Origin of the sequence: Leptospira paudalimensis, assembly GCF_026151345.1 — a bacterium.
Taxonomy (GTDB): domain Bacteria; phylum Spirochaetota; class Leptospiria; order Leptospirales; family Leptospiraceae; genus Leptospira_A; species Leptospira_A paudalimensis.
The window spans coordinates 3,351,417-3,409,087 of record NZ_JAMQPR010000001.1 but is presented as its reverse complement, the minus strand read 5'-3'; the positions used below and the strand labels follow the sequence as shown (position 1 = coordinate 3,409,087).

Genomic DNA, 57,671 nt, shown 5'->3' with positions numbered 1-57,671 from the left:
GAAGTGATGTTTATCACCAAACAAGTTTAAACCTGCCCAATACACTCTTAAAGAATCAGTAGGATCTACTTTTCCATTTCGATTAAAATCTCCTTGGATGTATTCGTATTTTAACAATGGCATGATATAATAACGATCCAAAAATGGAATGTTATAACCAATAGTTCCATGGTATCCATATAGATCATTTGATGCAGCACCACCAAACTTTGTATAAGCACCCGATAAATAAATACCTTTGTAAGTAAACGTTGTATCGTAAGTGTGTCCCACTAATCCCATTTTTGGTCGAGCTAGTGTAGGAACAGAATTCTGAACTAAAAAGTTTGGATTTCCACTTGCATCTAAACTTCCGCGATCTGGATTCGATCCTTGTGAAGTTAATAATTGAATCCCACTTGTTGTACCAGGTGTGTATTCAGGAACGTAAAGTGCTGGCGTAATTAAATTTTGGGTTTGTAGATACCCTGCACCCAAAGACCATTTCATCTCTCGTTGGAAAATTTCTTCTCCTTCTTGCCAATTCACCATTTTTCCGTCAGATTCTCGTTTTAATCCACCAAACACATTCACTTGTGCTCGTGCATAATACATAGGGGATGTATTAATTGCTCCATAACGATTCGCGGTTGTTAAGTCTTGTCTTCTACCAGTACCATAATCACCACCACCACCTTTTCCGTTACTCACCATTAAGGAAACTTGTAAGTATCGTTCCCATTTGTGATCTAATTCTTTCAGTGGAGTTGCTTGGATCATAACACCATGATCAAATTGTGGAATGGCATTTACGATCATACTTCGTTCTAATGTGACGAAGTTCGCTGACGATTGTAAGTATTCACGGCTGAATTGAGTTGGCAATTGACCGAACACAAAACGTAATCCAGCATAAGGTATTTTTGCATACCCAAATGCTTCGTGAATGTAACCACGATTGTCTTTTAATCGAGTGTTGGATACATAACTCGTTGTTGCTGGTCTACCATTCGCATCTAAATAATTTAAAGTACTTGTAGTTTGGACAATATCAGGTCGATTCAACATGTTCTCCAATCGGAGTTGGATATTAGTTCCCCACCAATCGTTTTCGTATTGAGCACCTAATCGTAAACGTCTGAAGTTCCAATCCACATTATTAAAATCTCTATGACCATTGCTGAAGAGAGAATCTTCAGAACCAGAGACTCCTCTAAATTGGATACGGCCATAAATCGTTAATTTCTCTTTTGCCGTATCATCGGGCCTGTGTGCAAATGCATCGGGTAAGGTTGTTGCATTTCCGTTGGAAAGGGGACGGTTATATTCCACCTTCACACGATTGGGTCCTGGTTTTGAATAAATTTGCCCAGTTTCGGTGTCTTCGTAGAGTTCTTGGTAAACCTTCGTTTGAGGTTTTTTCGATTGGTTTTCTGCGGGATTTGGTTCGTTTGTTCGGGTCACTTCTGGTTCGGCAGAAAGTGTGCTAACAAATAGTAAGAGTCCCAGAGTTACTTTTGTGATGGTATTCATTCGATGTTTGTCTGTACTGATTTGGATTCATTTCAATAGAGGATACCTCCATTACAATGTTTCAGTCTGGTTACAAACATATTGAATCCATGTTATGATTGGATGACAAGAATATTACAAATTGGTTACAGGGAGCAAAACTGCCCGTTTGGTGAGCATTTTTTTTCGAAAATGGAAGTTTGTCACAATCGAAGGGTTGTTTTGTGACAATTTTATAACGATTCCAAATTCAAAAACTTTCTGGATTTAGCGGTTTGATTTCCGGATCACCAACTTGAGGCCCGACCAAATGGGATCGATCGCGCAGACTTTGGTGTCCACAAGGCCCAAACCCAAGGCAAAATCTCGGATTTTGTTTTCATCTAAATCAGAAACAATTTTGGAAGTTTTTTTGGGCCATGAAACCCATATCATACCGTTGGGTTTCAAATGGGATTGGAGTTTCGGGAGTGATTTTTGGTAATCTGCAAGTGAGGTAAAAAAACAATGGATGAAGTCGAGTTCCTTCACGAGTGATTTGGCAATTTTGACCGGTTCAGGCATTTTCCCCCAATCTTCCAAATTGAGTCCATTTGGAAGATTTAGAAAATAGAGGGACATATTGTCCTTGATCCCCAATTTTTCAATGACCGATTTTCCAGAATAACCCGCTTGTTTTGCCACCATCACATTCCTTTCCCATTGGAGAATGATCCAAAGAGGTCAAAAAATCCAATTCATTAGTTAAAAATTCAAACTCGACAGTAAGATTCATTCCTTTTTTTTAGTAGACTATTGTCGATCACCAAGTTATTGCCTAAATTCCCAAAAGGATAGGTAAGTTTGTATTTTGAGGGTATAGAGTGTTATCAATCGCAGATCTTTGGAAACAGGGAAAAATCATCATCAACCGAATTCGTTTTGGATTAGTATTACTCTTCCTACTTGCCATGATTGGGGCCAAAGATGAATTCCAGCCGAAGATGTTCATCATCCATATGATTGGAACGTGTACAATGGGTTTTTATTGTGCACTTGCTTATGTATTAGAAAAAAAAACAAACCCACCCACTTGGTTTCATAAAATTCTCATCTTAATGGACACATTAGTTTTATCGTTAACCATTATCTTAGATTGTACGTTGAGTTTAGAAGAAGCAGAAGCGGCTCTTTCGAATGCAGTTGTGTATTTTATCTTTTTCTTTAACGCGATTTATTCTGGATTTTTAGGAGATCGTAAATTTGTTTTAATGAACTCACTTTTAGGTTCTGTCTTATCAGCGATAGCTTTGATAGTTGCGGTGAATGTCGGTGGTGTCCAACTTTCAGTAGATCCAAAACAATCACAAGAAATAGGATATGTTGGTTTAGCAGGTGAAGTGATGAAACCAATTTTCATCATGATTGCAGGATACATTGTCAGTTTATTAGTCCAACTTTTGACAAAAATTAGTTCTTTAGCGGATATCAAAGCCGATGAAGCAGAAGTGCTCCTGAACCAAACAAAAGAACGAAGTAAAGTTTCTGCAAATGCTGCACTCAAATTAGAATCTTCAATTAATAATTTTAGTAAATTTGTTTCCGATACATCTGTAAAATTAGAATCACAAGCGGCTTCTTTGGAAGAGATCACTGCTGTGATTTCTGAACTTTCAAGTTCCTTTGAATCCAATGGAGTTTCCATTGAAGAACAGAATAATAAAGTACAAAGTATGGTTGCTGATACAGTAGAATTAAAAGAAACAGTCGACCAAATTTTAATCCAAAGTGAACAACTCGTGGAAATTGCAGAAATCAATAAAAAGGAAAGTATGTCCGTTACTGAAGTGGCAGACCAAACTGCATCTCATTTGGAATCCATCCAAGCCTCATTTGACCAAGTGAATGAAATTAATAATATTGTTGCAGAAATTGGCGAAAAGACAAACTTACTTGCGTTAAATGCCTCAATTGAAGCTGCTCGTGCGGGTGATGTTGGTAAAGGTTTTGCTGTAGTTGCCAATGAAGTGAGTAAACTTGCTGAATTTACTAAGAATAACGTAAAACGAATTTCAAGTGTTGTCAAAAGTTCAAAAGAGATCATCACCAATGCAAGGAATGCATCAAAAAATACCGGTGAACTTGCAAAGTCGCAAATTGATCGCCTAAACCAAACGTTAGTACAAATCCAAAATATGAACCAACTTTATATCGAACAACGGAACACTTTATCTTCCATTTTATCGGAATTGTCTCAAATCAGGGAACTTTCGAATCAGATTGCCGGATCCACCAAAGAACAATTATTAGGTCAAAAAGAAGCCTCCAAAGGGATTATCCAATTGGAGATGGAAGTGAATGAAATCAGTCGTGCTTCAAAAGACTTGGAAGAACATATCCAAATGATCAAAGAAGAAGCCAATACCTTGGCTTCTATGGGAAATCAATAACATATCCTAATGATTTGAGTGTTAGTTATTGGATAAAAAATTTAATATCTCATCCCTCACTGTGTCGGATCGTAATATCATTTTATGACCTAGTCCATTTGTTGTGATGAGTTTTCCTTGTTTCCATGATCTTGCAACTACCTCACCCATACTGTAAGGGATTTCAACATCATCTCGGTCATGAATGACTAATAGTTGATTCTTAAAGTTGGGACCAGAAGTTTCTAAATCTATACTTGCCATGGTTCGTTTGACTTTTTTCTCCAAAACCAAACGCATATTGATTTCTTCCATTTCCGTTAAGTCAAAATGCCTACTAAAGTCCTGGATCAATAATTCCAATTTGGATGGTGGTGCAATATAAACCAATTTGTTTGCACTGACACCTAACTCTTGTGCTACTGTCGCAACAGCTCCACCAAAAGAATGTGTAATGATAAAATTTGGATCTCCAATCTGATTTGTGAGTTCTTTTACAATTTTTGCAGATAAAACAATATTGGAATACCGGCCTGAAGAAAATCCATGGCCCGGTAAATCTATTCCTATAACTTTATATCCCTCTTCGATGAGGGATGGGATAAACCTGGAAAAGTTGCCAGTATGACCATTCCATCCATGGATGAGTAAAATGGTTCCTTTTGAATCTCCTTCCGAATTCCAAATATAATATTGAATTTTATGTTCTCTTACGTTTAACATTGATTTGGTTGCCTTTTCTAATACTTCCATTTCCTTTCTGGAAGGACTTTGTTTCTGTGTTTTCAAAAACTTTTGAACGGTGACAAATCCTATCCAAGTCGGATTCTTTTTTGCAAATTCCCATTTTTTTTCCATAGGGATTGGGTATTCTCCGTTTAAAGAACGAACGATCGTGCTAATTGTATTCATAATCATCTCCTGTATTTCTTGGTTTTCGCATCCAAAATGGTATTTGTTTATTTCATATTTCGTTTGATTAATTCGTTAAAACATTGTTTGGTTCGTTTTTCGGAAGATTTATCTTCCAATAATCGATTGTAAAAATGAAAGGATAAGACAAGGCCCCAAATTTCTTGGACCAATTGTTCCACATTTGTTTTCGGATCTAACTCTCCTTTTTCTTTGGCTTCTTCTACAAATTGTTTTAAGGAAGAATGCCATGAGAGTTGGATTTTACGTAGATGATCACGCACAATCCCAGGTCTGTCATCAAACTCCGAACTTGATGCCAAAAACAAACATCCACCAGGCAAATCAGAACGATTGGACCAATCAAGCCAACTTACAAACGCATTCCGTAATCTTGTAATTCCTGGTTTGGATTTTAATGCGGGGTATAACACATAACGCCGAAAAAGTTCACTCCCTTTTCGCAAAACATCGATTTGGAGATTTTCCTTCGAAGAAAATTTAGCAAAGAGACCACTTTTGGACATTCCCAATTCTTCTGCAAGAGTTCCAATGGTAAGCCCTTCCAAACCTTGCACACTCGCAATTTGAACAGCCCGGTCTAAAATCAATGATTTTGTCTCTTCGCCCTTGCTCATAATATTAGTACGATCGTTCGTTTAATTTTGTAAAGTCTTTTTTTAAGGTTGGGGCGCCTCAAAAGGATGGAATTTCATATCCAATTGAAACATGACCGGGCCTTACGCTTCCATCTTTCGTTTCCCGAAAGGATGTCCGCTACAGTCCCTGGCGCGGAGATTCGCTTTTATCATGTGACTTTAGTCTGAGAATCGGGTAGAAATATGTTTTGCCATATCTTTTGGAATCTTAGAATAATGACAGTTAGTATCTTATAACACCATCCTATGGCCTCACAAAAAAAGAATCACGAATTTTCAAATATTATAAAAACTCTAAAACAGAATGGAAGAGAATCAGAAGTAGAAACTCGATTGGTATTACCACTCATTCAATTGTTCGGTTTTAACAATGAAAACTTTCGAGATAAAGTATCCTTAAAAAATTGTGGTGAAGCAGACTTTGTTTGTTATGTAGATCAAAAACCTTTTCTAGTGATTGAAACAAAATCAAATTCAGTCAATTTATCTGATCCCAATGGAAAACCATACTTAGATACAAAATTTCAATTATTTGAATATATGCGTTCAAAAGAATTACAGCAGGTTCCATTTGGATTATTGATCAATGGCAAAAACGCACAGATTTTCAAAAGGAAAGAAAATATAATTTTTCCTTTAACAGAAATTTTAAACTTAGAAACAAATACAGATAAATCAATCACCACGTTAAAAAAATATTTAAAGAAGCCGTTCCATTTCGAAGAAAGTTTTAATTCTGCCATTATCGCTATTTATAATAATAAAGGTGGAGTTGGTAAAACAGTTACAACAGGTAACTTTGCAGGAGTACTAGCGGAAAAAGGGAAAAATGTTTTACTCATTGATTTAGACCCGCAACAAAGAGATCTAACCGATTCCTTTAAAATTGATCATAAAAAGATGGATTCATCCACAAGTATCTTTGATATTTTACTTGGAAAAGAAATCAAGGAAGGAATCAAAACAATTCCAATCAAAAAAAATTTACACATCATCAAAGGTGATGAACGTTTTGATAGCTCTACGTATGCGACTAAATCAATAAGCCATTCTATGATTAAGAAATTTAGAAAGTTATTGGAGATGTTTAGTAGCAGAGGTAAATTTGATTATATCTTGATCGATTGTCCGACAAACTGGAGTTTTTTTAGTAAGATGGGCGTTTCTGTTTCGGATGCAGTATTAATACCTGTGAATTACCAAGCAGCACAAGCAATCCATAATGCAGTTCAAGTATTAGAGAAATTTATTCCAGAAGTTTGGTATGAGAGAAATGGGAGTGGGCCAGAAGTTTTGCCTATTCTTTTTAATAATGCATATACGGATCAAACGAGTAAAAAACATTTTGATGATGTAAGGCGTGATGAGATTAGAAAATTAACAAAAGATAAATGGTATTTAAAACTATTTGATGAAGTGATTGAAATCAAACACCATCACGAAATTTCAACTTCTCTTTTTCTACATATTGATCAAAATGGACCATCTCCCTATACTTTAAAAAACAAAAACTCAAAAGCATTCAAAGAATATGAAGAAGTGATAAGAAAACTTTTTGGAATATAAACCAAAAAGTTAAATCCAATCCTTTCAATACTTAACTTACTTTTTTGTAAAATGTTTCTGTCGCTTTAGCTTCTTCTCCGTTTGGGCTGATGTTATAGGTAGTGAGAGAAAATTCTGAGTCGCTCAAGATTTGAAACTCTGTCCTCCAACCCCAAAGGTCGTCTCCATATTCCGGGTTTCCATAAGAACCAGTCATAGCGAATCCATTTCCCTTTTGTGGTCCACTAGATAACATGATTTGTGTTCCCATATGAAAACTATCAATCCATGAACTCGTATACCTTTGGTAAGGAATATCATATCCGACAATCATTTTACCTTCGAATGGTTTCCCTTCTAAACTACTTTTGGTATCTAGGCAAATGAACCTACCACCTAATAGACTTGTGATGGTTGTTTCTGCAGCCGACTCATCAGCCAATACATCTTTTTCAAACCAAGTTTTTGTGTTTCCTTGCCAATGCCCGAGGAGACGTTTTAATTGTTTGTGCGCTCCGTCTAGTAAAGATGTTTCGAATTTGTTAGTTGGCATAATGAATTTTCCTTTCTGGTATTTTATCTTTTAAATGAATATTTTATCTAAGGCGTATAACGAAGGATCACAGCACCAGAAGAAAGCGAATTTGTTTCAACATGTTTTAAGGGAATATTCGGAATACCTTCTTGGAATAGTTTTGTTCCCTTCCCTAAAAATATAGGAGTGATGCAGATCCTGTATTCGTCGAATAGATTTGCTTTCATCAAAGAAGCCGATAAGATTCCACTTCCAAAAACAAACATATTCCCTGAACCTTCATTTTTTAATTTTGTCAGTTCTTTCACTGCATCTTTTGTAATTGTGGTATTGTTCCAATTTGCGGACTGGAGTGTGGTGGAACATGCAAGTTTAGGGAGACTATTCATGAATTTGGCAACTTCCCCTTCATCCTCAGGAGCATTGGTCCAATAATCGGCCATTCCTTTATAAGTAGTAGCGCCAAACACAAGGTAGTCGGCTGATCGCAGTTGGATGAGACTAAGATCTTCAAGTTCTTTTCCCCAAACAAGTCCGTGGAAACTAAGGTCCCAATTTTTTTCACCTTCGAAGTATCCGTCTAAGGTGATTAAATTCCACATGATTAATTTTCTCATAATGACCTTCTTTTGAAAGGTTTTTGGATCGAGCGAGTTATGAATGTTACAAAACGTATTGTATAAACAGTCATTCAGAAAGGTATATCTGTTTTTTCATTTTAAGTCAAGAAGTTTGTGAGTGTAGGGAATTCATTTACATTCAAAACTAAAATTTCTTAGTTCTGAATGATTTGTTTCTATATCAAATCGATGTTAATTGACTCATTATTTTTCGCACTGAATGATGGTTGCTTTTTTGGGAACGAATACGGAAATCGAAATGGATGGAAACAAAGATCGTAACAATAGAGCAAAAGTATTTGATTGGGAAAAAATTGGAGATGTCTTTAGCGAATCCATTTACTCCGATATTATGGAAATCGTTTCAACCGATCATTCCTAAAATTTTACATCGTAATTCAAATGAACTCATTTCTTTATCTGTGTATCCATCTGATTATTTTCAATCGTTTGATCCAAATGCTAAATTTCAAAAATGGGCAGTCGTAGAAGTTTCGAAGTTTTCCGACCTTCCTCCTGAAACAGAGGGATTTACACTTGTGAGTGGTTTGTATGCAGAATTTCTTTACAAAGGATTACCAAGTGAAGCAGGGCCCTTTTTCCATTCGATCTTTATGAATTGGTTACCAAACTCAAACTTTCAATTAGACAATCGTCCTCATTTTGAGGTGATGGGAGAGAAATATAAAAACGACGCTCCAGATTCTGAAGAACTGGTTTATATTCCGATTCAGCACACCTCAAAGTAACCTGACCCTTCCTCCTTGGAATTGAACAAATGATAATCGATAGGCCTAAACCAACGGTGGCCAAACGCTACTTTTGGTCGGTTCATCTGGCATATAGACAACCCAAAGTTTATCACCGACTTTTTTTGTTAGATGGACTGATTCAAAAATATTACCAACGTTTCCCACATGTTTTTGACCATTGGTTTCGAATAAAAATTCCACAACAGTGGGTGATTTTCCGTTTAGTGACTGAGTGTAATCTTTTCGTATTTCTGTGATTTCACCTACCGTTGCTGTACCATGTTCTAATGGTAGCAGTTCGTCTTTGGCAGTTTGTAATCCCTTTCGCCAACAAAAGATACCAATGATTGGTAAAAGTATTGTCCAACAAAATGGGATCGTAAAAAAAATTCCAATGAGGGTCATCACATTCCCTGTGTATTTGATCCTTCTTACAAATTGATTGGGTAGGGCTCTCGGTGTTTTGGGAGGTTCTGCTCCAAGTTCGCCTGAGTTGTAAGAATAGGCAAGTGTCCCACCGCAGTTTTTACAGTTACTCAAACTTTTGTCTGTGTATTGTGATTTGCACCAAGGGCATTGGATGATGAGATCAAAAGGCATATTGGTTCCGTTTCCAATCAATAAAATCCTTAAAAGAAATTGTCAAGATTAGTTTAGTAGGGACTGGAATCGAACGTAAATTGGTTTTATCTTAATCACTCAGCAAATGTCTCTATCAAAGATAACGTTAATGATGGCAGCTAACAATGAATAAATCATGAACAGTGATCGTGAGAAGATTCTAAACAATTGTTGGTTTTTAATTTCGATTGGTTCAGATTTTAATTTCATTCCAAATTTTGTTTGGAATCAAAATGATTTAGAAAGCTAAGATTTCTGAGTTGATTCGATATCATATGTGCTTATAATCAAAGCATGCAGTATTTGTTTTTGAGTTTGATTTTCCTATTGTTCCAATGCACACAACCAACACTCAACAATCCGAGTGACATCCAATCCGATGCATTTAAGGAAAATGAAACACTTCTGTGCCTCACAGGACAACTATCTGCTTGTCGCATTCCCGTTCCTGTTTGTACAACGTGTAGATTTTTTTCCACCAGCGTAACCTATGATGGCAATCGAGGTGGTATAGCAGGTGCAGATGCAAAATGTATGGCTGATTCTAAAAAACCATCGGAACCAGTAGGTGCGGTTTATAAGGCCTTTCTTGTGGATGATGTGAATCGCATTGCCTGTACAACTTCAAATTGTACCACAGGTGGGATATCGGAACATGTAGATTGGATTCTAAAACCAAATACTACTTACAAGCGAGCTGTGGATGGTGTGATAATTGCGACAACGAATAGCGAAGGAATCTTTACAACCCAAACAAATGACGCAGCGAATCCTCCACTTAGTATAGTTTTTACAGGACTAAATACAAGTGGTTGGCTCACTCGAGTTTCTGGAGATCATTGCACTCGTTGGACTAGTAATGCCGTGAATGGTGCATCCACAAATAGCTTTAGTTTGAATACTGGATCTATAACAGCATGTGCTAATTCTTATGCGATGCTTTGTGTGGAACAATAAAAAAAGGCTCACCTCAATCAAATGAGGTTTAGAATTCGATTGGTGTATAAAACGACATTTCAATGGTAGTGAGTGAAATTTTATAACCATTTTGATTATAAAATGGACCACCAATACCTAATCGCCAATTGATCACACCGATTGGTATTTCCCAAAATACATAAAAACTTTTTGCATAATTGGAGGAAGAATTCACACGTCCTATTCCTAATGTCAATAAAGCATACAATTCGAGAGGATTTAGTTGGTTTCCTGTGAGTTGAGAATAGAACAAAGCGATTAATGGATCAATAGATTTAGGATTCACATCACCTTTTAATAGAGTATAAAAACCAAGTGCCTCTAAGTTATTTCCAGAAGACAAATGTGACAATAGGTAAACACGATATGGGTCTGCATCAATGTTACCATTATTAAGCAATGAATACCTTCCCATATTATCAATTTTTTCATCTAAATTTCGACCTGAACTAAACACCAGGAAATTGTTAAAATAACCATTTCCATCATTAAAATCAGCAGTACCTTGGATGTTGACTTTTGAATATCCAAAACCAGCACCTAACCGAAAGTGGTCGTTTCCTTTTTTTCCAAAATAAATTGCAGGAAGTAACATGTGATAACTACCATACGTTTCTGTTCCTAAATCCTTATTGGTGTATTGTTTGATAGGAGATGAGTCGTTTGAAGAATTCGAATCTTCACTTGATGAACTGTTAGTGGCAACGACGTCCGTTATTTTTTGTTTTGTTTGTCTAAAGTTTACGTTACGATTGAGAATAAACAAACCCCAATTTTCACCTATTTGCCATTCTGGAGATTTTAAGTCATAGAGAAAGGTTAGATTTTGGTCCATCCGTTGGTCATCTTTCATGACTGCATTCCCACCAGTATTGGATTGGATGGTAAGATCTGTTAAATTTGCTTGTACACCTGGATAAAAGGTAAGGAAACGGGAACCATTTTCCTTTTTTAACGAAAATTCCTTCGGTGGTTCATATGGTTTTTTAGGTGTAAGTGGAATGATTGTTTGATCATTTTGAAACTTTATTTTTAATTCTTGGACTCCGTCATTAGAAAGTTTTGAATTTAGATTTTTTGCCGGAAGTTTTTGGTTTGTTTCTTGGGATTGTATCGGAATTGAGAATAAGTAAAACGAAAAGATAATATATTTTGAGAAAGTTTCCACTAACGCATGTTTTAAACGAATAAATAAATTACCAGCATATTTTTTCGTTAGGTTATAAACTCTATTGATAAGAAACCTTACGTATTCATTAAAAATCACTTAAACTCGATAGTGTGAAAACCGTTGTTAGGGTGTTTATTGCGAAAAGCACCCATGGATGGGTGCGGGCGGGAGCTCTGGCCAGGGAGGGCAAGGCGAACGCGAGAAGCGAATGCCGAAACTTATATCCGAAATCTGGATAATTTTAGAAGTGGCCAAAAATTTGTTGTTTCTTGGAGAAAGAACGACTCAAAATGGAATCACTGCAGTCGGATCAATACAAATTGGTAAATCCTTGGCAGCAAATTGAAAAATACAATCGAAAGGTCAAAAATGAAACTTCTGAACTTCCTCTTCTTTTTACTCTTTTCTTCAAATTGTATCCTCACACCTTTCATGAATACGAATGGGGAATCATCCGATGGTAAAAGTTTCATTCAACTTATGTTAAGTGCCATTGGTGTTTCAATTGGTGGGGCACAAAATTTAGTGCCCGCTGGAGGTGGTGTGGCTACCATGAGTGGTACTTCCATACGTTCGAGTGATGGGATGATCACCATTGACATTCCTGAAGGGGCAGTGACTGAGACAGTTGCATTTACAATTGAAAAGTATACACCGGCCACTAATTCTTATCCTGGCAGTTACATACCAACGAGCTTTTCATACGAAATTACTCCTTCTTATCGATTTAAAAAACCTGTAACAGTAAGTATGTCTCTCGATACTTCAACAATACAGAGTCTTAATCTAACGAAAGCAAAGAGTTTGGGTTTTTCGTACAGTCGAACTAGTGTTAGTGAAGATTCTGGGCGATTTCCAAGTTGGATGGCACATGAGACAAATGTTGTAGGTGATAAAGTTGTTTTTAACACACAAACCTTCTCTATTTTTGGAATTGCGACTCCTCCTCCTGGAAATCAACCTCCAATCAATCTTGGCGCATTTTATTATTTCAAAGCAGGTTGTGATTACCTTCCTTATTCACTTAGATCGAGAGTGGTTGACCCAGACGGAGATACATTACAGGTTTATTTGATAACAGGTCCCGCGAATGGAGGATCGGTTGCGATTCCCATGACACGAGAGGGGACAACGGATTGGTATGCAGCGAATATTCCTTATGAAGCAATGAGTTCGAGCGGAATTCAAATGCAAATTTCAGCTTCTGATTCTTTTGGACAAACCAGTCTTGTCCCTTCAACAGGAGTATTCAATTATCCAGCTAGTTCCAATAATACACTTTATATTACCAACTACGATCGAGATAAGGATAACGATGGATTGCTTTGTGCATGGGAAAGGGATAATGGGAAAAGTGATACGAACGCGAGTGATGCGTCTGGTGTTACAGATACCGATGGTGATGGAATTCCCAATGGATCTGACTATACTCCAAATGGAGAAGGCAATCCGACCATTGACTCTCTTCAAATATTTCCAGCAAATGTAAGTCTTGATTTAACAGAAAAAGTGATCTTCGGAGTTAGCGCAAGTTTTGGTGGCTCACCTCGTTATGTTAACGCAAACTTTGTCACCACAGGTATAGGACTTGGAGGTGGCGCGGTTGGTACAATGAACATGAGTACCTTCACACCTTCGGTACCTGGAGCAGCAGGAATTGTCGCTAGTGTGGGAGTTTTCAATGTCACGGCAACAGCTGTTGTTGCTGATACGCTAGGTCCAAATAATATCACAACACTTGTTGCCAATCCAATTGCTTCAAACAAAATCCAATTACAATGGCTGGCTCCAGGGGATGACAATCAATTTGGTCGTGCTGTGACTTACCAAATTTTTAGATCAACTAATGTTATTTCTAATAATAACAATTGTAATGGTATTTTGATCAATCATACACTCACACCAAAAATTGCTGGAGTAATGGAAAAGTTAGATGTTGGTGGTTTAACGCCTGATACACTCTATTATTTTTGTATCAGGGCAGTAGATGACAATGGAAATTTTAACCAATGGAATGGAACGGTTTCTGCTAAAACATATACAACCCCAGATATGGTTCCTCCCGCAGATATAGTAAGTGTTACAGCAACAAGTTTAGGTATTGATAAAATCCAGTTGAATTGGACTGCCGTAGGTGATGATGGAAATCTAGGTTCTGCTCAAAGTTATGAGATTTTTAGATCAACTAGTCCAATCCTAACAGATACTCAATGTCGCAGTGCCGTTTTGGTTCCCAATACTGTAGCCTCTAATCCTTCTGGAACGCCACTCAGTTTTACAGTTTCTAATTTGGGAGACAATACTGTTTATTACTTTTGTATCGTTGCGGTCGATGAATCCAACAATTATAGCACTTGGAATGGAATGACTACAGCAACAACATTACGTAAAAATCTTCCACCTAATATTACGCTTTCGGATACTTTGTCTGGTGTCCTTCCAGATTCAGTTGTATTGAATGCCTCGTTATCGGGAGATCCAGATGCAGTTGCATGTGGTGCAAATGCATCCAACTATATTTATAGTTGGTCTGTGTTAAACAAACCTCCTACTTCCTTAATTTCCACGACCAGTATCACGGGAGGGAATACCAAAGTCGCATCATTTACTCCAGATGTTCCAGGAGATTATACAGTTCTTTTCTCTTTCACAGATGACAAAGGTAGTTGTGGTGGAACCAATTCTTTGAATGTAAAATCTGTTGTTATTACAATCACTAGGCCTTCAGGAGTCAAACAATGGACGAGACTTTTTGGTTTTGATCCTGGTGGAATTGTTGGCAATGGAGGTGTAACATCTGATGCAAATGGTAATGTTTATGCGATCGGAGATACAAATGTTAGTGTGGATGGACAAACATTAACTGGGACAATTGATTTTATACTTGTCAAAAGCAATTCAAATGGAGTTAAGCAGTGGACACGTATATTAGGTGTTGCAGGCAAACAAACAACTGGATGGTATGTTGCTACTGATACAAATGGATATGTTTACGCAAGCGGTCAAACTTCAGGAAATCTGGATGGACAAACATTAAACGGCACGTTTGATGCTTTTATTATAAAATACGATACAAATGGCTCGAAATTTTGGACACGTTTGTTAGGTGGTGCAGGAAAGGAAACATTTGGTCGTGGTATAACATCAGATTCCAATGGAAATATTTACGCGACTGGATTCACTGATAGTAGTTTAGATGGACAACCAATAACTGGTACTAGAGATATGTTGATTGTAAAATACAATGACGCTGGAGTCAAACAGTGGACAAGATTGTTGGGTGTAGCAGGTCAACAAACGTTAGGTATCAGTATTACGTCTGACTCTAATGGGAATGTTTACTCCACTGGAAATGCATACGGAAATCTTGACGGACAAACGATTGTCGGATCTCCCGATTTGTTTGTTGTGAAATACAATGCAAACGGTATCAAACAATGGACAAAACTTTTGGGAGTAGCTGGTGCAGCCACGTATGCAAAAGGTATCACTTCAGATTCCAATGGAAATATATATATCACAGGGTTTACGTATGGAAATCTGGATGGACAAGTGAAAACTGGTGGTGCAGATACTTTTGTAGTTAAATATGATTCCAATGGAATCAAGCAATGGACACGATTGTTAGGTGTTGCAAACCAACAAACACAAGCAAATGGAATTACCTCTGATCCTGATGGGAATATTTACACAAGTGGTAATACATCGGGAAACCTAGATGGACAAACCAAGTCAGGCAGTCTGGATTTATTTCTTACAAAATATGATTCAAATGGAATTAAACAATGGACACGACTATTAGGTTTATCAGGAGCAATGACTAGAGGTATTGGCGTAACTTCTGATGCAAATGGGAATCTATATTGTTCTGGTACTACTAATGGCAATTTGGATGGGCAAACAAAGACTAGCCCGGTAGATTTGTTCATGGTGAAATACTGGTAACTTTCTACCAACCAAACATCCCTATACGTTAGTGTGAAAACCTTAGTGAAGGTGTTTGCTTCGAGGATGGGTGCAGGTGCGTAATCTGGCCATGGAAGGCCGGGCGAACGCGAGAAGCGAATGCCGAACTTTGGAGACGCCGGGAGTCGGTCTACGGTGCCTTCCCGTCCGGGTCAGGCAACCTCCGACCCGTCCTGTTCGAGGTCTCAGGCATCCTGCCTTCGACAGAAACAGCTTCACGCTCCCTATGGGTCGCTACTGTTTCTGACTCTCGCAGTCGTTCGACTCCCGTCGTAATTTTTTTGTTAGATGAAATTGATTTGTAAAATATTTAAAATGAAACTTTGGAGACGCCGGGAGTCGAACCCGGGTCCTATCGTCCTCAAATGCAGCTTCTACACGTTTAGTTTGCAAATAAATTTCGGAAAGACTTACCCTACAAACGGGGGACTAATTCCTATCCTACTTAGAGTTCAATCCGGTTCGAAGCGGGCAACAAATCCGAAAGGTCCTTAGAGAGGTGTCGGTTTCTAGGCCACCCAAGGAAACAGCCACCGAAACCGTAGAGCTTAAAATTAAGCTGCTAGAGCAAATTCGTTATTTGCAGTTATTGTTTTGAAGGTTTTTAAGAGGTCCCTCACCCCTACGTGCCACTGAATCCAAGCCAACAACAGTCGAAACCAATGTCGTCCCCAATTCTTACTACTTAGACGATGATAATCCTCTGGATCGTACCGAAAAGCAAAAAAGGTTGAATTGAGGTTTTAGTGTGCTGGAATGATTGTATCCTTATGAATTTTTCCCGTTCTTCCTTCTATTCATTGTTTTTTGTCTTTTTTCTCCTGATTTTTTTTCCGTTTTGTTCCCAAAAGGAACACCCTTCCGATAAGGAAATCCGCTTGGCTGTTTATGGAAAGGAAGAGGGAGATCCCATCCGTATCCTTGGGCAAAAACAAATCAATTTGGATGAAACACAAGAAATGGAAACGCTTGTTTTGTTCCAGTCTGGGCAAAGTGAAGTGTTGACCGCATTTCGCAAAGATGGATCAAGTTGGTCCTTTTTATGGAAGTTAGAATTTTTTCTAAAAGATTTAGGACCTATGTATTATGACGGCAAACAAAACAAATGGTTGGCTGGATCCATTTCAGGAAAAGAAAAACCAACGTTTGCTGGTGATTGTTTGAGACGTGTTGTCGTTGCAGAACTGCCTGGAGATAATTTTAATTCTGTATTCATTGAAGTTTTGTCCGAGGAACCACCGTTAGGTTTATTTTCTGTTCCAATGGGATACCGTAAGGGTAAAAAAATTTGGGACGGTTACCAACTCAAGGAACATGAAGAATTGAAACGCAGCAAACGTGTTGAGTTTGAATACAGTGCCAAAGACAAGTCATTTCGAATTTTTCCAACTAATCCTAATTATTCACAAGAGTTTGTTTTTAACGGTTGGGAAATGATAGCAAACCTTCCAATGCAACCTGTTCCTTCTTTTGTATCCTTAGAAGTAGAACCAAAGTTTGAAATAGGAAAAGAATCTCTTGTGACCTTACAACTTAAGAACAGGGGCAATTATGTGAGTATAACATATCTCTCCCTTTCCTTTCCTGATGCAGGATCTCTGCGTTTGGCAAATGAAACACAAGGTGTTCGATTGTATAAAAAGGGAGATATCGTATATAATGTGGTTCAAAATAAAAAAATCCCAGCGGAATATCCATTATTAGAAGTTACAAAGGAAGGATGGGCAAATAACTTTCGTTATGGTGTGAAATTTTACTATACTCCAAGTTCGACCGCAATTCCTCGAATTTTATTTCGTTCAACATATAAGTTTTACCAAGAAATCATTTCGATTCCCAATCAATATTCAATCGCACCTTTTGAAAGAGACCAACAAGGATTCCCATCATACATTTTGAATGGTATGACAAAATAATTTTGAAATGAAATCAAACAAAATCACAGAGGAAATCTTAGTAGCGAGGCGAGAAATTGTTCGAGTCCAAGTGGAACGGTTTCATTTGTTTTATACTGATTTTTTCCATAGATCAGAAACGATTGCTATGGCAAAATTTTTCTTTGAAACAGTATATAATTTGGATGGTAAAGAAGAATGGGAAAACCTAGCATTCCAAACTTATGACAAAGTGAAAAATATGCTAAAAGAAGGCACTCGTGAAAGTATCGAAAGGTTGATGGAATTAAACTCAATTACAGATGATCTAGATATCCAAATGGCAAAACTTTTATTAACAAAAGGTTGGGTCTATGGAAACGAAATTAGCCAAGACGAATACTTTCAATTGTTTTGTGAATTGGACAAACGAGAACTTCGAAAAAAACAATTAGAAGTTGTGCTGTTCAATTTAAAAAAATTCTACGAACTCGCACATAAACCAGTTAGTGCGTATATTATTAAACCAGCTGCGATGATGTCAAAACTACTTGGAGTATATCCACTTTTTAAAAAAGTAGAACAAGGTTATTATGCAACTTTGCCCGTCAATCAGACATTATTTGATGAATTTTATGTATTAGTCCAAGAGAAAGAGTGGGATTTTTTATACAAAGCCTTTCCATCACTTAAAGAGGAATTATGAGAAGACGATCCCGTTTTATTTCCAAAGAAGAAGAACATGTTGAAGCTCACGATCGTTGGTTATTAACTTATGCTGATATGATTACTCTTCTATTGGGATTGTTCATTATTCTTTATGCAGTGAGTAAAGTAGATTCCAAACGTTTGAACGAAGTAGCAAAAGACATCAAACGAGGATTTGGATTGAATGTAAGTTCCGTAGGTGCACTTCTTGATGGTGGTTCAGGGATTTTAGAAGATGATACGATGGTACCAAAATCGGAAGTATTTCGACTTTGGGAAAGAATTGGTTTTGCACTCAAAACTCTTAAAGAAAAGGCAAAATTAAAGCTGGGTCTTGCTGAAACAGAAGAGTTAAAATTAACTTTTGCTGGTTCCGATCTTGCTTCGGATGATGTATTAAAGTCAGATCCCGATCTCAAATTTGCCTTTGAACAGTTGGCTATTTTATCGAAAGGTATGGATATCGATATTGTTGTCCGTGTTCATATTCCTTACGAATCTCAAATTGATAAATCCAAATTCCAAAACTCTTGGGATTATCATTCCAATCGTGCTTCCTTACTCGCCGAAAAATTGGTAAACGAATACGGAATTCCCAAGGAACAAGTATCTGTACAAGGTTATGCGATGTTTCAAAAATCTAAAACTTCCGACACACCTGAAAAAAAAGCGAATGAAGAACGAATCGAAATTTTAATTCGGAAAAAAGAAACTGCAGAGAATGGAAAATGATAGAAAATGTTAACAAATTTTCTTTTCAATTTTAGAAAGAATAAAACGATAGCAAAGCAGTTACAAATGATCTTTGAATCAGAATCTTTACAGGCATAACACAATGAATCCAATCCTTCTTGTCACAAAACACCGAGTCAATTTGAAACAAGTTGCAAGTTTATGTTTTTTATTATTGTTACTCTTTGTAACTTGCAAAAAAGAAAAAGGTATCAATCACATCGAATGGCAAAATGAATCCTTGGGTTTGACATCTGAATTATGTAAAAAATTTCGTGAATGTGCCGACACGGAATGGAAATCAATTCCTGAAAATTTAAAAAAATTTACCGAAGGTCGATTGGAAGAATCGAATTGCCAAAAACGATTCCGCGAGAGTAATGCATACAAATTGATAGGTAACGATCCTAAGTTAATCCAATCGTCTTACATAGAATGCCACAAGTTGGTAATGGCCATGACTTGTTCGGAGTTACAAACTGGAAAAATGGATTCCATCAATGCTTGTGTTACGTTCCAACAAATTCAAAATCGATAATTTATTAAATTTTCTTTACTATTTTGTGGATAACATCATCAAGTTCATGAGCACTGTCTAAGATCGATTGATAACAATAATCGATCTCTTCCTTACTGAGCTTGGTTTCTTCTAATAATGCAATTAATCCCATAATTCTAGTTAATGGTGATCTTATCACATGTGATTGGTACCATGCAATATCCCTAAGCTTCTTATTTTGATCTTCAATGGTTGCATTCTTGCTTTTGATACCTGTAACATCTTGAAAGATAAAGATGTAACCTTTTTTATTTTGATTAATAATGATATTTGAACTTAATATTATGTTATTAACTAGTTTGTCTTTTCGAATTGCCACAAAATTTTCTTGATCAAAAATAATATCGTTTATTCTAAAATCAAGATCATCAACTTCGATATATTCATTATTTTTTATTACGATATTTTGAATTATATTGGCAATACTCAAAACCATTAGTTCATCCATTGTATAACCTAATAGTTTTTTCACATACGTATTTGCATAAGAAATGTTTAATTTATCATCAGTTATGATAATTCCAACGGGTGCAAGTTCGGTAATTTTTCGAAATCTTTCTTCACTTTCTAATAATGATCCTTCTAATCTTTTCTTTTCAGTGATATCTTTAGCGAAAATAGAAACTCCTATCTGAATTTGGTTTCTATCATAAACTGGATTGAAAGTTGTTTGGTAGATTATGCTTTCTCCGTTAAAGTTTTGATAAGGTATTTCGATCGAGTTTTTTTCCCCTCTAGTTGCATTTTGATAGTATTGATAAAATAAATTTCCTTTATCAGGTATAAATTCTCGAAAATCGTTTCCAATATAAGTGTTTGTATTTGTATTCTTTGTTAGTGTTTTTGCACCGATTTCATTGATGGCTAATATCTTATAATTTAAATCAAGTAATGTAATTGATTCAGCAGTATTGTCTAATATTGCTTTTAGTTTTTCTGAAAGATCTATAATTTTAAGTTCTGCTTCTTTTTCTGCTGTGATATTTTTTGCAGTTAGCGTAACTCCTAATAAATTGTTTTCAATATATACTGGTTGCATTTTGTATTCAAACCAAAAAGAAACGTTTTCATTTGAAGTGTAATTTTGGACAGTAAATGGGATCCCTTTGATTGCGGATTCAAACGCTTGAAGATATAAATCTCGATTTTCTTCAATTACAAATTTAGGATAGTATAAATCTCCAACTTTCAATTGTACATTATGGTATTGGTAGAGGACATTTTGTATCGTTTGGTTAAAAGCAAGAACTTCATGATTTTTCCCTAGTAGAACTATGTTTTCTGGGCTATTATCTAGAATTGCTCTAAAATATTGTTCGATCAAATTTGTTTTTTATCCTCAGTTAGGATAAACTCATTTTAATTTCAACAAAGTCAAGATTTCAATTTTAATATAGTGCATGAATTTGTTATGAAATATACGTAATTCTACTTATCAGTTCGGCTCAAATGAATGATTTTTATCTAAACTAAAAATTACTGTCTCATAATAAAAACTCTAACACATATTGATTCTTAGGATCTAACTTTAAAGTTTCACAAGCATAGTAATTGTTAGGTTCTTTTAAATTTAGGAAATAATAAGCGTCTGCTAAATAACTTAATGCAGTTATATTATAGGTCATGTTATTGGGATTATATTGTTTATTTGCAAAAGTGACTATATCTAACATTTTTCGATTATAAAAAATGGATTTTGCATATTCACCTTGGTCAAGGTAGATCGAACTTATTTTCCAATACGCTTCTAAAAACCATACATCGATGATCACAAGATTTGGTGAACCATCTTCATTATAGGTTTCTTCTGCATCATTAATGGAAAGTAGAGTTTGGTATGCTACAAAACTTTCCTTTTTTCGCTTCGCAGCATACAATGCCCTTGCATATAAGTTCCATAAAAAAGGATTTCGTTTTTCGACTTTTACGGTTGGTTCTAATATTGTAATCACTTCATCGAACTTCTTTTCCGAATAAAGTTGTTCTGCTTTTCTGTATTGGGATTCAAATAATGTTGAAACAACTTCTGGTAGTTCGCTCATTGTTCCTGCAGTTTGACCTGCTTCCAAACGATCTCCCACTTTCTGAGTCGAATCTAAATGGTTCATGCGTACAATTTTTGCCGGAAAACTGGGACGAACTGTCTTTGTACAATCTAAACTTGGTTTTGTTTCTTCCGATTGTAATTGTACATTTAGACAAAATATGGAGGTGGTGATTAAAATAATTTTTCTCATACATCCTTTTCTCTATAGTTTGCTGACTTATACTGCTTTTGTAAAATATACAATTTCACATTCTTCTACATTTGGAAAAAGGACATTGATACAATCGATATCAAAAAGAAAATCCAAATGGCAAGGTGAATGTGAGAAGTTTTAGAATTAAAATCAAAAATTTCGACTTTGTTAGTCAAATTGATATGTTTTAATAATTTTTGTATAAATTCTTTCTTATCAGCCTCTTCGTGCATGGATTTTCCTTTGACAGAATTCATGTTATACGGAGCTATTATCTGCTTTTTTTGTAAAAAATTTCTTGAGGAAACCAAGAGCAGCTACAGCACCAATCGCGATGATCTTCCAAAATTTAACTAACAAAGCAAAAAATCCAGCTTTTGCCAAAACTTTGCCCGCGATCAGACCACCAATTCCATAGGCTGCCATTTTATCAACACCTGGAGAATAATCAGAATACTTTTCTCCGTCATTAAACTCAGTGGATGCAAGTATGGCAGGGATATCGGATTGGACAAGTTTCAGTTTTTCAATGTCGGAAATTGCATTTAATTCCAAAATTCCTTTTCGGCCTAAAATTCGAATATTATAATTGAGAGTATTGACTGTATCTCCTTCAAATTGGAGTTCTTTTGCCCAATGGAGTTTTTTAGCACTAGAATCATAAAATGGTTTATTGGCCCAACCCACAAGTTCCATTGTTGGGTATCCTTCTTTTTTGCGATCTTCATTTCCTTCTGAAATATCTTCTTTCATAGATTTTAAAAGATCATCATAATTGATTTCGTTTGCATCAGAATCACTGACATAACCATCTTCAGAAAAAGAATAGGTAAGAGCATACGTAAAGTTGTCGCTGATGGGAGTTTGGTCTGACTTAAACAACATCCCAAGGATCCCTTCGTTCAAAGGATTGCCCCAGACTTCATGTAGAACAAATTGGCTTTGTTTGGCATCTAGGAATTTAAAACCTTTAGGTAATTTGATTGTTGCCAATTTGTCGCCAATGGTTACGGTGCCAGTTTGGTACTTGAGATCGTTTACTTTTTTAAGAATATCATCTTCGGCAAAAAGGGTGGAAGTGAAAAGGAACAATCCGAATAGAATTGTAGTCAAATGTCTCATATTTTATCTCCAAGTGAATTTCTTTTGGCATAGTAAAACTAGGAACAAAACGTATTGCCAAACTAGGTCATTCTAACGTTTGTTTGTAGGAAAAAGCAACTAACAAAATGGAGAGTAATCATCTTTTTGTATAGGTGTTACATTTTGGATTAACACCTATTAAACTTTTTAGAAAAATTCAAAAAATGCTTCTTGGATTTTACTATATGAATTTAAATTGACCACCGAATCACAAAAGCCGCAATTCCCGCACCAACTAACGGAACTACTACGGGAAGCCATGCATATTTCCAACCTGAATTTCCTTTATTGGGTATGGGAAGAATGGTGTGAATGATCCTTGGGCCTAAGTCACGAGCAGGGTTAATCGCATACCCAGTGGTTCCTCCCATGGAAAGTCCAATCGCCCAAACGAGAAGGGCGACAAAACCCGTGCCAGCAATTCCGTTTGCCCCGCCGTTTGTGGGAGAAAAGATCGCATGGATTCCAAGGATGAGAAGGAAGGTTCCAAATCCTTCACTGATGACATTGGAAAGAGTGTGTTTGATGGCAGGTTCCGTCGAAAAGACTGCCAAGATTTTCCCTGGGTCTTTTGTTTCTTTCCAATGGGGGAGGTAATGCAAATACACAAGAGAGGCACCTAGGGCAGCACCTGCAACTTGAGCAAGGCAATATGGCAAAAAGATCGAATAGTCGCCTGATTGGATACAAACAGAAAGTGTGACCGCTGGATTCAAGTGGGCTCCGGGACTTCCGAGTGCTTTTGCCACAAGGACTCCAAAACAAACAGCTAAAGCCCATGCTGTCGTGATAGTAATCCAACCACCATCTTTAGCTTTGGATTTTTCTAATAAAACACCAGCGACAACACCATCCCCTAATAAGATCAAAACAGCAGTTCCAAAAAATTCGCCAACCAGTTCCAAAATACCCTCCACACGCCAAAGGTGAGGACTTTATCTAAAGGGACATAGAACCACTGACAACCTTTTTTGAAGGGTTACACCCTCAATTTATTCTAGGATTTTCCATTGAATCATAAATCATGGGAAAATAGACCATGAAAAATCACGCGCTTGAGTATCACTCTAGGTTTCCGAAAGGAAAAACCAAAGTAGTTCCGACAAAACCAACGGAGAACAGTTATGACCTGTCACTCGCATACTCACCTGGTGTCGCATACCCTTGCCTTGAAATTGAAAAACAACCTGATCTCGTTTATGAATATACCAACCGTGGAAATTTAGTGGGGATCATCACCAATGGAACTGCCATTTTGGGTCTTGGCAATATTGGAGCTTCCGCTGGGAAACCAGTGATGGAAGGAAAAGCTGTCTTATTTAAAAAATTCGCAGGCATCGATGTGTTTGATATCGAAATCAACGAAACAGATCCTGAAAAATTCATCACCATTGTAAAAGCCCTCGAACCAACGTTTGGTGGGATCAATTTGGAAGACATCCGTGCTCCGGAATGTTTTCACATAGAAAAAACTTTAGATGCGAGTATGAAAATACCTGTGTTCCATGATGACCAACATGGAACGGCAATTATTTCCACTGCGGCACTTCTCAATTCACTTGTGATCACTGGTAAAAAAGCAGAAAACTTAAAAGTTGTTATCAATGGTGCAGGGGCTGCGGCCATATCCATTGCAGAGATGTTAACTCATATTGGAGTGAGACACGAATCTATTTTTATGTTAGATTCTCGTGGTGTTATCAATCACAAACGTACCAATTTACATGAATCAAAACTTCCATTTGTTCGTAACACAGAAGCAGAAACACTAGAAGATATTTTTCCTGGAACCGATCTATTCATTGGAGTTTCTGTTGCTAACGTTGTGACAGAAGCAATGGTAAAAACAATGGCTGAGAAACCTGTGATGTTTGCTCTTGCCAATCCAGACCCTGAAATTCCTTATCCAGATGCAAAACGTGCAAGACCAGACCTCATCATGGCAACGGGTCGCAGTGATTATCCTAACCAAGTGAATAACGTACTCGGGTTTCCTTTTATCTTTCGTGGGGCACTCGATGTCCGTGCAAAAGTGGTAAACATGGAAATGAAACTAGCCGCCGCATATGCTCTCTGTGAACTAACAAAAATCCCTGTTCCTGTTGAAGTTTGTGAAGCTTACAACCAATTGGAAATTCGATTTGGGGAAGATTATATCATTCCAAAGCCTTTAGACGAACGCGTGTTATACCATGTGGCACCTGCTGTTGCAGAAGCCGCAGTCAAAACCGGTGTCAACCAAGTGGAATACCCTGGTCGCGAAGCATACGTGAAGTTTTTGGAATCCATCATGGCCCAACAAAAAGAACCTATCAGTGCTTTAGAAATCTAAACCTGGTGATTCCTTTCTTTTAGAGTCTCCTCCGGGATCTGAAAAAATTTTCAAAAAAAACGATCTACCCTAGAAAAAGTACTTGTTTAAATTTGTGCAACGCACATAACTGTATTGTGCATTGCACAAATAGGTGAAAACCAGGAGCTAAATTATGGAAAAACAAATCATGGACATTCTTAACGCTGGAATCGGTCTTTTTCAATCTGGAAAAGAAGGTTTAGAAAAAGCAAAAACACAATTGGAATCTACTTACAATGAGTTAGTTTCTAAAGGTGCTTTAGACAATACTGAGGAATCAGTAAAAATCCGCCAATCTGTGGACAAAATCCTAACAGACATTAAAGAATTCTCTAGTGTTGCTGGAAAAAACTACGACGAAACTCGTTCTAAAATCGTAGAAAACTACAACAAAATTGCTGAAGAAATCAAAGCAAAAATGCCTGAAGGAAAAATTGAATCTGTAAAAGCAAAAATCAATGAAGTTGCAGAATCGATCAAAAAAACAGGTGCTGCAAAAGCATAATCATCATTTACAAAGAGAGGGTCGGACCTCCGGCCTTTTCTCTTCTTTCTTCTTTGTTTTTTCAACTCATTCTTTCCACAATCACTTCCAACTGAGTCACCATATCCAGTCTAAAGATTTAAGATGTACATGAAATGTGAATGAACCATTGCGTAAGGTTTACTTCCTTTCACTTTCCCTATTGACATCTTTCCTTTTATGATGCAAGTTACCCTTATGTTTCGTTCTAATGTTCTGATCTTATTTTCTCTCGTATTATTTGTTTCTTGTGGCACAGCAGATTTAAGACCACCTCATTTGTCAGATGACAAAGTTGATTTGGAATTGAAAAAGAAGGGTTTAGCAGTTGTTACGAAACCTCCTATCAAAGAATTAACCCCAGGTGATTGGAAACAATACAAACAAGTTCAATTTATCATCAAGGATGTTTGGCATTCTAACTTTGTTCGTTTTTTTACTCCCATCAAAGAGCCTGAGTTGAGGATGCGAGTGTATCTCGATTTTGAAGCAGATGCTATGCAAGTTGAGTTTCTTGGCGGAGAAAAAAAAGGACTTATTTATGGTTTAGAAAAAAAATCCACCTACCAAATTGCATCTGACACAGGTAAGGTGTACAGTGATGATACAGAAGTCAGAATTTATTTGGAATCATTACGCCTTTATCTCACTTTGCCATGGCGATTAAAAGATTACCCAATCATCCAATATGCAGGCACAAAAGAGAAGTTAAATCAAAGTTACGAAGTAGTATATTTCACATCAGTGCAAATGAACGCCAATCCTGATACGGATCAGTATGTTGGATACTTTGAGAAAAAAAGTGGTGCTTTGGAATGGATGGAATTTACCTACCGAGAATTATTCGGTTTTTACCAAGGTGTGTTAAAATATGGATTTTATGAACCATGGAATAACCAACAATACCCAAGAAGGATTTCCATTTTAGATAAATTTGAAGATGGGGATTTTGTTCATGAAATCCGAATCGAAAAAATCGAAATACCCGTGAAACCTATGGAAGAAGTGGATAAGGTATTAGAATTACCGGAACCTGGGAAGTAAGTTCCTTAAACGTAATTGCGAAAGGGATCGTAGCGGAAATCCTGCATTCTTTGCAGATTGAAGCGTAGAGCCCGGTCCACCACTGGAACAGTGGTGGATTCGCCCCAATGATTTAATTCAATGTAAATCGGATCGGAACCAATACTTTTACAGTAATTGGTTTTCCCTCTAATATGGATGGGGAAAAACGTTTTCTGCGATATACTTTGATCGCTTCTTCTTCCAATCCACCACCTAACTGTTTCCCTACGGACCTAACACGAAGCACTTCTCCTGTATTGGAGATGATCACTTCTAATGTCATGGTTCCCGTCACACCTAAAGCTTTCGCATCGGATGTATATTCTGGACGAACATTTGGGGAAAGGTCAACAGGTGAAGTAGCACCAGATACAATTGGATCAGATGCTCCTGCGATACGTGGGTCTTCTTTTTTTTCTTCTTTTTCTTTGTCAGTTAGATCAAAGTCACCATCAGTTGGTTTGGAATCGGTTGTCGGTTCTTGGATTTGAACGTTGTCAATGAAAGCAACTTCTTCCACAAGATCATCCAAACTATCTGTTTCCAAATGAGGAGTGAACCAAAAAAGAATGATTAACGCCTGTATAACGGCGGAAATGGCAAGACCCGTTTCAATACGATAACGATCAATGAATCTATGGATTCTTTCTCGTTTGGATCTTTTATGTGTAACAACAGTTCCGCTCACGTTACTTACCTTTTAATCCGCCACCTTGGGTGGTCTTGGTAACAAGAGAAACCTTTAGGGCACCAATCTCTCGGAGTGTTTCAAAAACGTTATCTAATTCTTCATAGGTTAAGTCTTGGTCAGCATGGATCAAAACTTTCAGATCAGGAGTAGTGGCAATTTTTGCTCTGATTTCACTCATCGCTTCGTTTAATTCCATCTTCACTGAATTGAAATAAACAGTTCTTTTTTCATCTGCAGTTAGGTAAAGATTTGCGATCTTTTTGTTTAACTGCTCTCCGCCAGGAACATCTGGTAAATTGATGGGAAGGTCAGGATCGGAATCCAATACGGAGGTTACCATAAAGAACACGAGAAGTAAGAAGGCAATGTCTGCCATCGAACTTACTGGAACTGAAGGTGCGACTCTCTTTCTTCGTAACATATTATTTCTTCTTTCTCACTGAGATTTTTTCAAATCCGCGTAGTTGAACTGCTGATAATGCATCCAACATCTTTGCATATTTGGTATCACCGGTTGTAACAATGAGTGCTAGTTTGTTTTTAAGATCAGGGATTTCCATTTGGTTCAGGTCATCACGAAACTCTTTTAAACTAGCATATTCTTTGGTTCCGAAAGCAGGGTTACGCATCTTGTATCTGTCTTGTGTGACCAAAATTTCATATACATTCTTGCGTAAAAATGGCTGTGGTTCGGATTGTTTGCGAGGAAGTGATATATTCAATCCTTCCTTTACAAAGAATACAGCTGTTACCATAAAAAATACCAAGAGTAGAAAGGCAATATCCGACATGGATGCTGCCGATATTTCCTCTAGTTCTTGTTTTTTCTTTAACTTAATCATGGTTAGTTACTTACCGCTCTTTACGCTTTTTTTCCAGCTTTGAGTTTTAAGTATTCTTTGTAGATTTTGTTCGCAGCTTCTTCTACTTCAGAAGTAAAAAATGCAACTCGGCCTTGTAAGTATTGGTAGAATGTCATTGCAGGGATCGCAACGATAAGACCAGCAGCAGTTGTAATGAGGGCTTCTTTAATACCACCAGCAACTACTTTTGCGTTTACTTGGTCAGCATTTGCAATTGCATCGAATGCATTGATCATACCTGATACAGTTCCAAGGAATCCAACAAGTGGCGCGATAGTTGATACTGCAGAAAGAACTGTGAGTCCTTTTTCTAAAAGTGTCATCACTTCACCGGCTTCTCTTTCGATACCTGATGCAAAAATTTCAGGATCGTTTTGGGAAACTTCCATACCATTTTTTAATACGTCAGTGATTCGTTGTCCTTCATTTGCTTTTAAGAATTCATCTACTCCATTCATACCAGAAGCATCAATTGCATCTTGTAAGTCTTGGTTGTAACCTTTTCTCACAAGTTTTGCTGTGAAGAAAAAATACATTCTTTCAAGGATCACTCCGAAACCTACGATCGAAGAAAGTAGGAGTGGCCACATGGACCATCCGCCAGTTACAAATAATTTTACGAGTCCGATTTCTGAATCTTGCGTAGGAGTTTGTTCTGGTGCTTGAGCGACTGGAGCAGGAGTTTCCTGTGGTGCTTCCGTTGTTTGCGTAGTTTCTGTGCTAGGTGTTGTAGGATTCGCTTGTGCTTCGATTTTTCCAACAATTGCAAAAATTGCGATAAGTGCGATCACAAGGGACAAAGTGATATTTTTCTTTGCCAGGTTACATGAAACGTTCATGAATGTCTCCATATCTGATTGATATGTTTCAAATCTAGAATATCTCTGTTACATTTAGATGACAGATGGATGACAAAGAGAGTAATTAAGCTTTTGAAAATAGGTCTCTGAGTTTTGGAATGCCTTCTAAAAACAATGCAGGTCCTGGTTGTAATATAATGCTTGGGTCCATCTCATAAATTCGGTTGTTTTGGATAAAACCTGTTGATTGCCATTCGGGTTTGTTTTTCACCCAATCCCAGTCCATATCTTTCCCACACCATGAGCCAACATAAATGTCTGGGTTTGCGTATCTTACATCAGTTGCATGGATGATGCGGTCTTTCGCCAATTTGCGATCTTTTAAGTGGGAGAAACTATCAATCCCACCAGCAAGTGTGATGGCTTCACTTACCCATTGGATTCCCGTGATGATGGGTTCGTCCCATTCCTGGAAAAACACGGTGGGTTTTTTAGGTATCAATTCGTTTTCCTTCTGCCAGGATTGGATCTGTTTTTTCCAACCATCCGTGATGGATTTGGCTTTGTCAGATTGTCCTACAAGGTTTCCGATGATTTGCATATTGGAGATAATTTCATTGATAGAACGTTGGTTGAAGATTAGAACATTTAACCCACGTTCAATGAGATCTTTTGCAAGTTGGCCTTGGATGTCTGAAAATCCGATGACTAAGTCAGGCTCAAGAGATAGAATTTTTTTAATATTGCCACTGATAAAAGCAGAAACTTTTGTTTTTTCTTCTTTGGCACGGACAGGCCTTTCTGTATAAACTGAGATTCCTACAATTCTCTTTTCTTCACCTAACAGATAAATCATCTCTGTTGGTTCTTCTGTTAAACAAATGATTCTTTCTGGACCCATTTGATTTTTAGGTTTCTAAAAATTTTGTCAGATCTGTTTGGGATCCGAATAAAACAACAATGTCATCTTCACGGAGAACAGTATTTCCATGAGGAATGCCTAGTATTTTTTCTATTTTTGAATCAGATGTGCGTTTTGAATCTTTATTTGTAGTTGGTCGTTTGATTGTAATCACATTGATGTTGTATTTGTGTCTAAGGTCTGCATCAGCGATTGTTTTATTGATGTATCGTTTGGGAACTGTGACTTCGACTACACTATATTCATCAGATAATAAAAAACTCGATCGCATTCCTGCAAAAGAAAAAGTTTCTGCCATACTTTTAGCTGCTCTTTCTTCAGGATTGAATAAATCGCGTATACCTAAAAGCTCTAATACTTTTTTTTGAAGTTCAGTTTGGTATCTGGCATAAATCAAATTGACTCCAGATTTTTTTAAACTATCTGCACAGATGATGGATGTTTCAAAATCGTCAGCTAATGCGATCACAGCATAATCAACATCACCAATTCCTTGTGAACGGAGAGCATGTTCATCTGTTGCATCTAGTGTAACAGCGACTGTAACAAAATCTTTTATCGAATCTATAACGATCGGATCTTTATCTATTGCAATGACTTCATGTCCATCCTCAAAAAGATAACGAACAAATAGTTTTCCAAAACTTCCAATTCCAATCACTGCAATTTTTTTTCTTTGCATAGTATCAACCAACCACTACATATTCTTTTGGATATTCGTAAGAAATATGATCTACTTTTTTTGAAACAGCAATCAGTAGAGTTAATATTCCTACTCTTCCTACAAACATCACAATACAAATTAAGATTTTTCCAAAATCTGATAAATAAGGAGTTAATCCTCTTGTTAAACCAACAGTTCCAAATGCTGAAACCACTTCATAACATAAGTCGATAAAATTTGCATTTTCTGTGAGTAAAAGACAAAAGATCGCTATGAAAATCACAAATAGAGATAAGACGATTGTTGCACTTGCTCTTGCAATTGTTGAATTTGCAATCATTCGGTGTCCAATTTCCATTTTTTCTTTTCCTCGAACCTGATTGCTAATATTCATAAATGAGATAGCAAGCGTAGTTGTTTTGATTCCTCCACCAGTTGAGACTGGCGATGCACCAACCCACATTAAAAAAAATGAAATGAATGTCATTGGGTAACCCATTAAGGATAGATCAAACGTATTAAAACCAGCTGTCCTTGTGGTCACTGAATAAAATAAGGAATGAAATATCTGTTTCTCAATCGGTAAGTCTTTTAAAGATAAATGGCTCTCAAGAAAATAACAACTTACTGTTCCAAATAAGAGTAAAAAACCCGTTACGAAAAAAACAAGTTTAGATGTAATGGACCAGCGAAACTTAGGATCAAATGGATTTAATAATTTTGTTCGTAATTGGTAGATAACGGGAAATCCCAAACCACCAAATACAATAAGTAACATAATAACTGATAAAAACCCTTCAGATTCTTTAAAAGCATCCGTCGCCAAACCATTTGGCATTAAACTAAAACCTGCATTACAAAAAGCGGAAATTGAATGGAATACTGAATAATAAATTTTTTCAGGTAATGGAAGGGGATAGTTTTCTGGAAAACTATAAAATAGAAATACTGCACCAATCAGTTCGATGGATAAAGTTTGTAATGTAATTTGTTTTAAAATTTCCTTTGCACGACCCATTGTTTCTTCTGAAAGAAGATCTTTGATCATCAAGGTATCACTTACCGAACCTTTTCCAGTTAAAAAAATGGAAAAAAAACTGGTTAGAGTCATGAGTCCGAGTCCACCAACTTGAATCAAAAGTAAAATCACAAGCTGACCCGTGAGTGTGAATTGGCTACTAATATCAACTGTTGATAAACCCGTAACACAGGTTGCACTAATCGTTGTAAAAATGATATCGATTGTATTTACGTGTTCGAGAGTTGATTTAGGGAAATGTAAAAAACACACTCCAACAGAAATGATAAAAGCAAAAGAAGTAACAAAAACGATGGATGGGTTGAGTTTTTTAGAATCTCTTTTTTTGGATAATCGAAAGAAGTGGGCTAAATTGGAAAATAGAAACAAAAACTGATTTGCCGATAAAAAAATCAGTGTAGTGTCATTTCCAGAAATATGATAAGATTTTAAGATTTGAATGATATTTTCCTCATATATCATTTCCAAAGCTAACATCAATAATATGATAAGTTCAATCTTATGTAAGTTTAGGTATTCCTTCCATTTTTTATTTGTGAAAGTTAAGTGTAAGGTTTCATAACAGATAAAAAAACTAACTAACGTTCGAATGGAGATAGTAACGTATGGTTTCCATTCTTCGGGATAATAAAAACCAAAATCTAAAATTAAAATTGTAACTGATAAAAAACCAAAAAGGATGTAAAACACTCTGCCTATTGGCCGGAGGTGTTCCATGTAAAATTTACGAATTTCATATCTCTGAACTTGTATGTATTGAGTTAGGTGGTGTAAAAAAACAAAAATACGTTTGGACTTCAAGGTTTAACGTCTGCTAATTGTTTTTTCTTTTCTCGGTGTTCTTCGAGTCTCTTTTGATCAACATACACATTGGCACCAGATAAACCCGTAGAACCACCTATCATGATGATACTACCTACTACCGTTTTTTCCACTGCAAATGCTCCTGCGACTGCAGCTGATGCGCCAAGTGCAAAAGGTAAAGTTAAAAAGAAGATGATATAACCTCTGCGAAATTTTGTTTCTTCATAAACTGCATCTTCATCAAATTCTTCTTTTTGTTTTTTCTTTAACTCTTGTTTGGTTCTACTTTTTTGCAATTGGTTTTGTAAGGCTTGCTCATTGATTTCACCAGTAAGTGGGTTAATGGGAGAATTTTGAGCATTGGTCAAACTATAAGGATTGGATGCATTCTGACTAGAATTGCCAGTGGTTCGGGAGTTCGTAAGAGCACCTGCTCCTGGTATGGATTCAATTCCACTGTATTGTGTTTTTACATTTTTTGGCGTAGCAAGGACTGGTGTTTCAAATTTAGGAGGAAGGGTGACATCCTTCAGAACATTTGATTCCGGATCGGAATTTGGGATGTTTCTTAGGTCATAATTGTTTGTGTCGTAAAATCCTTCTTTGGTTTGCCCATAAACGGGACCAAACACCAAAGTAAAGACAATCATTGGCACAAAAAATCGGGAAAAAATCCGCATACATTCCAGTTTACTTGATCGTTGTGAGGGTCAATCCAAATCACGCCCCGAAAGTTTCGTGGAACGGTAGTCCAATGAGACAGAACGTATCAACTCCAAGTCCTTTTCTGAAACTCCTGCTGTATGCGCATGTTGGTATTCTTCTTCCATTGTTGTACCAAATAAACCAGGATCATCTGAGCCAATGGTGATTTTGACATCGTTTTGTAAAAACCGAGTGATAGGATGATCAATATGGGATTCTAACATTCCTATGTACAAATTCGAAGAAGGACAACATTCGATCACAACATTAGTTTTTGCTATTTTTGACATCGCATAGTTTTGGAAAGTGTGAAGGTATTGGGACTGTGTTTCATCAAAAGGAATGGTCAGTATTTCTGTATCAGGTTTTGATTTGATTTCTTTTCGTTTTAGTTCTAGTTCTTCTTTGGCGTAAAACGGACCATAGGTGGTAATTTCGTCATAGAACATCAGTTCGTGTTCTATTTGGTCTTTTGTTTCGGAAACAAGTTCTGTGCGTTCCTCTCCTAAAAAATAATCGGAATCAATACCAAGTGCAAGAGCATGTCCAAGTCGGTGTGCTCCATTTTCAGCTGATTCGATGATCCAACGTACTGCAGAAAATGGAGTTTTGTCTCGAAAACTTTCGCCTACGTGGTAGAGGATGGACAATGCAGTTTTGGGTTCTGCTTTGTTGTCTTTGTTGATCGAATGAAAAAAAGATTGTTTATCTTTTGGAGGAAATCCTTCTTCTATATGACAGAAGTCAATGCCAACAAGTCCATCCCGAATGAGAGTTTCTTTTTCCATCCAATTTTTCATCCAATCATAATGCCTTTCAAAATTTAAGTCTCTATGTAAAGACATCACAAGTTTTGCTTGGATTTGTTTTCCTGCTTTTTTTGCTGACTCTTCTCCTTTTTTCAAACCTTCAAGTGAAGCCATTAGTTTGGTATAAAAACTTTCTTTAGGTTCTTCTTTTCCAAACATCAATCGGTATTCTGCATAACTTATGTCTTCTAAACTATTTGAAAAAACGACATCATGAGAGACCTCTGTTATTTCCCTTTCATCAAACTTTACTAAGGCGATAATCAGATTAAACTTTGCTTGGAAATGCAAAAATGGAGCTTTTTCTTTAAAATGATACAGTTTCGAAAATTCTTTTATGTCTGCGTAATCATCAAAGAAGGTAGAGGGACGAATTTTAATTCCATAAGCTTTTTCATATGACTCTAAATATAGATGCCATCTTGGGTTAGGGTTATTTTTTCCAATTCGAAACAATGTTTCAGGGGGTAAACATCCATAAAGGTGGTTGTGTAGATCGATATACATATAAAAATGACAAAACTATGCTTCACAAAATTAGACGCATCTTGAAGCCAACTAGACTCAATCAGAAAATTCTTGGTTTAGCAATCCCTGTTTTTTTTGGAATGATCAGTTATACAGCCATTATGGTAGCGGATACTGCTATGGTAGGCAAGTTAGGGGAAGTGCCTCTTGCCTCCGTTGGATTTGGTGGTATGGTGTACTTTTCCATCTTTGCTTTTCTCATGGGTGGTTCCATGGCTGTTCAAATCATCGTAGCACGAAGATTTGGTGAGAAAAATGAAAGAGGGGTTGGAATTACCTTAGTCAATTCAATTTATTTATCATTAGTTTTGGGTTCTTTATTATCATATTTCGGATACATTTATGCTCCAAATTTAATGGCTTGGATTGGTGATGATCCAGAAGTGATCGAGGTTGCAGGAGTTTATTTATCCTATCGATTTGTCGGAACAGTTTTATTTTTTGTAGGATTCGCCTTACGCGGATTTTTTGACGGAATTGGTATTGTACAAGTTGGAATGATATCCTCAATTGTAGCTGCTGTTACAAATATCTTTTTTAACTGGTTACTCATATTCGGAAACTGGGGATTCCCTGCCATGGGAGTCAAAGGTGCAGCAATTGCATCTAGTTTGAGTTCTGTGCCTTCTCTTCTTGTTGTTGTATTTTATTTCTTTCGAAAGGACGTGATCAAGTTCTTTCGTTACCAAATATTTTCACCTAGTTACGAAATTTTAAAAGAACTTTGTGTGGTTGGTTTTGCACCTGCATTGGAAGGTACACTCGTAAACTTTGCATTCTCTGGTTTTTATAAAATCGCAGGAATGATCAGCACAACAACACTAGCTTCTGCAAGTGTTGTGTTAACTTGTCTTAGTTTGTCTTTTATGCCAGGTTTTTCATTTGGAATCGCAGCTACCACAATTCTTGGCCAAGCGATGGGCCAAGGGAAAATTCGTTTGGCTTATGAAGGAACAATGCGCTCTGCCACTTTCTCTGCCATTGTGATGGGAAGTATGGGGCTCTTTTTTATCTTAGGTGGGCCATGGCTCATCAGTTTATTTACTGATGTTCCTGCAGTCATGAAAGAAGCATACCCTGCATTGTGCATTGTGGCACTCATCCAAGTGGGTGATGCCTATCATATGGTTGTTGGTTCGGCACTTCGTAGTGCAGGGATGATGTATTATGTGATGTATGTTTATTTGATCGTCTCCTTTCTCATCATGTTACCTCTCGCTTATTTATTCGGGATTGTCCTAGCATGGGGAACGATTGGGATCTGGTCTGCGTTTTTTATTTGGATTTTACTCATGGCAGTGCTTTTTGTCGGAAAATTTCGTAGGAAGGAGTGGGTAAGTATACGAATTTAATAAGGTGAGGGAAGAATGAAACGAACAGAATTAGAACGACAAGCGATACAGAAATTTTTAAAGTCTGTGGAGCTTTTCAAAAAACTTCCCACATCTGTTTTGACTAGGCTTGCCAACAATGTCCAAGAAAAACTCATCCGTAGTCACGAAGCTCTCTATTACAAGGGAGAGTCTTCTGAATCCATCTACATCGTACGGTATGGAGAAATCCTTTTAGAAAATGTAGGTGGCCAGTCCCATGTCTATGTAGGTTCAGGCCAAGTTTTGGCTGAAAACTCACTCATCTCCAGCTCCAATCATTCTACATCCGCCATTGCTGTGATCGATACACTTGTGTATGTGTTAAACGGTAAATTATTTCTCCAACTTGCATCCCAAGAAAAAATCTTTGCCCAAAATATCATCCAAATGATGGGAACAAGGATGCGCGAAAATTTAGACCGATCCAATGCAAAAGATAAATTTACAGGCTTAAGAAGATTATGTGTTCATATTCCTTTAGAGCCGGAATACCATTTTGGAGAAAAGGTAAAAACCTTTTTAGATGAGTACGGAGAAGTCACTAAAAAACTTTCGGCTGCCATCCCGATTTCAACATTTAAGGGAATGGACCCCACTCAAATTTCTGAATACCTCACCAATTTAAGAAATAAAACACCACTTCTTCATATCTACTTTGACGAGTCCACTTCTCGAGTCGACTTACACTATTTAGTGGTTCAATCAGACTTTTTGGTATTTTGGGAAGATGAACCTGAAAAGTTTTACAAAGAAAAAGAAGAAATCATTCAGTTTTGGAAAAGTCGGATTCGTAATTTTGAAGGTCGTGCCATTCGTATGATGGAAAGTGGAGTGCGAAAAAGTTACCTTCCTCAAGACCAATCGCTCAAAACATTTTATCAAAAAGATACATTGGCACGTTACTTAGTTTCAAAAACGAGAGGACTTTCATTGGGTGGTGGAGGAGCAAGAGCACTTGCCCATGTGGGACTTCTTAAAGTCTTACATAGAGAAGGCATTCATTTTGATTTTGTTTCGGGTGCTTCCATGGGAGCTGTGATTGCTGCATTGTATGCAAGGAAAAATAGCCCAGAAGAAATCGAAGAGATGATAAAAAATTTCTTTGGTGGTCTTGAAAGTGCATTTGATCCAACACTTCCAGTGGTCGCTTTTTTTAAGGGCAAACGTATGAAACGAATGCTCAAAAAAGGATTTGGAGACCAAAGGATTGAAGAACTTCCACTTCCTTTTGCAACGTCTGCAGTCGATTTACAAACAGGAAAAGAACATATCTTTGACCAAGGTCCAATTACAGAAGCACTTACAAGTGCGATGAGTTTACCCGGAGCTTTCCCTCCTTACCGGCTCGGCGAAAAGTTGTTAGTCGATGGTGGAATGATCAATAATGTCCCTGAAAATCTCATCCGTTCCAAAGGTGCAGATGTTGTCATGGGAATTAACGTCTCTCCTTTACAGGAAATTGTCCCAGTGAAACTCTTTGAAGACCGAAATACCACTGAAAAAGGTTTTTTCCGTTATATTTGGGATACGTTAAAATACCCACCCATTTTACAGATCATGACGAGGACCATCACCTTAGAGGGTAGAGAGATCACTCGACTCAAACGTCCCAAGATGGATTTATTTGTTCATTTCCATTTAGAAGAATTTCAGTTATTTGATTTTGCTCGATACCAAGAAATCATCGATAAAGGAGAAAGAGAAGCAGAAGCAAACTTAGCCGAAATCAAACAATTGTTTTCGTAAGTTTGGATTTCCAATCCCACCTAACTAAAACGATTCGAATTGTTAGATCGGATTGGAAAATTGAAATGAAAGGTAATTTTAGGATCAAATTGAAGAAAGGATCTCCTTCTTTTTGGTTTCAAACTCTTCTGCACTGATGAGACCTTGGTCGAGTAAACCTTTCAGTTTGGCAATCCTTGCAGCTGGATCGTTTGCAGCAGGTGCTCCACCAGCTTGGTTTTGTCCACCCTGGTTCATCATATTGCCCATCATTTGGCCCATGTTCATTCCCATCCCCATGCCCATTCCAGCACCCATGGCACCACCACCTTGGCCTTCGTTTTCTGCAGCGGCTTGGCCAATATCGAACATTTTTTTCTGTTGGTACTTATCACCTAACATATCAATTTCAAATTTGTCTGTGATGATTTTTTGGATCCTTTGGTAGTTTGGATCGTTTTGGTCAAAGTTTACTGATGATACGTTAAATTCTGTAAGATCAATCCCATACTTTTCAAATTCTGGTGCAAGTTTCACTCGGCCAGCAGTCGAACTTTCATCTCGGTATTTATTGATTTCTACAACAGAAGTATTATTATTCAAAATAACTTCTGAAATAAAATCACCAATCCCACGTACGATATTTGGTTTTAGAAATTCATCAATGGCTTCATTCGTTGTCCGATTTCCACCTTTAACTACATTCAGCAAAAAAGACCTTGAATCTTTGATACGAAATTTATAATCACCAAATGCTCGTATATTGAGAACAATTTTATACTTTGGATCTTCAAGTGGAATCGGTGTAGTTGTTCCCCACTTTAGGGCCATAATGGATTTGTTTACATAATACACTTCTGCTGTAAAAGGAGTTTTCCCACCAAACGGAAGATTGACGAGAGCTTCCAAAATGGGGATATTCCCTGTTTTTAAGGTATGAGTTCCAGGTCCAAATGTATCTAAAGCTTTTCCTTCTTTGAAAAAAATTGCTTCTAGGTTTTCATCAACGACAAGTTGTCCCGCCGTGCTGATTTCATCAGATGGGTATTTCCAAACGATTTCACTTGGATTTCCTTCAAATTTAATTCTGTCTATTAGTGCCATGTTTTGTTCCTTATTTTATAATTTTAAAAAGATTGAGTTTCTTGCTTCGAATTGTGATTCAAAATCGAGTAAGAGTTTGTTGATCGATTCAATCGCTGCTTCTGGGTTTGTGGCAAATGAAGTTGGTAATGTTTCTAAAATTTCTTTTTGTAAAATTCCAACTTTTTCCAACATTGAAAAGTCGTGATTGAGAACCTTTTCAATTTCTGCTGAAGTCGCTTGCACACCTGTCCCAAGTCCATTCAGGCCATAACCTGCAGAAGTCACTTTCATGATGATACGATCCAGTAAGGTTGTGGCAGAATTGGTTTTACCGATGTTTTGGATTTGGGCTTTCTGAACAAAACCTTCTTCCAGTTTTCGAAAACTTTCTTTGAATGTTGTCAGTAAACCACCAAGTTCCTTTCGGATTAGTAAATCTGTTTTCTCAAACTCTTGGTTGGCAAGTGCCTCTTCAAATAGTTTTGTTTCCTTTAAAAACTTCCGAATCGGATCTTGTTCATTCTTAAACCGTTCTAATGTCGTTTTTAACCAAGTTTGGTCCATTTTATTCCTCTGCTCCATTTTCATCTAACATTTGTATGCTGTCGCAAGTGATATAATTAAAAATGACACTTTTTTCTGTTTGGTATTGTGCTTTCGGTAGAACTGATTTCCATTTTGCCATATCATACTCACAGTCATGTTTTTCACCTTTGGTTTCCCCACTGGATTCAACAAAATAAACCAAATACTTCTCTTCCTTTTTTCCAAGCCGTTCACAACCAATGGAAGTACTTGCACATTCTTTGATTTGTGGTGTTGGCCAATATGGTTCCTGTGTAGTGCCAAATCCTTTTGCTACTGCATTTCGATCGAAGGCCCATTTATCAATGCGGTAACTACAATGGTAATCATATACAGGTTCTTTTCGATACTTGGTTGTACAACTTTCACTTTCGGAAAAAGTACCATCACCTTTATCCGTACGAACCGTACGACAATCTTCCCCATCGGGTATACTATCATAACTACGGATTTGGCGACTTTTGGAAACACTATAGGCTCCCATCGGCATCGAATCACACCAATCTGATTCTGAAACTGGTTTGAATTGGTCAATCGCAATGGTGCGGGACCACTCATGGTGAGTGACTTGCAGTTCGACTTTTTCTGTCCATAAGATACCCAAACATACAAAACCGATTCCACCGAACAAAATAGAACCGAGCATCCAAAGAACCCATTTAGGTGTTTTGGGATGTGGTTTGACCCATTCAGAATTTTGGAATGCCAAATCTTCTTTTGCTTTTTGGACAGAGTCTTCTGTGACACCATCGTGTTCAGAACGAAGTTTTACATTTTGGGCACCATCTAGTGAACCACCACAATTCCCACAAAAGGTTGCTTTGGCTCCATTCGCAGTTTGGCAAAAGGGACAAACTTTATCAGCACCATAATAGATATGGTCTTGGACGGCAACTTTGTCCTCTTCCTTTGGAAAGTACCTTCGATTTGGGTCTTGGGTGGCTCCACAATTAGGACAGTGCCTATGTGTTTTTCCCAGTAACTTTTTAGAACCGCAAAATTCGCAGTCCCAAAGCATTTCATAGATTTTTTCTTCTGCCATCGCAACCAAGGTTTATCCGCAAAAAATTGACTTTTGCAAGAAAAATATTTTCAATTCACAAAATCCAACATAGAATCTTTGCCATATGAGAATGGTATTCCTTCCAATCCGAAATTACTTTCTACTCATTCTATCCGTGTTGTTCCTCGTTGGATCTTTGAGTTATGTTTTTTCACGTTCAAAACAGAATGCAGTTCATCCATTGGATCAATTGTATCTTAAGTTATCACCTAATATAGAAAAGGCGGACAAAAAAACAATCTTCCGTCGATTATCTCTACATTTACGTGGAGTGATTCCAAATGTTTCGGAATGGAGTGAATTAGAAAATTCTAAAGAGGAAACATTAGAATCTTTTGTGGTTCGTTTTTTAAAACAGCCAGAATTTGCCGAATATTGGGGGAATCAATTTGCTGCCATGTTCCGTGATAAATCCAAAGGGAGAAAAATCCCAACAGGAACTTTTTTCCAATACTTAGCCAATTCCATTCATTCTAATAAACCATATGACCAATTGGTAACAGAGATGTTCCTTTCCACTGGTTCAGTGAAAGAATCTCCTGCCACCATCTTTTACATTCGTGATGGAGCAGATCCTTTACAAACAGCAGAGTATGTTGGTAGATTATTTTATGCAAAACGAGTGGCATGTGCAAGGTGCCATGACCATCCTTATATTTCCGATTTTACGAGAAGGGATTATTATGCACTCGCTGCTTTTTTTAGCCAACAATACTTTCGAGATGGTAGTTGGGAAGCCAATCGATATGGAAAATCAATCAGTTATGTTCCGAGAGAGTTAGAAGTTCATTTGCCAATGGAGGAACAAAAAAACCTCCAAGATAAAAATAATGAATGGAACCGAGACAATTGGAACAAATGGACCGACGAACAGAGGAAAGACTACCAAAAAAAACACGAACTTGAATATGCTACTTTGTATTTCGAACCTAAGTTGGGCCTTCGTTTCCCTCATTCTGATGATGCACCTGGAGGAGATCTGGTAAGACCTAAGTTTTTAGATGGTAAGGAAGCAAAGCTAAAACCAGGTGAGGATAGAAGAAAGGTTTTTGCGTCATGGTTAACCGACAAATCGAATGATAGGTTCCGAAAGGTAATCATTAACCATGTTTGGGCTGATCTTATGGGATGGAGTTTTTTTACACCACTTGATGATTGGAATGAAGATACAGTGGTCCAAGGAGAAGAAATTCTAAACCATTTGGATTCATACTTTTTAGCAAACAAACTAAAACTAAAAGAATTGGTATTGTACATCGTTACTTCCAATGCTTACATGCGTAGTGTCACAAACCAATCGGGAAAGGATGATCCAATCCAATTTTTTACTCCAAAACGATTGGACAGTGACCAACTCCTAAACTCTCTTATACGAGTTTCTGACTTACAAAAAGTAGGGAACATCAGAGAACGGAATCTTTCTTTTTTTACCAATCTCATGGGCCAAAAACCATATGATTTAACAGGTGTTGGTACCATTCGGATTCCTTTAGACAATCCAAAAGAAATCTCAAACGCAGTGGAAGTCGAAAGGCCTGCGCCTTATCATTCCATCCTTGCTGTCTTCGGTTCTGGTCAAAGAGTAGATATATCGGATGACATTTCTGAACTCACAATCGAACAGATGTTAACTTTAATGAATGGACGAGTGGTTGGCAAATTGGTTTGGGATTTTGGAACTAACCAATCCCTTGTAAAGGTCGAATTTGATCAGTCCAAATCGATGAATCTAGTGATTCAAAATTTGTACTTTCGATTGTTAGGACGTTTTCCAACAAAAGGGGAAATGGAAAAAATCAAAACCTACCAAACAAAACCTGATACAGTCTTTGACAAAGATTTATTACAAGATCTCTTTTGGGCTCTTTTAAATAGTCAAGAATTCCAACATATCAATTAAGGAACCATAATGGATCGCAAAGAATTTTTAAATAAAACAATGTTGAGTCTTGGAATGGGATCTTTTCTTTTTTCCCAAAATCCATTTGTTTCTCTTCGTGCTGATGAAGATGAAAAAGAACCTGAATCCATCACACTGCCATCAAAGGTAAAATCAGTTATCTTTATAGAGATGATGGGTGGGATGAGCCATGTGGATACCTTGGATCCAAAACCAAATAGTGCTTTTGCCAAAGTGCCTTCTAGTATCTCCGGTCTTTCCTTACTCGAACCGTTTTCTCTCACTGCAAAACAACTCCATTCGATAGGAATCATTCGCTCTACTTGGAGTGAAGATGGAGATCATGGATTTGCTCAAATGTTACTTGGAACTGGTTACCGAATGACAGAAGCGATGGGATTTCCCGACATTCCTCATTTTGGATCTGTGATTGCCTATGCCAAAAAATCAAAAGTTAAATCTTCGTATTTTCCAAGTTATGTGTCGATTGGTGGGAGAGGTGGCAAAAATGGGAATTCTGGATTTTTAGGAATCAACTATTCTGGTTATCATGTGGGGAATGTGGATGAACCCATCCAACATCTAAATCCTTCGTATGGTAAATTTTCGGATGAAAGGCTTTTAAGAAGAAAAGACTTAGTTTCCTTTATGAACGATGAATTTTCAAAAACATATCCATCGAAGGAAACAAAACATTGGAAAAAAATGTTAATGGCAGCAGAAGAATTTCGAAATTCAAAAGACATTGATAGTTTTCGAATTAGTTTAGAGGACGAAAAAACAAAAGCCCGATACGGAACCACCTGGCAAGGAAAAGCAATGTTACTCGCGAAACGCCTTGCCAAACAAGAAGTGCCCTTCATCCATATTTCGATTGGAGGTTGGGATACCCATACAGGTAACAAAGCACAAATCACAAAAATAATGAAAGAAACCGATATGGGAATTGCTGCTCTTCTCGAAGACCTAAACCAAACCGGCCTCATCAAACAAACGTTATTTGTTTTAACAAGTGAGTTTGGACGAACACCGGATGTTGGTTCGAGGGATGGACGTGATCACCATCCTAAAGTGTGGTCCACTCTTTTGGGAGGAGGTCCCATTGGCAAAGGATTTGTGTTTGGGGAAACAGATGAACTAGGTGCCAAACCAACAAAACCAAATGAAGCCGTCCATCTAAGGGATCTCATCACAACCATTTACAAAGCAAGTGGAGTGGACCCAGAGGGAGAACTTACCAATTCCTTTGGACGACCTTTTTTACTCACAACGAAAAAAGCCAAAATCATCGAAGACTTGTTTTGAACCAGTCCCCATTTTGGGCAGTTTTGTTTCCATCCTGCCCATTTCACAGGAACCTTCTCAAATTCGTTGAAAGTTTCCTTCGGTATCCCCTAAAACCAAAGGAAACATGGTTTGTTTTGGTGGGAAATTTGGGATTATTCGCCAGACTTTCTCCATTTTTCCTTTTCTTTCGAAAGAATTTTGAAAAACTGTTCACTGATCTATGAAAAAAGCACTTATCACGGGAATCACAGGCCAAGATGGTTCCTACCTAGCAGAACTCCTCTTACAAAAAGGATACGAAGTCCATGGTATCGTCCGCAGAACGAGTTTATTTAATCGGAACCGCATTGAACACCTCCATGGAAACCCAAAACTCCATTTACATTATGGGGATCTCACTGATTCTTCCAATCTCAATCGTATTCTTGAAAAAATCCAACCATCGGAAATATACAATTTAGCTGCTCAATCCCATGTTCAAGTGTCTTTCGAAGTACCTGAATACACAGCAGAAGTAGATGCGGTTGGAACATTAAGAATTTTAGATGCTATCAAACAAACAGGCATTAACTCAAGATTCTACCAAGCATCCACATCTGAATTATATGGACTTGTCCAAGAAGTTCCACAGACAGAAAAAACACCATTTTATCCAAGATCCCCATATGCAGTCGCAAAATTGTATGCATATTGGGCAGTTGTGAATTACAGAGAAGCGTACAATCTGCACGCATCAAATGGAATATTATTTAATCATGAATCTCCAAGACGTGGAGAAACATTTGTTACAAGAAAAATCACTCTCGGTGTTTCTGCGGTGAAAGCTGGCAAACTTCCTTTCATTACAATGGGTAATATTGATTCAAAACGTGACTGGGGTTATGCTCCTGACTACGTTGAAATGATGTGGATGATGTTACAAAAAGAGAAACCAGATGATTATGTTGTGGCTACCAATGAAACTCACACAGTTCGTGAATTCATTGAAGAGTCTTATAAAATTGCTGGTTATGAAGTGGTTTGGGAAGGAAAAGAAGATAACGAAATTGGAAAGGATAAAAAAACTGGCCAAGTCCTTGTCAAAATTGATCCAAAGTACTACCGACCAACGGAAGTAGAATTACTCATTGGAAATCCTGAGAAAGCAAAACGCCAATTAGGTTGGGAACCAAAAGTAAAGTTCAAAGAACTTGTAAAAATTATGATGGAAGCAGATTTAAAAGCACAAGGTTTCTAAACACAGACCACAAAGGTAGATCCTAAGAAAAATGAACAAATCTTAGGGTTTATCTCCGAGAGCTTTGTAACGATTGATAAATTCTTGATTCGGAATTTTGGGATGCCCCTCCCTTTGTAATTCGGGAAGTAACCCTTCCACAAAATACATTTGGATTTGACCTTTGTGTTTGGCAGGGATTTCCCCTCGGTATTCGCACTGGAAAAAATCCTTCACCAATGTATAGGTTTCAGCTGAAATATTGATTTTCCCTGTCATTCCAGAAGATTCACACCGACTTGCCGTATTGACTGTATCACTCCATACATCGTATGCGAATTTCTTATCACCAATCACACCAGCGATGAGTTCTCCTGAATGGATTCCAAGTCGAAGTTGCCAATAAGGTAATCCTTGCCCTTCTTTAATTTCCTTCATTTGGTTCATAAAGGCTTGGATTTCAAGTGCTGCAAGGACACAATCTACGGCATGTGTTTTGTTTGGTTTTGGTATTCCACCAACAAACATATAACTATCACCTATGGTTTTGAGTTTTTCCAAATTGTGGCGTTCCATAAGGCTATCAAAATAGGAAAAACATCGATCCAATTCTTCTACAAGTTCTGTAGGTGATAATGTCTCTGCAATTTTAGTAAATCCTTCAAAATCAGTAAAACAAACTGTGGCAGACTTAAAATGCTTTGGTTTACTCACGCCATTTTGTTTTAATTCTCGAGCAACATCTATTGGTAAAATATTTAACAATAAACTTTCAGATTTATGATTTTCTGCAATGAGTTTGTCTTCGGCTTGGTTGACAGCTTTTACAAATTGATTGATTAAAAGTATAAAAAAGTAAACAACCATAACGAGTGGAGGCATTAGATAATCAACTGGTACAACCCATTTTGGTGGACCATAAAGTCCTTCTCCGCCCATTACTCTATAATAATACATTGAACCTAAAAATAAAAATGATGACAAGCTAACAAAGAAAATACGAATATATTTGTTTTTTCTCGGAATCATGATAAAGGGGATAATTGAAAAAAGTAAAAATCCCAAGGGTGCTGGATCATCTGCTTGGAAATAAGTTAGCGATAGAATATGAAAATTACTTGTTAACAAAGTGATGATAGCACTCAGAGTAAATTTACTTCGATAGAGTAAAATACGAGCAATACCTAAAGGAATCACGAGTAAAAAGTAAGAAATAAAAGATGTGAGATGGGTCTCTTTTGGTTCCGTAAAGATGATGACGGGAATAAGAAGAGTAGGCAATAAAAACATTACCACTTGGAAGGTTGCATTCACTCGTAGCGCTCGGGCCGTTTCATCATTCAAACCTTTGGTGAGGTGTGCAAGTTGTACCTGGTATAAAAGTTTCTGAATGCGTCTGGACATAGGGATTGAATCAAAAACCAAACAGTAAGAAAATCAATTCAAAATGTGAAGTGAATCGTTAAGAAGTTGCTAAAAACGCAAACTTCCCCAATGGAATTCCAAACGATGATATGTGTTTGGAAGACCGAGTGGGGTTTTAAAAAAGAGTGGATTGTTGTGTGAATTAGATTCCAAAAAACTGATCTAACATCAATTTTTTCAGAGTTTCTTTTAACTTGTCTTGGATGTTTACAATTTTGACGGTCATTTTCTTTTCATCCGCTTTGTTCTTAAACGAAAGGAGACGAGAGATCCCGAGGGAACTCACGATGACAACTTTTTCCAAATCCAAATAAATCTCTTGGACATTCTTTTCCAAAATATCTGCCAAAATTTCCCGTAATTCGGGCGCATTTCCGTCCAGGATTTGATCCATAAAGCGAACACGGATCGTGTTTCCCTTTTCTTCCACTAATATCTTATCGCTCATATTTCCTTGGCCTCTAACATAAGTCAGGAGAAATCGTTTGGCAAGAAGTTATTTCAACTTCTTGAGCTTATTCTCCATATTAGCCTTTTTATGATAGAATTGGACGAGTTTTTCCAATTCTGCCATGTCGGAACAAACAATTTTTCCCATGTCCAATCGAATAAATTTATTATTTTTCATGATATCGGAAATGATCAGTTCGTCTTTAGGATCAGTGAGACCCACCATCTTCAGTAGGTCTTTGGTTCCAATCTCAAAATTATAGGCTTGTTTCGGCGCTACTTTGATTCGATTTTTTTCTGCCAGGGTCATAAGTGTGTCCACAATTCGACCTTGTGGGTCTTTGAGGAGTAGGTTTGCTAATTGTTTGTATGCAATCCAAATCCGTTCGGACAAAAGTGTGATGAGTCGAGTCGCAAGCTGAGGTTGCGCTTTTACCATACCTTCAAAGTTGGCTTTGTTAATCGCTAGGAGTTCCACATCACCCGCTGCTACCGCAGAAGCAGAACGTGGTTTATTATCTAAGATTGCCATCTCACCAAAAATGTCCCCAGCTTGGAGAACCGCGAGCATCACCTCGTTTTGGTTTACGATTTTTGAAATTTTTACCTTTCCACTTTGTAAGATGAAGAGTTCTTTACCTGGTTCATGTTCACAAAAGATCATTTCGCTATCTTTATAATTACGATTGAACTTTGTATAATCAATCGGAGCTGATTGGAAAGGTTGGTTTATGGTTTGTAATCGCAGTTTTGCCTGCGGTACAAATTGACCATTGGGAAGGTGTTTTAAATAACTTTGGTAAGCAAAAGTTGCGTGTGATGTATTTTGCTGTTGGAAATAATATTCCCCAATCTTAAAAAGTTCGTTTGGATCTTCTTCAACAGCATTTCGAAAGGATAACCTGGTGATTGTTGTATCAAATTGTCGTAACTTCATTGAGAAGAAACGAATGATATTCATCGCAACTGCAGTTGATTTTTGGATGAGAGTTCCAAATTGATCGTAACTAACAGAGATTAAAGATACATTGGTAAGGGAAGTCGCAGATTCAATCTGTGGGTGTTGGCTCATTGCAGCAACAACACCAAAAAAGTCACCAGGTCCTAAAACCTGATTGGGGTCCTCACCAACAACAGCTGTCTCACGAGTGACACGTACCTTCCCCTCACGGATGATATAGAAATTGTTCGCATCCTTTTTCCCCTCTACAATGATGTAGGAGTTCGCTGGGAAAGTAACCATTTGAAAAAACGACATTCTTAAATCTCTGGACCCTTTTTGCTCAACGTGCCTAGTTTATTATCGGAGATCCCTAGGGCAATATTTTCGTAAAAATTACTTATTTTTACTCTCTCCTAAAATTTCCATCTGAGTCAGTTCTAATTCTGCTTCTTGGGCAATTTTACTCGAATACGTATTTTTGATAATGTCCTGAAAAATCTGATACGCTTTGTCTTCTCTGCCCATTCGCACATAGGCTTTCCCAGACAATAAGTAAGATTCTAGGCCTTCTTCTGTATTGGGAAATTCTTTGTAGATTTTGAGTTCATTCTCTGCGAGAGCCAAAATGTCCCCTGTCATTCGGTAATTAGCACTTAAGGTTTTTCGAACTTCTCTCGTTTTGGGATGCCCAGGGTACAAAATCAAAAAACTTTTGCAGGTTTCGACAGATTGGTAATGGTTACGATCTTCTAAAAATTCTTTTGCCTTTTGGTAAAGAAGGTCTGCTTGTTTGTCCCTTTCTTTGGCAAAAACAGATTGGGTGGAACGTTCAGCGAGAAGGGGATGGAAAACTCCCAATCCCAAACAGAAAAGGCATACAATTCCCAGAACAAAACACTTCCGAATATTAGAATTCTGTCTCATTACTTTTCATTTCGGTCAAAATTGGATTTATCGTGAATGGGTTTTTCTTCCGAAAGGGCAATAATTTTCGGAACACCTGTCATATCCCAGAGTTCGAGGGATGATTTCATTCGTTTTCCAGGAGGTAAGGGGATCACAAATTTTCCTTTTCCTTCTTTGCCCAATTTCAATTCGATTTTTTGGCTAACGAGGTCCCCCATGCGCCTTTCCCGAAGTGGAGGGATCGGAAAACTCCTGCGTTTTTCTTCTGCTGGGTATAAGTAAAATTGGATCATGTATTCGGTAGGTTGGGTTGCAGAATATTCATAATTTATGATATACCCATTTTCCATTCCGTCTTCATAGGGTAAAATATTGACGATTTGGATTTTACCAGTGTTTGCAGTGGTTGGGAGTGAGGAATCTATAGGTATGACAGGAATGTTTGTGAAGTTTCCATTTGTTTCTGGTGTTTGCAAATGGGAAAAAATTTTTTGGAAAGAACGGTCGTAGTCTTCTGGTCCTTTTAATGGAAAATAATTTCCTTCTCCTAAAATGGATAGGCGTTTTAAATCTTCTTCTCCCTTCGGATCAATGTCGATGCCAAGGATCTGGAGGCGAAATTTTTTTCCTGACTGGCGCCAATTGTACAAAACAGATTTTGGATCCCCTTCACAACTTTCGACTCCATCGGAGATAAAAATTATTTCAGTTTCAATTTGGTCACTTAACAAGTATTCGCCGACGACTTGTAAGGTTTGGGCGATGGGAGTAGAACCAGCAGGGACAATTGTTGCGAGTTTTTGACTCACAACGGATGCTCCTCCTCTTTGGATGGGGTGGTACAATCTTGCCGATTGGCAACCGGCAATTCGGTTTCCATATGCCACAAGACCAACACTTGCATCTTTAGGCAGTCCACTTAACACTTGAATGAGTTTTTCTTTGGCGACGGCCATTCGTGTTTTGCCATCCCATTTTTCGGACATGGAACCACTCGCGTCTAAAATAAACACATAGCGTTTGTTATTTGGTATTTGGGGAATAATGGAATGTGGATATGAAAAAAACAAAAAAAGTGAAAAGATAAACAAAATCCCAAATGGATGAGTTTGGAAATTGTAGGTTTTCTTTCTTTTTTGTTTTCGCACCTGTACAACATCGGCGAAAAAGAGAAATGACCTTAGAGGGATTTGGGATCTAAAAAGGGAGGTTTTACCAGGTTCGGTTTGACCAATTTAGGTGTACGATCAAAAGAAGAATGTTCTTTCAAAAAACGAAGGATCATTTCACAGGTTGCTCCCCACAAAAGTCCATCTGGCAAATCAAAATAATACGCAAAATGTTTTGGTTCTCGATTGGGGATCTCAATTGCATAAAAAGGTTTTGTCCAAAGTTCGGAAAAGGGAAGGAGGATCACTCGTTCCACCTCATCTACATTTTTGGAAAAAGAAAAATCCCCATTGTATTTCGCTAAAAATGGAGTAATGTGAAACCCCGTGCGTGTGTGGAGTCCTTCCAGTTTGCCGAGTACATCAAGGGTAGTTTGTTTGACACCCATCTCCTCTTCCCATTCGCGAAGGGCAGTGACCAGTAAATTGCGGTCTGATGTTTCCATCACACCACCTGGAAAGGAAATTTGACCAGGGTGTGATTTTAGGTGTTTGGCACGTTCTGTGAGGATGATCCCTTCGGCAGTTGTGTTAGAACCAAACAAAGGGAAAATGACACCAGATTTGGTTTCCGATGTCTCTGGGATCGAATCAAAGTCCCTTGAAAGTTTTTCGACAAAGGACTCGTAGGGTAACATCAACCCTCGTCTTTCGAGTTTTGGTTTTGTTTTTTCCTACGTTTGGCAACAAATGCTTCCTTGGAACGAATCGCCACCAAACGGTTGATCATCGAATCAAAAGGTAGTCCTTGGATGGCAGCAAGTAAACTTGGTCCATAATTTTGCACTTTCCAATCGGAAAACACATGGAGGGCCTTTAACTCTTCTAAATCTTTAGGAGCTGCTTTTAGAATTGTGATGAGTTGTTTATTCGAAGGCAGAAGTGAATGTTCCATTCGTCTAGCGCGCATAATGCGGAGACGCCATTTTTTTGCATTTTCGAATTTATGGTTTTCGTCTTCGTTTAAGTCTTCGCCATGTCGTTTTGATAGTTCAGAAGTATCAATAGGATCATTGTATTCAGCAGTCAAAAGTTTGAAAATTTCGGTTCCATCTTTTTTTCCAAACCATTCCACACATTTTTCTTCGTTCGGATGTCCCTTTACCGCTTGTGACAATCGGTCGTTATTAAACACACGAAAACTTGCTTTATTAATTCGTTTTGCTTTTTCATCTCGGTAACGAAGGAGTTCTAAAATTTTCCTTCGTTCGAGTGGTGTGAAGTTGAGGATGTCAGGAAATTTTCCAAGAGAAAAACCTTCTCCTTCTTTTGCTACGTATTCTTCTGATGCAATGAATTCAAATTCGGAAATAGCTTCGTCATACAGAGTCCTACGTTTGAGTTCTTCCTCCATTTTTAACCAAATGGATTCCAAATAGGCAGTGTCGAGAGCAGCATATTTAAGTTGTTGTTTTTGTAAGGGACGGATTTCCCAATTCGACTTTTGTTCCACTTTGGAGAGAGTCACTTTGTGGTAATGTTCCACGACAAATGATAACGAACTTTGTTCTAAAGACAATAAACGAGAACTGATCATTGTATCTGCCGTGTTCACAAATTTGAATCCAAAGTCGCGTTTGAGGGCTTTGATGTCATCTTGTGCGGAATGGAAGATTTTCAGAATATTGGGATCTTCAAACAAAGGACCGAGAGCTGACAAATTTGTGATCTTTAGTGGGTCAATTAGGTAGTTTTTGCCATTGGAATTGATCTGAATGAGACAAACTTTGGGGTAATATGTGTAATAACCCGAAGACTCTGTGTCAATCGACATGATTTTGGACTGTCTTAGATTGATCAGGGCCAAATCTAACGCTTTTGCTGTATCGACGAGAATATAGTTGGAATTGATTTGCATCTAATTGGGATTTTGGAAATACTGCAATTGTCATTCTAACAATGATTCTCCAATCTGACAAACCAAAAGAAGAATGTGCCATATTCGGCATCTACAATAGCAAGGAAGCTGCTAATTTTACCTACCTAGGTTTGTACTCGATGCAACACCGTGGCCAGGAGTCCAGTGGGATTGTCTCTACCGATGGTTCTCACTTATACCGGTATGCCAACATGGGCCTCGTGGCAAATATCTTCACCCAACCGAAGATCAAAGAGCTCATAGGGGATTCGGCCATTGGTCACAACCGGTATTCCACAACGGGAGCCAGTTTTCTAAGGAATGCACAGCCCATCCGCGTGGAATCCCACTTAGGTCCTGTGGCTCTTGCCCACAATGGAAACCTGGTCAACTCTTGGGACATTCGAAATAAGCTCGAAAGAGACGGATCGATCTTCCAAACCACCATCGATTCCGAAGTCATTGTCCACTTAATGGCAAAAAGCCATAAAACAGACCTTCTCGAAGCTCTCTGTGAATCTCTCGCACAAGTGCGAGGAGCCTATTCTTTGTTAGTTTTAACTCCAAGATACCTCATTGCCGTTCGGGATCCAAATGGATTTCGTCCACTTGTGATGGGGAAACGTTCTGACGGAGCAATTGTCTTCGCATCGGAAACTTGTGCGTTCGATATCACCGAAACAGAATATGTAAGGGATGTGGAACCTGGTGAGATGGTTGTGATTGATCACACAGGAATGAGGTCTCTTTATCCATTCCCAAAAGCAAAACCAAGCCTCTGTATTTTTGAATACATCTACTTTGCAAGACCTGATTCGTATATCTTTGAAGAGTCGGTTTATAAAGTAAGAAAGTCTCTTGGCCGCCAACTTGCACGCGTTATGCCAGTAGAAGCAGATGTCATCATACCAGTGCCGGATTCTGCAAATATTGCGGCTCTTGGTTACAGTGAAGAGTCAGGGATTCCTTACCAAAGTGGTCTTGTTCGTTCCCATTACATTGGTCGAACCTTCATTGAACCAGACCAAAAGATTCGGGACTTTGGTGCCAAAATCAAATACAATGTGGTGAAGGAAGTTGTGAATGGGAAACGTGTTGTTATCATTGACGACTCGGTAATGCGAGGTACCACAAGCCGTAAGATCATCAAGATGATCCGGAATGCTGGAGCCAAAGAAATCCATTTCCGCGTATCGGCACCACCTACCGTTGCCCCATGTTATTATGGAATTGATATTCCAACTCACAAAGAACTCATTGCGTCTACACATACCATTGAAGAAATTCAAAAGTACCTTCGTGTGGATTCCCTTGCGTATTTAACATTAGATACAATGCATAAGGCAGTGGAAGGACATAAAGGTGGTGGGTTTTGTGATGCATGTTTTACATCTAATTACCCTGTCGAATTCCAAGACCATGCGGGAAACCAAAAGTCACTCTTTACGGAATACGCAACGGAAGAGTGATGGAAGAGATCGAACTTTCCAAAACCTTTGGTTTTGAAGCTGCCCATTTTTTACCAAATGTCCCAGAAGGACACAAATGCAAACGAATGCACGGTCATAGTTTTCGTTTTGCTGTGTATCTAAAGGGTGAAATCAATCCGCATACAGGTTGGATCATGGACTTTGGGGAACTGAAATCCATCGTAAAACCAATCTTAGACGAACATTTGGACCATTATGTATTAAATGATGTTCCAGGGTTAGAAAATCCAACGAGCGAAAATATAGCTGTATGGCTTTGGAACCAACTTAAACCAAAACTTCCACTACTCGATAAAATCACTCTTTACGAAACTTGTACAAGTTCCTGTGTGTATAGAGGACCGAAAAAATAAATGGTTTCCGTTTCGGATTCCACAAACAAATCCCAATCGGAAAAAAAAGGTGCCGTCGTACTTTTGTCAGGTGGTCTAGATTCTACTACTTGTCTTTATGTTGCCGCAAAGGAATTTGGTTTCCCCAAAAACAAAAAACTACCGATCCTCGCTCTTTCGTTTGATTATTCCCAAAAACATAAAATTGAACTCATCAAAAGTAAAAAAATAGCAAAAGAACTCGGAGTCAAACACGTGATCCAAAAATTGGATCCAGGATTTTTTTTAGGAAGTTCTCTTACTGAAAAAAAAATTAAAGTGAGAAAAAACGCCAAATCACTGTTTAATGGTAATGATAAAGAGATTCCGAATACCTATGTCCCTGGTCGTAACATTTTATTTTTATCGTTTGCTTTGTCTCTAGCGGAAGGCCATGGATATGATTCCATTTACATTGGAGTGAATGCTTTAGATTATTCTGGGTATCCCGATTGTCGGCCTGAGTTTATCGAATCCTTTCAAAAGATGGCAAATCTCGGGACAAAAAAAGGAGTCAGTGGTATTGGTGATTCCATCCAAATTAGAACACCCCTCCTTCATCTTGGGAAAAAAGAAATTATAGAACTAGGATTCCAAGTAGACGCTCCACTCCACCTAACGCATTCTTGTTATGATCCTGTTCTTGGGAAACCTTGTGGAAAATGTGATTCTTGCATTTTAAGAGCAAAAGGTTTTTTAGAAGTTGGACTTCCGGATCCAGCCTTAAAAAACTAATCATTCCATTTTTACGGTTTCACCAATGATTGATTTTAAAAATCACAATTTAAAAACGGAATTGAAAAGTTTGATGCGAATGTATATTTTAATATTCTATTATATTCTTATCATTAGTTTTACATTTCAATGTAAACCATCTGTTTTGAATAATCCTTCTGATTTCCAATCCAAATCATTTTTGGAAACACAGATTTTGAAATGTATGTTGAATGGTTGGGATTGTATTGAGCTGCCGCAAAACAACCAAGGGAATAAACTGTGGACCAAAATTTTTGGTCAATCTGGCACGTTCCAAACATTTGGAAATTCGTCTGCAGTAGAACGAAGTGGAAATGTATACATGGTAGGGACTACCACTGGATCTATTTTTGGACAAACCAAAATATCACCCACTTCAGAAAATGATATTATAATCGCAAAATTCAAACCTGATGGCCAATTGATTTGGGCAAAACAAACAGGTAGCACTGTTACAAGTTCGACCTATGTGGAGTTGTCACATATCGATATATTCGGTAATTTATACCTGATAGGTTCTGCAAATACTCCATTCAATGAGCTTGGATCAATTGGAGCTGGATCATTGCTTATCAAAGTTAATAGTTCTGGAGTGATTCTTTGGACAAGAGTTGTCCCTACTGGAGGGGAAACATTGGGATATGGAGTCACATCTGACCCATGGGGAAATGTATACATTACTGGAAACACAGAGGAACAACTGCTAAATGGTCAATCTGCAACAGGTGCACGAAATACTTTTATCTTTAAATATAATCCTGTTGGAGATTTAGTTTGGACAAAACTTTTTGATAGCACTGGGATTTCTTCCTATGGTCAAAACATTCAGTATGAAGTCACAACTCAGTCTTTGATCGTGTCTGGGCAAATTAGTGCAACAGCTCAATTTTTTAATAAGACTCCTCCTGGATCTATAACTGATTCATATATCGTATCATTTGATTTAAATGGTAATTTGAAATGGGTACAATTGATTGGTGGAACAGGGTTTGCAACTCAAATTCGAACTATGTCTGTTGATCAAAAAGGATCCATTTACGTCGCAGGTGACACCAATGGAAATTTGGAAAGTAATACCATAGATGGAGCTTCTGTTCAATTTTTAACTCGTTTGAATATTTTCGGAGATAAAATTTGGACAAAAATGTTAGGTGGTGGTGGCTCAAGTGTTACTCTTGTGGGTGGCCTTTACGCAGATAATTCCGGTCATTTGTATTCATTTGGTAAAACAAATGGTAATTTATTGGGGATTAGCAAATTAGGAAACAATGATGCTTATTTGGCGAAATATGATTTAAAGGGAAATATAGAATGGATTCGGTTGTCAGGAAATACATCCATTGATTTGACGGGACGAGGGATTTCATCAGATCGTTTTGGTGTTTTGTATGTCACTGGATTTACTTCAGGTAGTTTTGATGGCCAAAACAAATTAGGGACATACGACGCATTCCTCATCAAATATGAATGAACCTATCTTCTCCATTTGACTGGCCTTGAAAAATTTTTGCTTCTTCCTGGTTTGATATGGAATTTGGAACGTGTGACTTTTGGTGAATGTATTCTTGCTTGGTTGAATTTAAAACGACCAGGTTTGATATCTAGTTTTCCTTTCGGAATGTAGGTTCTTGCTTTTAATAAAGCAAATAATCCATCTAAATCAATTTCACTCGTAGCAATGGATCCAGATAATTCTTCCTCTTCTTCATCGTCCGCCTCATCGTCTTCCTCTTCTTCGCCATTTTCATCTTCTACATCCGTTAAAGGTTTACCTTTTGCGTCATTCATACTGACTTCCAAGTTGATTGGTTTCGGTTCCTTGTATTTCGAACGGAATTTGGAATACGCATAAAAACTTAAGATTTCTGATTCTGCAAGTTGTTGTGAAATTGGTTCATTGAATGCATTCGATAATGATTTTGAAAGAATGAAGATCCGATCTTGCAATTTAAAACAAGAGAACATAAACAATTCTTTCTTAGCACTTTCTGAACCTGATTCCGGTTTATGGATTTCTAGTATAAATGTATAAGTTCCGTTTCGATATTCGGAGATAAAGGATTCATTGGTAATATTTGATTTTGGGAATTGTTTTTGGATTTTATCAACTAACTTAGACTGAATGAAGTTTTTCAAAGTAGATTCAATTCCATTGGTAATCACATCTGTCTCGATTTTCTGGTCAACTTTGATCGCTTGGATTTTGTATAAACCATTGATTGGATCATAAAAACTTACTTTTTCTTTTCCATCTCTTAGTACTGCAAACCTTACATCGACAGGAATCGTAGTTTCAAATAAACCAGAGTCTGATCGATATATATTCCCTCTAATATCTCCATACACTGGATTTAAATATTTGATTGGTAGTGGTTTGCTATATTTGTTTTCTAATGAATCCAAAAATTGGTCCTTGGAATGGTCATAAAATCTATAGTCTTGGTTATATGGAACAACTTCATTAAAAAGGTTGAATGTAGGTAAAAAAAGCCAAGAGATTACTTTCCTATATCCGAATTTGTAAGTTGTGATTTCTGGATTGGGTACTAATGTTTTTCTTTTGGAGATAACAAAATAGTGATTTTCATATTGTAATGCGGGAATGACACCTAAAGTAAACACAAATAAAAGTGAGTTAATGTCATCGATTTCTTTTTTTGCATAATACAATTGATAGTATGTGTCACAGTTATTGATTTCATTGTTTAAGATCGTTTGATCATTTGTATAAAGAATAGTGTCTGCATCGACGATTTCAGCATATTTGGACAAAGTTTTTTTATCATTTGGGTTACCATTTAAGTTTTCAATTTGTTGGAATCGTTCGAATGTTTTGTTTGTGCGAAACGATTCTAACTCCTTTAGATACGGCCAAGAATTAGGAATTCCATAAATTTGTTTGATATGTCTTGAGTTTATATTTTTGAGTTTTAAATTGGTTCGAATGTTCTCGATGAATTGGAAATCGATTTGTTTATCCGATACCAAATTGGACTGTGAATTTTCAGATTCCATTTGGAAGGGAATACTTGAAATAAAACAAGAAACACCATTTCTTTCAAGTACTGAATCACTTTCGGAAATTGGGATTTCATTTCCTTTGTCTTTTGATAATCGAGTATGGTACCAACTGATTTGGCACTGGTATAAAAAAAGGAAAAGGAAGAAATGAATTTTCATTCGGGGAACCACCAAAGAAAGTAGTGATTTCTGTAAGTCTGTCAAAACAATTTAGGCTAATACTTGTTAGGATTTTTTCAAATGTGTTCTGGATACAATTTGAGATCTTTCCCATTCGTTCCAATGAAATTATCAGATTCCACACAGGATCACTCGGAACATTTATGTTTTTGCTCCTTGGAAATTCAAAATCGTCGTATGATTTTTT

Annotated in this window: 54 protein-coding genes and 1 other RNA gene (1 of these 55 only partly in view); 21 read left to right on the top strand and 34 right to left on the bottom strand. The window is 37.4% G+C overall.

Annotation, left to right across the window (positions count from 1 at the left end):
• A protein-coding gene (locus ND855_RS15790; RefSeq protein WP_265359119.1) for a hypothetical protein crosses the window boundary here: on the bottom strand, nt 1-1,512 show its 5' portion. 162 nt of this gene lie to the left of the window's left edge; only the first 1,512 of its 1,674 coding nucleotides appear in the window; its start codon is at nt 1,510-1,512; the stop codon falls past the left edge of the window.
• A 246-nt stretch (nt 1,513-1,758) separates the two neighbouring features.
• Nucleotides 1,759-2,178, bottom strand: a complete 420-nt coding sequence (locus tag ND855_RS15785) for a DUF3052 domain-containing protein (RefSeq protein ID WP_265359118.1) — start codon at nt 2,176-2,178, stop codon at nt 1,759-1,761.
• Nucleotides 2,179-2,354: 176 nt separating this feature from the next.
• On the opposite strand from ND855_RS15785, the gene ND855_RS15780 reads away from it, so the two are divergent.
• Nucleotides 2,355-3,920 carry a methyl-accepting chemotaxis protein gene (locus tag ND855_RS15780; protein ID WP_265359117.1) on the top strand — a complete coding sequence of 522 codons (1,566 nt, stop codon included), beginning with the start codon at nt 2,355-2,357 and terminating at the stop codon, nt 3,918-3,920.
• A gap of 21 nt (nt 3,921-3,941) precedes the next feature.
• Here the strand turns inward: ND855_RS15780 and ND855_RS15775 are convergent, their stop codons facing one another.
• Entirely contained in the window at nt 3,942-4,811 is an 870-nt protein-coding gene (locus ND855_RS15775) for an alpha/beta hydrolase (protein WP_265359116.1), read from the bottom strand.
• Nucleotides 4,812-4,858: 47 nt separating this feature from the next.
• Entirely contained in the window at nt 4,859-5,449 is a 591-nt protein-coding gene (locus ND855_RS15770) for a TetR/AcrR family transcriptional regulator (RefSeq protein ID WP_265359115.1), read from the bottom strand.
• Between the two features lie 267 nt (nt 5,450-5,716).
• On the opposite strand from ND855_RS15770, the gene ND855_RS15765 reads away from it, so the two are divergent.
• Nucleotides 5,717-7,036: an AAA family ATPase gene (locus ND855_RS15765; RefSeq protein WP_265359114.1), complete on the top strand. Its 1,320-nt coding sequence runs from the start codon at nt 5,717-5,719 to the stop codon at nt 7,034-7,036.
• 31 nt (nt 7,037-7,067) lie between these two features.
• Here the strand turns inward: ND855_RS15765 and ND855_RS15760 are convergent, their stop codons facing one another.
• A complete protein-coding gene (locus tag ND855_RS15760; protein WP_265359113.1) occupies nt 7,068-7,568 on the bottom strand; it encodes a DUF1579 domain-containing protein in 501 nt (166 codons plus the stop codon).
• Between the two features lie 47 nt (nt 7,569-7,615).
• Entirely contained in the window at nt 7,616-8,167 is a 552-nt protein-coding gene (locus tag ND855_RS15755) for a dihydrofolate reductase family protein (protein ID WP_265359112.1), read from the bottom strand.
• Between the two features lie 266 nt (nt 8,168-8,433).
• On the opposite strand from ND855_RS15755, the gene ND855_RS15750 reads away from it, so the two are divergent.
• Nucleotides 8,434-8,919 carry a GyrI-like domain-containing protein gene (locus ND855_RS15750; RefSeq protein ID WP_265359111.1) on the top strand — a complete coding sequence of 162 codons (486 nt, stop codon included), beginning with the start codon at nt 8,434-8,436 and terminating at the stop codon, nt 8,917-8,919.
• A 45-nt stretch (nt 8,920-8,964) separates the two neighbouring features.
• On the opposite strand, the gene ND855_RS15745 is transcribed toward ND855_RS15750, so the two are convergent.
• Nucleotides 8,965-9,522 carry a hypothetical protein gene (locus tag ND855_RS15745; protein WP_265359110.1) on the bottom strand — a complete coding sequence of 186 codons (558 nt, stop codon included), beginning with the start codon at nt 9,520-9,522 and terminating at the stop codon, nt 8,965-8,967.
• A 315-nt stretch (nt 9,523-9,837) separates the two neighbouring features.
• Between ND855_RS15745 and ND855_RS15740 the strand changes: the two genes are divergently transcribed.
• Nucleotides 9,838-10,500 (top strand): DUF1554 domain-containing protein, encoded by a 663-nt coding sequence (locus ND855_RS15740; protein WP_265359109.1) that lies wholly within the window; start codon nt 9,838-9,840, stop codon nt 10,498-10,500.
• Between the two features lie 28 nt (nt 10,501-10,528).
• Here the strand turns inward: ND855_RS15740 and ND855_RS15735 are convergent, their stop codons facing one another.
• Nucleotides 10,529-11,788, bottom strand: coding sequence for a hypothetical protein (locus ND855_RS15735; RefSeq protein ID WP_265359108.1), 1,260 nt, complete (start codon nt 11,786-11,788; stop codon nt 10,529-10,531).
• A 273-nt stretch (nt 11,789-12,061) separates the two neighbouring features.
• Between ND855_RS15735 and ND855_RS15730 the strand changes: the two genes are divergently transcribed.
• Complete coding sequence (locus ND855_RS15730) at nt 12,062-15,637, top strand: SBBP repeat-containing protein (RefSeq protein WP_265359107.1); 3,576 nt, start codon at nt 12,062-12,064, stop codon at nt 15,635-15,637.
• Nucleotides 15,638-15,981: 344 nt separating this feature from the next.
• Here the strand turns inward: ND855_RS15730 and ssrA are convergent.
• Nucleotides 15,982-16,331, bottom strand: a transfer-messenger RNA (tmRNA) gene (ssrA, locus tag ND855_RS15725).
• A gap of 97 nt (nt 16,332-16,428) precedes the next feature.
• On the opposite strand from ssrA, the gene ND855_RS15720 reads away from it, so the two are divergent.
• From ND855_RS15720 to ND855_RS15705, 4 genes are all read left to right on the top strand, one after another.
• Nucleotides 16,429-17,574, top strand: coding sequence for an LIC13341 family surface-exposed protein (locus ND855_RS15720; protein WP_407658724.1), 1,146 nt, complete (start codon nt 16,429-16,431; stop codon nt 17,572-17,574).
• Nucleotides 17,575-17,581: 7 nt separating this feature from the next.
• Nucleotides 17,582-18,238: an FFLEELY motif protein gene (locus ND855_RS15715; RefSeq protein ID WP_265359105.1), complete on the top strand. Its 657-nt coding sequence runs from the start codon at nt 17,582-17,584 to the stop codon at nt 18,236-18,238.
• The gene (locus ND855_RS15710) at nt 18,235-18,972 is read left to right on the top strand and encodes a flagellar motor protein MotB (protein ID WP_265359104.1); all 738 of its coding nucleotides are present in this window, start codon (nt 18,235-18,237) and stop codon (nt 18,970-18,972) included. The genes ND855_RS15715 and ND855_RS15710 overlap by 4 nt, the downstream gene beginning before the upstream one ends.
• 103 nt (nt 18,973-19,075) lie before the next feature.
• Nucleotides 19,076-19,510 carry an LA_2478/LA_2722/LA_4182 family protein gene (locus ND855_RS15705; protein WP_265359103.1) on the top strand — a complete coding sequence of 145 codons (435 nt, stop codon included), beginning with the start codon at nt 19,076-19,078 and terminating at the stop codon, nt 19,508-19,510.
• Nucleotides 19,511-19,514: 4 nt separating this feature from the next.
• Here the strand turns inward: ND855_RS15705 and ND855_RS15700 are convergent, their stop codons facing one another.
• From ND855_RS15700 to ND855_RS15680, 5 genes are all read right to left on the bottom strand, one after another.
• On the bottom strand, nt 19,515-20,855 hold the full coding sequence (locus tag ND855_RS15700; protein ID WP_265359102.1) for a PAS domain S-box protein: 1,341 nt from the start codon (nt 20,853-20,855) through the stop codon (nt 19,515-19,517).
• A gap of 160 nt (nt 20,856-21,015) precedes the next feature.
• A complete protein-coding gene (locus ND855_RS15695) occupies nt 21,016-21,768 on the bottom strand; it encodes a tetratricopeptide repeat protein (protein ID WP_265359101.1) in 753 nt (250 codons plus the stop codon).
• A 65-nt stretch (nt 21,769-21,833) separates the two neighbouring features.
• Nucleotides 21,834-22,028, bottom strand: coding sequence for a hypothetical protein (locus ND855_RS15690; protein ID WP_265359100.1), 195 nt, complete (start codon nt 22,026-22,028; stop codon nt 21,834-21,836).
• Between the two features lies 1 nt (nt 22,029).
• Nucleotides 22,030-22,893 carry a DUF2167 domain-containing protein gene (locus tag ND855_RS15685; RefSeq protein WP_265359099.1) on the bottom strand — a complete coding sequence of 288 codons (864 nt, stop codon included), beginning with the start codon at nt 22,891-22,893 and terminating at the stop codon, nt 22,030-22,032.
• A gap of 212 nt (nt 22,894-23,105) precedes the next feature.
• Nucleotides 23,106-23,819, bottom strand: coding sequence for an MIP/aquaporin family protein (locus ND855_RS15680; RefSeq protein ID WP_265359098.1), 714 nt, complete (start codon nt 23,817-23,819; stop codon nt 23,106-23,108).
• Nucleotides 23,820-23,953: 134 nt separating this feature from the next.
• Here ND855_RS15680 and ND855_RS15675 point away from each other — a divergent pair, with 134 nt between their 5' ends.
• The 3 genes from ND855_RS15675 (at nt 23,954) to ND855_RS15665 (ending at nt 26,834) form a co-directional block, all read left to right on the top strand.
• Entirely contained in the window at nt 23,954-25,246 is a 1,293-nt protein-coding gene (locus tag ND855_RS15675; protein ID WP_265359097.1) for a malic enzyme-like NAD(P)-binding protein, read from the top strand.
• A gap of 154 nt (nt 25,247-25,400) precedes the next feature.
• Complete coding sequence (locus ND855_RS15670; RefSeq protein WP_015677288.1) at nt 25,401-25,772, top strand: phasin-related domain-containing protein; 372 nt, start codon at nt 25,401-25,403, stop codon at nt 25,770-25,772.
• A 216-nt stretch (nt 25,773-25,988) separates the two neighbouring features.
• Nucleotides 25,989-26,834, top strand: a complete 846-nt coding sequence (locus ND855_RS15665; RefSeq protein ID WP_265359421.1) for an LBF_0142 family lipoprotein — start codon at nt 25,989-25,991, stop codon at nt 26,832-26,834.
• Nucleotides 26,835-26,946: 112 nt separating this feature from the next.
• Here the strand turns inward: ND855_RS15665 and ND855_RS15660 are convergent, their stop codons facing one another.
• The 9 genes from ND855_RS15660 to ND855_RS15620 all read right to left on the bottom strand — a co-directional run bounded on the left by ND855_RS15660 (nt 26,947) and on the right by ND855_RS15620 (nt 34,659).
• A complete protein-coding gene (locus tag ND855_RS15660; protein WP_265359096.1) occupies nt 26,947-27,543 on the bottom strand; it encodes an energy transducer TonB in 597 nt (198 codons plus the stop codon).
• A gap of 1 nt (nt 27,544) precedes the next feature.
• Nucleotides 27,545-27,967 (bottom strand): ExbD/TolR family protein, encoded by a 423-nt coding sequence (locus ND855_RS15655; RefSeq protein WP_108960244.1) that lies wholly within the window; start codon nt 27,965-27,967, stop codon nt 27,545-27,547.
• A gap of 1 nt (nt 27,968) precedes the next feature.
• Nucleotides 27,969-28,388: an ExbD/TolR family protein gene (locus tag ND855_RS15650; RefSeq protein WP_100716239.1), complete on the bottom strand. Its 420-nt coding sequence runs from the start codon at nt 28,386-28,388 to the stop codon at nt 27,969-27,971.
• A gap of 20 nt (nt 28,389-28,408) precedes the next feature.
• On the bottom strand, nt 28,409-29,248 hold the full coding sequence (locus ND855_RS15645) for a MotA/TolQ/ExbB proton channel family protein (protein ID WP_265359095.1): 840 nt from the start codon (nt 29,246-29,248) through the stop codon (nt 28,409-28,411).
• A gap of 85 nt (nt 29,249-29,333) precedes the next feature.
• On the bottom strand, nt 29,334-30,110 hold the full coding sequence (locus ND855_RS15640) for a cobalamin-binding protein (protein ID WP_265359094.1): 777 nt from the start codon (nt 30,108-30,110) through the stop codon (nt 29,334-29,336).
• 7 nt (nt 30,111-30,117) lie between these two features.
• A complete protein-coding gene (locus tag ND855_RS15635) occupies nt 30,118-30,813 on the bottom strand; it encodes a potassium channel family protein (RefSeq protein ID WP_265359093.1) in 696 nt (231 codons plus the stop codon).
• Nucleotides 30,814-30,817: 4 nt separating this feature from the next.
• Complete coding sequence (locus ND855_RS15630; RefSeq protein WP_265359092.1) at nt 30,818-32,551, bottom strand: TrkH family potassium uptake protein; 1,734 nt, start codon at nt 32,549-32,551, stop codon at nt 30,818-30,820.
• A gap of 80 nt (nt 32,552-32,631) precedes the next feature.
• Nucleotides 32,632-33,318, bottom strand: coding sequence for a hypothetical protein (locus tag ND855_RS15625; RefSeq protein WP_265359091.1), 687 nt, complete (start codon nt 33,316-33,318; stop codon nt 32,632-32,634).
• Between the two features lie 30 nt (nt 33,319-33,348).
• Nucleotides 33,349-34,659, bottom strand: a complete 1,311-nt coding sequence (locus tag ND855_RS15620) for an amidohydrolase family protein (RefSeq protein ID WP_135639576.1) — start codon at nt 34,657-34,659, stop codon at nt 33,349-33,351.
• Nucleotides 34,660-34,700: 41 nt separating this feature from the next.
• Here ND855_RS15620 and ND855_RS15615 point away from each other — a divergent pair, with 41 nt between their 5' ends.
• Nucleotides 34,701-36,032 carry an MATE family efflux transporter gene (locus tag ND855_RS15615; protein ID WP_246836530.1) on the top strand — a complete coding sequence of 444 codons (1,332 nt, stop codon included), beginning with the start codon at nt 34,701-34,703 and terminating at the stop codon, nt 36,030-36,032.
• Nucleotides 36,033-36,047: 15 nt separating this feature from the next.
• On the top strand, nt 36,048-37,799 hold the full coding sequence (locus ND855_RS15610) for a patatin-like phospholipase family protein (protein WP_135639574.1): 1,752 nt from the start codon (nt 36,048-36,050) through the stop codon (nt 37,797-37,799).
• An 84-nt stretch (nt 37,800-37,883) separates the two neighbouring features.
• On the opposite strand, the gene ND855_RS15605 is transcribed toward ND855_RS15610, so the two are convergent.
• From ND855_RS15605 to ND855_RS15595, 3 genes are read right to left on the bottom strand one after another with little or no spacing between them, the layout of a single operon-like run.
• Nucleotides 37,884-38,882 carry an SPFH domain-containing protein gene (locus tag ND855_RS15605; protein WP_135639573.1) on the bottom strand — a complete coding sequence of 333 codons (999 nt, stop codon included), beginning with the start codon at nt 38,880-38,882 and terminating at the stop codon, nt 37,884-37,886.
• 15 nt (nt 38,883-38,897) lie between these two features.
• A complete protein-coding gene (locus tag ND855_RS15600) occupies nt 38,898-39,428 on the bottom strand; it encodes an LIMLP_15305 family protein (RefSeq protein WP_265359090.1) in 531 nt (176 codons plus the stop codon).
• A gap of 1 nt (nt 39,429) precedes the next feature.
• Nucleotides 39,430-40,500 carry a zinc ribbon domain-containing protein gene (locus tag ND855_RS15595; protein ID WP_322113545.1) on the bottom strand — a complete coding sequence of 357 codons (1,071 nt, stop codon included), beginning with the start codon at nt 40,498-40,500 and terminating at the stop codon, nt 39,430-39,432.
• 76 nt (nt 40,501-40,576) lie between these two features.
• Here ND855_RS15595 and ND855_RS15590 point away from each other — a divergent pair, with 76 nt between their 5' ends.
• From ND855_RS15590 to gmd, 3 genes are all read left to right on the top strand, one after another.
• Entirely contained in the window at nt 40,577-42,412 is a 1,836-nt protein-coding gene (locus ND855_RS15590; RefSeq protein ID WP_265359088.1) for a DUF1553 domain-containing protein, read from the top strand.
• A 9-nt stretch (nt 42,413-42,421) separates the two neighbouring features.
• Entirely contained in the window at nt 42,422-43,717 is a 1,296-nt protein-coding gene (locus tag ND855_RS15585) for a DUF1501 domain-containing protein (RefSeq protein WP_265359087.1), read from the top strand.
• A 202-nt stretch (nt 43,718-43,919) separates the two neighbouring features.
• Nucleotides 43,920-44,936: a GDP-mannose 4,6-dehydratase gene (gmd, locus tag ND855_RS15580; RefSeq protein WP_100725525.1), complete on the top strand. Its 1,017-nt coding sequence runs from the start codon at nt 43,920-43,922 to the stop codon at nt 44,934-44,936.
• A gap of 42 nt (nt 44,937-44,978) precedes the next feature.
• On the opposite strand, the gene ND855_RS15575 is transcribed toward gmd, so the two are convergent.
• The 7 genes from ND855_RS15575 to ND855_RS15545 all read right to left on the bottom strand — a co-directional run bounded on the left by ND855_RS15575 (nt 44,979) and on the right by ND855_RS15545 (nt 51,666).
• On the bottom strand, nt 44,979-46,319 hold the full coding sequence (locus tag ND855_RS15575; protein WP_265359086.1) for an adenylate/guanylate cyclase domain-containing protein: 1,341 nt from the start codon (nt 46,317-46,319) through the stop codon (nt 44,979-44,981).
• Between the two features lie 163 nt (nt 46,320-46,482).
• A complete protein-coding gene (locus tag ND855_RS15570; protein WP_012387201.1) occupies nt 46,483-46,788 on the bottom strand; it encodes an STAS domain-containing protein in 306 nt (101 codons plus the stop codon).
• A 48-nt stretch (nt 46,789-46,836) separates the two neighbouring features.
• Nucleotides 46,837-48,048, bottom strand: coding sequence for a Crp/Fnr family transcriptional regulator (locus ND855_RS15565; protein WP_100725524.1), 1,212 nt, complete (start codon nt 48,046-48,048; stop codon nt 46,837-46,839).
• Nucleotides 48,049-48,126: 78 nt separating this feature from the next.
• Nucleotides 48,127-48,657: a tetratricopeptide repeat protein gene (locus tag ND855_RS15560; protein WP_265359085.1), complete on the bottom strand. Its 531-nt coding sequence runs from the start codon at nt 48,655-48,657 to the stop codon at nt 48,127-48,129.
• Nucleotides 48,657-49,730 (bottom strand): vWA domain-containing protein, encoded by a 1,074-nt coding sequence (locus ND855_RS15555; protein WP_407658756.1) that lies wholly within the window; start codon nt 49,728-49,730, stop codon nt 48,657-48,659. Before ND855_RS15555 ends, ND855_RS15560 begins: the two co-directional genes overlap by 1 nt.
• An 89-nt stretch (nt 49,731-49,819) precedes the next feature.
• Entirely contained in the window at nt 49,820-50,446 is a 627-nt protein-coding gene (locus ND855_RS15550) for an NUDIX hydrolase (RefSeq protein ID WP_265359084.1), read from the bottom strand.
• A complete protein-coding gene (locus ND855_RS15545; RefSeq protein ID WP_265359083.1) occupies nt 50,446-51,666 on the bottom strand; it encodes a ribonuclease D in 1,221 nt (406 codons plus the stop codon). The genes ND855_RS15550 and ND855_RS15545 overlap by 1 nt, the downstream gene beginning before the upstream one ends.
• Nucleotides 51,667-51,707: 41 nt before the next feature.
• Between ND855_RS15545 and purF the strand changes: the two genes are divergently transcribed.
• The 4 genes from purF to ND855_RS15525 are packed head-to-tail and all read left to right on the top strand — an operon-like array spanning nt 51,708 to nt 55,754.
• Nucleotides 51,708-53,135 (top strand): amidophosphoribosyltransferase, encoded by a 1,428-nt coding sequence (gene purF / locus ND855_RS15540; protein ID WP_100719967.1) that lies wholly within the window; start codon nt 51,708-51,710, stop codon nt 53,133-53,135.
• Entirely contained in the window at nt 53,135-53,509 is a 375-nt protein-coding gene (gene queD, locus ND855_RS15535) for a 6-carboxytetrahydropterin synthase QueD (protein ID WP_265359082.1), read from the top strand. Before purF ends, queD begins: the two co-directional genes overlap by 1 nt.
• Nucleotides 53,510-54,262 carry a 7-cyano-7-deazaguanine synthase QueC gene (gene queC, locus ND855_RS15530; RefSeq protein WP_265359081.1) on the top strand — a complete coding sequence of 251 codons (753 nt, stop codon included), beginning with the start codon at nt 53,510-53,512 and terminating at the stop codon, nt 54,260-54,262. It abuts the gene before it with no gap.
• A gap of 25 nt (nt 54,263-54,287) precedes the next feature.
• Nucleotides 54,288-55,754 carry an SBBP repeat-containing protein gene (locus ND855_RS15525; RefSeq protein ID WP_265359080.1) on the top strand — a complete coding sequence of 489 codons (1,467 nt, stop codon included), beginning with the start codon at nt 54,288-54,290 and terminating at the stop codon, nt 55,752-55,754.
• 2 nt (nt 55,755-55,756) lie between these two features.
• On the opposite strand, the gene ND855_RS15520 is transcribed toward ND855_RS15525, so the two are convergent.
• Complete coding sequence (locus tag ND855_RS15520) at nt 55,757-57,463, bottom strand: hypothetical protein (protein WP_265359079.1); 1,707 nt, start codon at nt 57,461-57,463, stop codon at nt 55,757-55,759.
• Between the last annotated feature and the right edge of the window lie 208 nt (nt 57,464-57,671).

What these genes read in the sequence shown, in the direction of transcription:
- ND855_RS15655 (WP_108960244.1), bottom strand. Translation starts at nt 27,967, where the DNA reads ATGTTACGAAGAAAGAGAGTCGCACCTTCAGTTCCAGTAAGTTCGATG.
- purF (WP_100719967.1), top strand. Translation starts at nt 51,708, where the DNA reads ATGATTCTCCAATCTGACAAACCAAAAGAAGAATGTGCCATATTCGGC.
- ND855_RS15600 (WP_265359090.1), bottom strand. Translation starts at nt 39,428, where the DNA reads ATGGACCAAACTTGGTTAAAAACGACATTAGAACGGTTTAAGAATGAA.
- ND855_RS15785 (WP_265359118.1), bottom strand. Translation starts at nt 2,178, where the DNA reads ATGGTGGCAAAACAAGCGGGTTATTCTGGAAAATCGGTCATTGAAAAA.
- ND855_RS15640 (WP_265359094.1), bottom strand. Translation starts at nt 30,110, where the DNA reads ATGGGTCCAGAAAGAATCATTTGTTTAACAGAAGAACCAACAGAGATG.
- ND855_RS15730 (WP_265359107.1), top strand. Translation starts at nt 12,062, where the DNA reads ATGAAACTTCTGAACTTCCTCTTCTTTTTACTCTTTTCTTCAAATTGT.
- ND855_RS15740 (WP_265359109.1), top strand. Translation starts at nt 9,838, where the DNA reads ATGCAGTATTTGTTTTTGAGTTTGATTTTCCTATTGTTCCAATGCACA.
- ND855_RS15545 (WP_265359083.1), bottom strand. Translation starts at nt 51,666, where the DNA reads ATGCAAATCAATTCCAACTATATTCTCGTCGATACAGCAAAAGCGTTA.
- ND855_RS15755 (WP_265359112.1), bottom strand. Translation starts at nt 8,167, where the DNA reads ATGAGAAAATTAATCATGTGGAATTTAATCACCTTAGACGGATACTTC.
- ND855_RS15520 (WP_265359079.1), bottom strand. Translation starts at nt 57,463, where the DNA reads ATGAAAATTCATTTCTTCCTTTTCCTTTTTTTATACCAGTGCCAAATC.
- ND855_RS15690 (WP_265359100.1), bottom strand. Translation starts at nt 22,028, where the DNA reads ATGAATTCTGTCAAAGGAAAATCCATGCACGAAGAGGCTGATAAGAAA.
- queD (WP_265359082.1), top strand. Translation starts at nt 53,135, where the DNA reads ATGGAAGAGATCGAACTTTCCAAAACCTTTGGTTTTGAAGCTGCCCAT.
- ND855_RS15635 (WP_265359093.1), bottom strand. Translation starts at nt 30,813, where the DNA reads ATGCAAAGAAAAAAAATTGCAGTGATTGGAATTGGAAGTTTTGGAAAA.
- ND855_RS15605 (WP_135639573.1), bottom strand. Translation starts at nt 38,882, where the DNA reads ATGGCACTAATAGACAGAATTAAATTTGAAGGAAATCCAAGTGAAATC.
- ND855_RS15765 (WP_265359114.1), top strand. Translation starts at nt 5,717, where the DNA reads ATGGCCTCACAAAAAAAGAATCACGAATTTTCAAATATTATAAAAACT.
- ND855_RS15770 (WP_265359115.1), bottom strand. Translation starts at nt 5,449, where the DNA reads ATGAGCAAGGGCGAAGAGACAAAATCATTGATTTTAGACCGGGCTGTT.
- ND855_RS15775 (WP_265359116.1), bottom strand. Translation starts at nt 4,811, where the DNA reads ATGAATACAATTAGCACGATCGTTCGTTCTTTAAACGGAGAATACCCA.
- ND855_RS15665 (WP_265359421.1), top strand. Translation starts at nt 25,989, where the DNA reads ATGTTTCGTTCTAATGTTCTGATCTTATTTTCTCTCGTATTATTTGTT.
- ND855_RS15645 (WP_265359095.1), bottom strand. Translation starts at nt 29,248, where the DNA reads ATGAACGTTTCATGTAACCTGGCAAAGAAAAATATCACTTTGTCCCTT.
- ND855_RS15705 (WP_265359103.1), top strand. Translation starts at nt 19,076, where the DNA reads ATGAATCCAATCCTTCTTGTCACAAAACACCGAGTCAATTTGAAACAA.
- ND855_RS15685 (WP_265359099.1), bottom strand. Translation starts at nt 22,893, where the DNA reads ATGAGACATTTGACTACAATTCTATTCGGATTGTTCCTTTTCACTTCC.
- ND855_RS15720 (WP_407658724.1), top strand. Translation starts at nt 16,429, where the DNA reads ATGAATTTTTCCCGTTCTTCCTTCTATTCATTGTTTTTTGTCTTTTTT.
- ND855_RS15670 (WP_015677288.1), top strand. Translation starts at nt 25,401, where the DNA reads ATGGAAAAACAAATCATGGACATTCTTAACGCTGGAATCGGTCTTTTT.
- ND855_RS15630 (WP_265359092.1), bottom strand. Translation starts at nt 32,551, where the DNA reads ATGGAACACCTCCGGCCAATAGGCAGAGTGTTTTACATCCTTTTTGGT.
- ND855_RS15675 (WP_265359097.1), top strand. Translation starts at nt 23,954, where the DNA reads ATGAAAAATCACGCGCTTGAGTATCACTCTAGGTTTCCGAAAGGAAAA.
- ND855_RS15575 (WP_265359086.1), bottom strand. Translation starts at nt 46,319, where the DNA reads ATGTCCAGACGCATTCAGAAACTTTTATACCAGGTACAACTTGCACAC.
- ND855_RS15760 (WP_265359113.1), bottom strand. Translation starts at nt 7,568, where the DNA reads ATGCCAACTAACAAATTCGAAACATCTTTACTAGACGGAGCGCACAAA.
- ND855_RS15650 (WP_100716239.1), bottom strand. Translation starts at nt 28,388, where the DNA reads ATGATTAAGTTAAAGAAAAAACAAGAACTAGAGGAAATATCGGCAGCA.
- ND855_RS15560 (WP_265359085.1), bottom strand. Translation starts at nt 48,657, where the DNA reads ATGAGACAGAATTCTAATATTCGGAAGTGTTTTGTTCTGGGAATTGTA.
- ND855_RS15565 (WP_100725524.1), bottom strand. Translation starts at nt 48,048, where the DNA reads ATGTCGTTTTTTCAAATGGTTACTTTCCCAGCGAACTCCTACATCATT.
- ND855_RS15585 (WP_265359087.1), top strand. Translation starts at nt 42,422, where the DNA reads ATGGATCGCAAAGAATTTTTAAATAAAACAATGTTGAGTCTTGGAATG.
- gmd (WP_100725525.1), top strand. Translation starts at nt 43,920, where the DNA reads ATGAAAAAAGCACTTATCACGGGAATCACAGGCCAAGATGGTTCCTAC.
- queC (WP_265359081.1), top strand. Translation starts at nt 53,510, where the DNA reads ATGGTTTCCGTTTCGGATTCCACAAACAAATCCCAATCGGAAAAAAAA.
- ND855_RS15695 (WP_265359101.1), bottom strand. Translation starts at nt 21,768, where the DNA reads ATGAGAAAAATTATTTTAATCACCACCTCCATATTTTGTCTAAATGTA.
- ND855_RS15710 (WP_265359104.1), top strand. Translation starts at nt 18,235, where the DNA reads ATGAGAAGACGATCCCGTTTTATTTCCAAAGAAGAAGAACATGTTGAA.
- ND855_RS15610 (WP_135639574.1), top strand. Translation starts at nt 36,048, where the DNA reads ATGAAACGAACAGAATTAGAACGACAAGCGATACAGAAATTTTTAAAG.
- ND855_RS15590 (WP_265359088.1), top strand. Translation starts at nt 40,577, where the DNA reads ATGAGAATGGTATTCCTTCCAATCCGAAATTACTTTCTACTCATTCTA.
- ND855_RS15550 (WP_265359084.1), bottom strand. Translation starts at nt 50,446, where the DNA reads ATGTTACCCTACGAGTCCTTTGTCGAAAAACTTTCAAGGGACTTTGAT.
- ND855_RS15745 (WP_265359110.1), bottom strand. Translation starts at nt 9,522, where the DNA reads ATGCCTTTTGATCTCATCATCCAATGCCCTTGGTGCAAATCACAATAC.
- ND855_RS15620 (WP_135639576.1), bottom strand. Translation starts at nt 34,659, where the DNA reads ATGTATATCGATCTACACAACCACCTTTATGGATGTTTACCCCCTGAA.
- ND855_RS15750 (WP_265359111.1), top strand. Translation starts at nt 8,434, where the DNA reads ATGGAAACAAAGATCGTAACAATAGAGCAAAAGTATTTGATTGGGAAA.
- ND855_RS15525 (WP_265359080.1), top strand. Translation starts at nt 54,288, where the DNA reads ATGATTGATTTTAAAAATCACAATTTAAAAACGGAATTGAAAAGTTTG.
- ND855_RS15570 (WP_012387201.1), bottom strand. Translation starts at nt 46,788, where the DNA reads ATGAGCGATAAGATATTAGTGGAAGAAAAGGGAAACACGATCCGTGTT.
- ND855_RS15625 (WP_265359091.1), bottom strand. Translation starts at nt 33,318, where the DNA reads ATGCGGATTTTTTCCCGATTTTTTGTGCCAATGATTGTCTTTACTTTG.
- ND855_RS15715 (WP_265359105.1), top strand. Translation starts at nt 17,582, where the DNA reads ATGAAATCAAACAAAATCACAGAGGAAATCTTAGTAGCGAGGCGAGAA.